This window comes from Nocardia sp. NPDC005978, from assembly GCF_040614455.1.
GTDB lineage: Bacteria > Actinomycetota > Actinomycetes > Mycobacteriales > Mycobacteriaceae > Nocardia.
The window spans coordinates 1-55,189 of record NZ_JBEXUS010000038.1; the positions used below are offsets into that span (position 1 = coordinate 1).

The following is a 55,189-nucleotide window of genomic DNA, read 5'->3' on the forward strand; positions in this document are numbered from 1 at the left end:
TGCCCGCGGCCGCCGTGGGCGCGGGCGTCGGCGCCGCGGTCGGGGCGGCCAACGGCGTCATGGCGCCGGCCGAGGTCGTCCCCGCGGGGTAGTGCCGATAGCAACATTCGAGTGATCGGCGAATGGACGGGCCGGAATCCCCTAATGGGGGTTCCGGCCCTTTTGCCCGAATAGCACCGCAATTAGCTAACTTTCGGCAATACGGACGATTCCGATAGTCCGATTCGACCACCAATCCGGTTGACCGACGGGTCCGAATGTCGGGCGTCGATGTCCCCCGGATAGAAAGGTCGTAATGGCCGCAGGTAAGCACCGCGCGCTCAACCCGCATCGCAACAAGGTCGGAAATGTTGTCGCGGCAGGCGCGGTTCCCCTAGTCTTGGCGATCGTCGGATCCGGCGCCGCCAATGCCGCTCCGGCAGAGCCCAATCCGGTGACGCAAACCGACGACGCGCCCGCTCAGTGGCCCGCCGCCGACTCACCGAATGTCATGCCCTACGAGGGCATGCAGATCCCGAACGAAACCTACAGCTCCATCCAGTGGTCGCGGTCGGCCCCGGACAAGAGCTACCTGGCGCCCGTCGGCGTGCTCCACCCGCCGGTTCCGGTCGCCCCGGTGCCGCCGATCGCCCCGCCCGCCGGAAAGTTCCGCTTCGGCGACGTGTCGGTCGACGCCCCGACCTGGATGGACAAAGAACAGGCCATCCAGATCAACGATCAGTCCGCGCAGACCGAAGCGAACATCGCGACGTTCCTCGATTCCATCGGAATGGAGCGCAGCCGCTCGGATCGCATTGCCGGACAGACCATGGGCACCGCCGCCATGGGTGCGGTGGCCGGTGCCAGCGCGTCTATGCCGGTCGCGCTCACCTCGGCGACCGTCGGCGCGGTCCTGGGCCTCGTGGTCGGCCTGCCGCTGTTCCCGGTCGGCCTGGTCGCGGGTCCCGCGGCGGGTGCCGTGGCCGGCGCCGCCGCCGTAGCCGTACCCGCAGCCGTGGCCGGCGCCGCGGTGGGTGCCGCGGTCGGTGCGGTGAACGCGTTCAACGCTCCGCCGCGCGTCGTCGGCAACTGATTCTCCTCGTCGACACCATTCTCGCGGTAGTACAGCGTTCAGTAGTGCGCGCGCGGCGGGAACCGGGGGTGAGGTCCGGCTCCCGCCGCGCGTGAAAGTTCTTACAGCCGTAGCGATCAGACCGTCAGCAGGGACGCGGTGCGGGTGAACAGGGCGCCGCCCGCGGCCAGTGGCAGCAGCGCCGAATCCAGCCCGGCGGTCTCGACGGCCCGGGCATCCGGATAGGTGAGCACGCTCTCCAGCGCCCGCGGACCGGACAGCGCGTCGTCGGTCACCGCGTCCGCGCCCAACTCCAGTCGATGCCGCAGCAGCGGCGTGGCGCCGATGTCGGCGTGCAACTCCCCCGACCAGTGCCCGTGCGTCTCCCCGATCCGCCCGATCTGCACCCTTTCTCGCAGTCGCAGGCGTGCGTTCTCCCCCAGCGACACCGTGGTGAACGTCTCGTGCTCGGCGCCGCCCGCAACCACCGTGGGCTCCGGATCGAAGTCCAGGTCACCGTCCGCGCCCACCTCGAAGCGCCAGTGCGCCACCGACTTCCGGGTGTGCCGCCCCGGCAGCGCGATGGTGGCCGCCACCGAGCGCACGATCAGCCGGGCGCCCGCGCCCACCACGATCGAGATGTCCACCTCGTCGCCGCCCAGGGGGGTGGCGGCCGTGCCGATCAGGTGCACCGTGTCGGGCCCGGTGTGCCGGGCCGCCAGGCCGCCGACCGCGTGCAGTCGCGGCAGGGTTCCGGCGGCCGCGACGATACGCAGCTCAGTGCGCACGGATCACCGGCCCGCGGCCGGTCGGCGCGTCAATGCGCATGCGGCGCAACGGCGGCGGCGTCCTGTTCGGCGGCCAGGCGCAGCTGCTCGCGCACCCAGGTCAGGACCGGCGTCGCCGCCGGATCCTCGGTCAGCGAGGTGAACACGAAGGGCCTGCCCTCGCGCACCTTGCTCGAATCCCGGTCCATGACGGCCAGATCCGCGCCCACCATCGGCGCGAGATCGGTCTTGTTGATAACCAGCAGATCCGAGAACGTCACCCCCGGACCGCCCTTGCGCGGCACCTTGTCGCCACCGGCGACATCGACCACGAAGATCTGCGCGTCGATCAGGCCCGAGGAGAAGGTGGCGGTCAGGTTGTCCCCGCCCGACTCCACCAGGATCAGATCCAGCGGCGGATTGGCTTCGATCAGATCGTCGATCGCGTCCAGGTTCGCCGTGATGTCGTCTCGAATGGCGGTGTGCGGGCAGCCGCCGGTCTGTACGGCGGTGATGCGCTCGTCGGCCAGCACCGCGTGCCGCCGCAGGAAGTCCGCGTCCTCGGTGGTGTAGATGTCGTTGGTCAGCACGGCGAGCGACAGTTCCTCGCGCAGCTGCCGGCACAGTGCCGCCACCAGCGCCGTCTTGCCCGACCCCACCGGTCCCCCGACCCCGATCCGCACCGGCTCCCCCGCCGTGCGCTCCCGCCGCGGCCGGTCCGGCCCGTGATCGTGCGGCTCTCCATCGATGAAATGAGGTGGCATACCGCCCATCCTGACGCACGCACGTAAACCGCGTGTAACCCGCCACCACGAACGCGCGCCGGGTCGCACCTGGAACCGCACCCCGGCGTGGAAACACCGTCCCCGGCGGTCAGGACGCGAACAGCGGCATATCGCGCCGGAGATGGCGTTCGGCCAGGACATCCTGGAGCGGGTCCGACAGGGCCGTGAGAGACCCGGCGGCCGTGCGGGCGGTGTCGTCGCACAGGGCCGACAGGCGGATGGTGCAGGCGGCCACCGCCGCGGGGTCCAGGGCCAGCAGGCGCTGGGCGGCGGTCGCGGCGCCGGTCATGGTGGTGTAGACGACGACCGCGGCGACCTCTTCGGGCGCCGCGGCACAGGCGATACCGACGACGCCGAAGACGGTGGACAGGTGCGGGCGGGCGGGCAGGCCGGTCCAATCCGCTTGCGGCCACACCTGTTTGGCCAGGCGCAGCAAACCGCGGCCCTGGGCGCGCGACGCCGTGCGTGCCGACGGAGACGGGGTGCGGGCATCGGCTTCGAGTTCGGCGCGGGCGGGGGTGAGCTCGCCCGCGCACACCGCGGCGGCCAGGGCGGCGGCCACCGCGCCCGAGGTGCGCACGCGACGACGCAGATACAGCTCGACGGTGCGAACGTCGCGAACCAGACCCGAGGCGATGGCCTCCTCGATGCCGCCGGAGTGCACGTGCCCGCCGATGGGCAGGCGCGAGTCCGCGAGATTGAGCAGGGTGGCCAGGCTCATCGGCGCTGCTCCGGGGATCGCATCGTTCAATCTTAGAGCGAAGCGGACCGGACGCTTGACCTGAACCCGGGGTGAGGTTGCAGGCTTAGCGACAGTCGAGTTCTAGGAGTTGCCGTGCACGCCATTCGCCTCGCGACCTTCGGGTCCGCCGAGAATCTGCGCTACGAGACCGTCGAAGACCCCGTCCCTGGACCGGGGCAGGTGCGCGTCGCGGTCGCCGCGAGCGGAGTCCACGTCATCGACACCGCCATCCGGCGCGGCGTCGCGGCGGGACCACTGCCCCTGCCCGAACTCCCCACCATTCCCGGCCGCGAGGTCGCGGGCCGCGTGGATCTGATCGGTCCCGGCGTCGACGAGAGCTGGCTCGGCCGCGACGTCGTCGCCCACCTGGGACCGGTGCCCGGCGGCTACGCCGAGTTCGCCGTCACCGACACCGAGCGCCTGCACGAGATTCCGGCCACCCTGGACGCACCGGCCGCCGTCGCCATGATCGGCACCGGCCGAACCGCCCTGGGCATACTGCAATTCGCCGACATCACCCCGGACGCCGTCGCCGTCGTCACCGCCGCCGCGGGCGGCATCGGCACCCTGCTCGTGCAGTACCTGAAGAACGCCGGGGCCACGGTCATCGGCGCGGCGGGCGGCCCGGAGAAGATCGACCTCGTCGCGCGCAACGGCGCGGATCTGGCCGTGGACTACTTCCGCCCCGACTGGGCCGATCGGATTCGCGCCGAGTTCGGCGACCGTCCCGCACAGGTGCTGTTCGACAGCGTCGGCGGCGAAACCATCCGCGTCGCACTGGGTCTGCTCGCGCCCGGCGGCACGCGCCTGATCTACGGCTTCGCCGACGACACCGCCCCGATCACCGACGAGGAGCAGGCCGTCCTCGGCGTGAGCTCCCGGTTCGTGCTGGGCCCGCCCATGCTCGAGCGCGCGGGCGGTCTGCGCAATCTCGAAAACCGCGCACTCGCCGAGGCCGCCGCGGGTCGCCTGCGCCCCGACTTGCACCGCTTCCCCCTCGCCCAGGCCGCCGCCGCCCATCACGCCATCGAAACCCGGGCCACCACCGGCAAAGTCGTGCTGATCCCCTAGCCTCTCACTCCCGCCCGCGGAAGCTGCGTTCCATGAAACGCTGGGTCGCGCCGCGGCGCAGGTCCGTCCACGCCTGGACGGGGCCGGTCCACCACGGGGTGATCTCGTGCGGGCGCGACACCACCGCGTGGCACACCAGATCCGCGGCCTCGGTGGCGGTGAGCCCGGGGACGCCGGTGAAATCGCTGGGCGCGCTCATCCGCGTGTGCACCAGGGGCATGTAGACCGAGGTCGTCGTGACATTGTCGACGGCGATCTCGGTCGCCACCGTGCGCAGCCAGATGTCGAAGGCCGCCTTCGACGCGCCGTAGGCCGCCCAGCGCGGGGCGGGCGGCATACGCAGGCCCCAGGTCGAGATATTGACGATGTGACCGTTGCGGTGTTCGCGCATGCTCGGCAGCAGGGTCAGCAGCAATCGCACCGGGCCCAGGTAATTGACGTCCATCGTGCGGGTGAAATCGTGGAAGCGGTCATAGGATTCGTCGAGTGAACGGCGAATCGACTTGCCCGCGTTATTGATCACCACGTCGATCTGCCCGTGTTCGGCGAGCAGCGCGGCCCCGAGTTCCTCCACCGCCGCCATATCGGTGATGTCGGCGCGATAGATGTGCGCGACGCCGTCGGCCGCGCGGATCTCGGCGGCCACTTCTTCGAGATCGTCGAGGCTGCGCGCCACCAGCAGCACGATCGCGCCGGCCGCGGCCAGCTTCTTGGCTGCCGCCTTGCCGATGCCGTGCGATGCGCCGGTGACCAGCACCACGCGCCCGGACACGGCCTCGCGCAGTTCTTTCGGTCGCGGGCGGGTGGTCGGATACAACAGCCTGGTAGCGACTCGTTCGGCGAACGGCCGCCCGTTCGAGCCGGAGTTCTCGGTGGTGTTCGGCGTCGAATTCTCACCCACGCTTCGACTGTAACCGCGTTAACGCGAGCGGGGGGCTGAGTGGAAATACCCGGGGCACACAGAGTTTTGCTACGGGATCGAGAACGTCCCCGACCGGAAAAGATGGGATGCATGTCGGCACAGACTCCGCCACAGCGGGATTCGGAAAACATCTCCATCGGCGGCTGGGTGGCCCGCGCGATCGCGGTGGTGATCTTCCTGCCGTTGCGCCTGCTCTGGGAGGGCTGCAAGCTTCTGGGCCGCGTCGTGCTCACGGCGCTGCAGTACATCCTCGATCATCTACTGGTCCCGATCGGCCGCTTCGTCCGGCGCTGGATCGTGCGACCGGCGATCGTGTTCGTCAAGGATTACCTGTGGGGCCTGCTGATTCAGCAGCTGCTGTGGGGCGCGATCCTGACCCCGCTGGGCGCGCTGCTGCTCGACTTCGTGCTGCGGCCGCTGAAAAACGCCGTGGAGCAATGGATCTGGCGGCGGGCACTGCGCCCCGCGCTCGTCTGGCTCGGCACCCGCGTCATCGCCCCGGCCGCCCGGTGGATCGATCGCCGGATTCTGCGGCCCGTGGGCCGGGCCGTCGCCGCGATCACCTGGTTCCTGGTCAAATGGCTGATCATCGCCCCGGCGGTGGCGATCTGGCGCTGGATCGTCCTGCCGATCGTGCGCGTCTTCGGGGCCGCGCTGGCCTTCGGCTGGCGGGTGGCCACCATCGTCGTCGGAGTCCTGGTGGTGGCACCCTGCCGCTTCCTGTACCGCACCGTGCTGCGGCCGCTGTTCGCCGCGATCGCCACCGCGTGGCGGGCGACGGTGGTGCGCCCGCTCGGGTGGCTCTACGCGAAGGTCGTGCGACCCATGAACAAAGCGGTCGGCGACATCATGAGCGCGGTGTTCGGCCGCTGACCCCGGCGATGATCGCCATGATCCCCAGCAGGATCGCGCCCGCGGTGGTGGCCACGTGCATGCCCTGCACGAACGACGCGCGCGCGGATTCGATCAGCGCGACGTTGTCCCCGGCATGGGTGATGGTCTCCCCCAGCGTCTGACCGAAATCACCGCCGTTGCGGAACACCAGCGCGGCGAGCGAGCCGAGCAGCGCCAGGCCCAGGCCGTTGCCGAGCTCGAAACTGGTCTCGGAGATCCCGACCGCGGAACCGGCGCGCTCGGGGGGCACCGAGGACACCGCAACCTCGGACACCAGGGTGAACGCGATACCCAGTCCGGCGCCGGCGATCACCGTTCCGGCGATGTAGTAACCGATCCCGTCGTGCACGCCCATGCCCAGCAGCAGCAGATTGCCGATCGAGGCCATACCCAGCGCCAGGACGAAGCTGCGCCGGTTGCCCAGCCACCGCCCGACCCGCGCGCCGGTCATCGAGCACGCGAAAACCGTGACGGCCATGGGGATTCCGAGCAGGGCCGCCTGCAGTGGATCGCGGCCGGTCACCGATTGCAGGTAGGTGCTGGTGAGGAAGCTCATGCCCGCCAGGGCCAGCATGCCGACCGTGCTCGAGCCGATGGCGACCGAGAACAGGCCGCGGCGGAACAGGCTCAGATCCAGCAGCGGTTCGCTCAACTGCCGCTGGCGGCGCACGAACAGCACCAGCAGCAGCAATCCGACCAGGCCGATGCCGATCGCGGGCGCGTCGAATCCCTCGGCGGCACAGTGCTTGACCGCGTAGACCAGCGGCAGGATGCCGCCGATGGACAGCGCGACGCTCCACAGATCCAGCGGGCCCAGGGCCGAGGAACGGTGTTCGGGCAGCAGCAGCGGACCGAAGACCAGCAGCACCAGCAGCACCGGGGTGTTGATCAGGAAGACCGAGCCCCACGAGAAGTGGTGCAGCAGTACGCCGCCGATGATCGGGCCGACCGCCGAGCCGCCCGCGAAGAACGCGGTCCACACGCCGATGGCGGTGGCGCGGGCCCGGGCTTCGGGGAAGAGGTTGGAGATCAGCGCCAGACTCGACGGCAGCAGGGTCGCACCGCCGACGCCCATGAGCGCGCGGGCCGCGATGAGCACCGGGGCGCTGGGAGCGAAGGCCGCCAGCACGGACGCGACGCCGAAGACCGTGGCGCCCGCGAGCAGGATGTTGCGCCGCCCGATGCGATCGCCCAGGTTGCCCATGGTGATGAGCAGGCCGGCGATCATGAAGCCGTAGATGTCCAGGATCCACAGCTGCTGGGTCGCCGAGGGATCCAGGTCCGCGGTCAGGGTGGGCATGGCCAGGTACAACACGGACATATCCATCGACACCAGCAGAACCGGCAGCAGCAGCACCGCCAGTCCGGCCCAGGCGCGGCGCGGCGTCTGCTCGGCAGAGCGCGCGAGAGTACTGGTCATCACCTATCCTTCGGGCTGAATTTTCGGGTCGCTCGCGGCGGCCCGGGAAGTCGGAGCGGCCGTGCGTACGACGTACGCGTGGGCCGGGGTACAGTGTACGCACGCCATCGTGGAAAAGGGAAGAATTCATCCGATGACCGAGGCCAAGCTCACCCGGACGGCCATTGTCGAGGCCGCAATCACCCTCGCCGACGAAGCCGGACTGGACGCGCTGTCCATGCGCCGCATCGCCGACCGGATGGGCGCCGGCGCCATGTCGCTGTACCGGCACATCCCCAACAAGGACACGCTGCTGGCCGAGATGACCGACGAGGTGTCACGGCGCAATCCCTACCCACCCGCCGACGGACAGGGCTGGACCTGGCGCGATCGGGTGCGCATCGCCGCCGAGGTGGATTGGCGGCTGTACCGCGAACATCCCTGGGTGCTGTTCACCTTCGCGGTGCCGCGCTACAACTTCGGCGAGCACAGCCTGGTCGTGCTGGCCTGGCTGGTCGAGGGCTTCCGCGAACTCGGCGTCGACACCCGCGAGGCGACCCGCATGTCGCTGTCGGTGTGGAGCTACATCGCCGGGGTCGCCCTCCAGCACGTCAGCGCGCATCTGCTCGCGGTGCGCGACACCGAGGCCGAGCCCGGCTCGGGCCTTACCGCGCTGCTGGACGGCGACCCGCGCTGGCCCACCCCGCCCGCGCTGGCCGACCTGCACGGAATCGGCGATGCCGGACTGCTGGACCCCATCGTCATGCTGGACAGCGGCTTGGCCGCGCTGTGCGACGGGTTCGAGGTCCGCACCGCGCGGTAACCCGCCGGCCGTTTCCGCGCGCGGCGATGAATTCCGCCGCCGCACATCGTCCCCACTGGTGCACGCGCTGCACATCCGGCGTTCCCGCATGCGCGTGTCCATTCGATCGACGAGGAGATGACATGGCATTCACCCCGGGCACACCCTGCTGGTTCGACGTCACCACACCCGATATCGGCGCGACCGCGGAGTTCTATCGCGGACTGTTCGGCTGGACCGCGCAGGACATGGGAGCCGAGGCCGGGCACTACACGCGACTGTCGCGGGAAGGGGCGCAGGTCGCGGGCATCGTGACCGCGCTGGCCGACGACGGCTCGGTCAAACCCGCGATCTGGCTGCCGTACTTCGCGGTCGAGGAGGTCGCCGCGACCACCGCCGCGGCCGTGGCGGACGGCGGCGCGGTGTTCCTCGAGCCGCGAGAAGCGTTCGGGGAGTTGGAGTTCGCCATTCTCACCGATCCGGACGGCGCGCCCTACGGCATCACCCGCCTCCACACCGCATCCGGCACCGAACGCTGGGGGCAGTACGACAACCCGTGCTGGATCGAGTACGGCGCGGTGCGCGCGCCCGCCGAGGCGCTCGCCCACTACGGGCGGGTGCTGGGCTGGAAGTACGGCAACGCCGCCTGGGAGACCGCGACGGAGAATCCGTATCAGGCGATCTCGCTCGACGCGGGTCACGAGTTCGGCGGCGCGCATCGGGCGACGGCCGGGGAGCCCGCGCCGTTCTGGGGCACCACGATTCGGGTCGCCGACGCGGACAAGGTCGCGGCGCGGGCAATTGAACTGGGCGGCAGCGTCATTCAGGAGCCGCGGGATCTGCCGGGTCCTTCCCGGGTCGGGGTCATCGCGGATCAGGCCGGGGCGGTATTCGGAATCATGGCCGTGGGCTGAGGGGCATCGCCTCACGGATGAGCCGCCGGTCACCGGGTCTCGGCCGACATACGCACGGCCATCGCCCGCAATCGGGAGTGCCCTGAACCGCGGGACCCGGACCTGCCGATCGTGGGCCACGGCGTCGACCGCGCGACCCAGCGGTACCAGCCGGGCTCGGCGATCAGTTCTCGATGTCACCGTCGAGGTAGACCCAGTCGCCGTCGGCGCGGCGGAAGCGGCTGTTCTCGTGCAGCGCGCCCGCCGCGCCGCCGGCCCGGTAGTGCGCGCGGAACTCGACCGTGCCCTCGGAGTGGAACGGCCCGCCGCCGGTCGCGCCGAGAATCTCGAGGCGCTCCCAGCGGGTGCCCGGATCGAAGTCGACGTCGGCCGGGCGGGTGCCGGGGTCCCAGCTGCGCAGCAGATACGCCTCGTCCCGCACCGCGAACGCGCTGAATCGCGACCGCATGAGCTGTTCGGCGGTACCGGCCCGCATCGTTCCCGCGTGCAGCCGGCCGCAGCAGTCCGCGTAGGTCGCGGGCAGGCCGCAGGGGCAGTCGGTAGCGACCGGACGGGGCTTTCCACGCTTGGACATGGGCACCATTGTGCTGGGACCGGACCCGGTGCTGGACGGCGGCATACCGCACCCCCTACCGCCCCGCACCCGCACGCCCGCCCGGCGCATTCGCGCATGGCCCGATGCACGAGGCGGCCGACGCCCGTGCAGTCGGCCGACATTCGAAAGCGCGGTCGCAGAACACATATGGGCACATTCATCGGCCGCGAGACAACCGCGCCCCCTGCGCGGGTGCGCGACCGGGGCTCGTCACGACGGCTGGTGGCCGGCGGTGGGCGCGACCGTGGCCGTGGTGGCCCGGCCGTCCTTGACGTGCGCCGCGCCGCCGTGATCGCCCTGCCACATGATCGCGGCCAGCAGACCGACCATCAGCACGAGCGTGGCGACCGGAGCGACGAGGACGACGGTGTGGCGCAGGCGGTTTCGCAGGGTCTCGGATTCGGGGTCAGCGGGCTCCCGTGGCGCCATGAACCCGGGCGGCGGGAAGGTGGGTCCGTACGGGTCGCTCATACCCACCGACGGTATTGACCGGGCAACCGGCATACAAACAGCAATCGCGAGAACTGCGCCACACCGTCAACCAAACGCCAGGTCAGGGACGGTCGGTGAGCTATAACACGTCTCAGTCGGCGTCTTTTACCACCGCGTAGGCGAATCCGTCCCAGCCCTTGCCGCCGACGGTCTGCACGGCGGTGGCCTCCAGGGTCGGCTCGGCCGCGAGCAGCTCGAGCACCTCGCGGCTGGCGCGCACCGCGGCATCGGCCGAATCCGGGTCCGCGATCCCGCCGTGGCGCACCACGTTGTCGACGATGATGACCGAGCCCGGGTGGGTCAGCCGCAGCGCCCAGGTGACGTAGTTCGCGTTGTTGACCTTGTCGGCGTCGATGAACACCAGGTCGAACGGTTCGGACTCCTCCTCGGCGAGCACCGGGAGCGTGTCCAGCGCGGCGCCGACGCGAATCTCGACCCGGTCCCCCACCGCGGCGCGGTCCAGGTTCTCGCGCGCGACCTCGGCGTGGAGGGGCTCGAATTCCAGGGTGACGACCCGGCCGTCCTTGCCGACCGCGCGGGCCAGCCAGGTGGTGCTGTAGCCGCCGAGCGTGCCGATCTCGAGCACGCGGCGCGCCCGGGCGGTCCGGGCGAGCAGGTACAGGAACTTGCCCTGCGGCGGCGACACATCGATGGCGGGCAGCCCGGCGGCGGCGTTCGCCTCCAGGGTCGCGGAATCCCCGTCTCCCACCAGGGTGTCCACCAGATAGCGATCAACATCGGCCCAGTCGGCAGTAGTCATGCTCGCCAGTCTGCCACCGGGGCGAGAACGCCGGTCCCCTTCGATTCAGCGTGATCGGGATCCGGGGGCCGCGTGTGCGGGATCCGAGCTGCATCGCGACCGAGATCGACGCCTTATCGCGACCGGGCACCCGCACGACGCCGCGGCGAGGGTCCACGCGGTATCGCGGCCGGGTCCACATGCCGCGATCCGCGCGCCTACCCGCGTCAGAACAGGAAGTAGCGCTGCGCCATCGGCAGTTCGGTGGCGGGCTCCTCCGCCCAGACCTCGCCGTCGATCCGGACGGTGAAGGTGTCGGGATCGACCTCGATGCGCGGCATGGCCTCGTTGCGCGGCATGTGCTCCTTGGTGCGCTTGCGAACGTTGGCCACCGGCACCAGTTTTCGATTCACCCGCAGGCGATTCGGCAGCCCGTCCTCGATGGCCTGCTCGGACACGAACGACAGCGAGGTGCCCGCCGCCACCACCGGCGCGGCGCCGAACATGGGCCGGGGCAGCACCGGCTGCGGGGTGGGAATCGAGGCGTTGGCATCACCCATGGCGGCCCAGGCGATCATGCCGCCCTTGAGCACCGCGTGCGGGCGCACCCCGAAGAAGGCAGGCTCCCACAGCACCAGATCGGCGAGTTTGCCGACCTCGATGGACCCGATCTCGTGATCGAGCCCGTGCGCGACCGCCGGGCAGATCGTGTACTTCGCGATGTAGCGCTGCACCCGATTGTTGTCCGCCGCACCGTCTCCCGCGAGCGGGCCGCGGCGCTTCTTCATCACGTGCGCGGTCTGCCAGGTGCGCATGACCACCTCGCCGATGCGGCCCATCGCCTGGGAGTCGCTGCCGATCATGGAGATCGCGCCCATGTCGTGCAGCAGATCCTCGGCGGCGATGGTGGAGGGCCGGATCCGGCTCTCGGCGAACGCCAGATCCTCGGGGATGGACGGGCTCAGGTGATGGCACACCATGAGCATGTCCAGGTGCTCGTCCAGGGTGTTGACCGTGTGCGGCCGGGTCGGGTTGGTGGAGCTGGGCAGCACGTTGAGATGCGCTGCGACGGTGATGATGTCGGGCGCGTGCCCGCCGCCCGCGCCCTCGGTGTGATACGAGTGAATCGCGCGGCCGCGAATGGCGGCGAGGGTGTCCTCGACGAATCCGGCCTCGTTCAGGGTGTCCGAGTGCAGGGCCACCTGCACGCCCGACGCGTCGGCGACGGTGAGGCAGGCATCGATCGCGGCCGGGGTGGTGCCCCAATCCTCGTGCAGCTTGAAACCCGCCGCGCCGCCGCGCAATTGCTCCCACATGGCCTCGTGCCGCACGGTGTTGCCCTTGCCCAGCAGCACGATGTTCACAGGCCAGCCGTCGGTGGCCTCGAGCATGCGGCCCAGATGCCAGGCGCCCGGGGTGACGGTGGTGGCCTTGGAGCCCTCGGCCGGGCCGGTGCCGCCGCCGATGAGCGTGGTGATGCCGCCGCCCATGGCCTCCTCGAGCAGCTGCGGGCAGATGAAGTGCACGTGGGTGTCGATGGCGCCCGGGGTGACGATGCGCCCGTTGCCCGCGATGATCTCGGTCGAGGGACCCACGACCAGATCCGGGTGCACACCCGACATGGTGTCGGGGTTGCCCGCCTTGCCGATGGCGCTGATGCGACCGTCACGAATGCCGATGTCGGCCTTGATGATTCCCCAGTGATCGATGATGACCACGCCGGTGATCACGGTGTCCGGGGCGCCTTCGGCACGGGTGGCGCGGGCCTGGCCCATGGATTCGCGCAGGACCTTGCCGCCGCCGAACACCGCCTCGTCGCCCGCCAGACCCGGTCCGCCGCTGCGGTCTTCGGTGATCTCGATGAGCAGGTCGGTGTCCGCCAGGCGAATTCGATCGCCGGTCGTGGGTCCGAAGAGTTCGGCGTAGCGGGCGCGGGAGAGTTCGGCCATCAGGCATCCAGCTTTCCGGGAGGGGTGAGGCTGATGCCGTGGACTTCGCGGGTGCCGCCCAGCGGGACCAGCCGAACCCGCTGGGCCAGACCGGGTTCGAAGCGCACGGCGGTGCCGGCGGGGATGTCGAGCCGGTGGCCGTGCGCGGCGTCGCGATCGAAATCCAGCGCGGCATTGGCCTGCGGGAAGTGCACGTGGCTGCCCACCTGCACCGGCCGGTCGCCGGTGTTCACCACCTCGAGTTCGAGGCGTTGCGCGCCGGGGTTGAGTTCGATGGTGCCTTCGGCGCAGAGGTATTCACCGGGGATCATGGGCGTCAGCCGATCGGGTGGTGGACGGTGACGAGCTTGGTGCCGTCCGGAAAGGTGGCTTCGACCTGCACGTCGTGGATCATCTCCGGGACGCCGGGCATGACGTCGTCACGGGTGAGCACACCCCGGCCCGAGGACATGAGCTCGGCCACGGTGCGGCCGTCGCGCGCGCCCTCGAGCACGTGATCGACGATGAGCGCCACCGATTCCGGATGGTTCAGCTTGAGTCCGCGCGCCTGCCGCCGGCGGGCCAGCTCGGCCGCGTAACTCAGCAGCAGGCGTTCCTGCTCGTGCGGCGACAGTCGCATTCGGGCTCCTCACCGAGGTCGCGGGCGGGTCGTCGGCCATTCTGACACGGTCCGGGTTAACCCCGTGTTTCGGTGCGGGCCGGGCAGTTCGGCGCTGCCCGGCCCGGCGCGCGACGCCAGAACCCAGCCCGGTCGTTCAGTTCTGGGTGAGGTTCTGCAGCCGGACCTGCCCGCGCGCCACGGTGCGGTCCTGTTCGTCGGTGATGACGACGACCCAGAGTTGCTGCGAGCGGCCGCGATGCACGGGGGTGGCTTCACCCTTGAGCGTGCCCTCACGTACCGCGCGCAGGAAGTCGGTGTTGTTGTTGACCCCGACGACGGTCCCGCGCTCCCCCAGCCACGCGCTGCCCGCGATGCTGGCCAAGGTCTCGATGACGGTGCAGTACACGCCGCCGTTCACGATCCCGGCGGGCTGGAACTGCTGCGGGGTGACCACCCACTCGGCGGTGACGCGGTCGACGCTGAGCTCGGTGAACTTCAACCCGATGAGATCGGTGAAGGTGCCCTCACTGAATTTGGTCATGAGCTCGGGTGTCACGTCGGCCATGGACTTGATCTGGGAGAAGTCGTCGGTCATACCGTCACATTCGCACGGGCCCCGGAAATACGAAGCGGCGGGCTCCCCTCGACCGCGGCAGTGGCCGCACTCACCGGCGAGGCCCGTCCATTGGCCACCGGCGGTGATGACCGGACGGGATGGCGGGTCGCCTTGAACAGCGGTGCTGACAGCCTCAAAGCTCGGAACCGTGAGGACTCGGCCCGGATGCCGACACCACCACTTGCTAGTTAGGTAAGCCTGACCTACACTAGTGGTGGCGCTTGGATCGAGCGAGACCCGGAGGGCTGCCGCGGTCTCGATCTCCTGCCGGGCGGTGGGTTCCCAGCTTCGGCTGCGAGAACCCACCGCCCTTTTTCTTTCCCCAGCGGAGCCCGGTCGGTCAGCCACCGACCGAGAACCCCGCCGCCGCGGACCCACCTCGACATCGAACACGGTTCCGTGCCAATCAATCCCACGTCGTCGAGCGCGAGGCTCGAAGACCACCGACAGACTTCTCCCACGAACCGCACCGAAAGATCCACATAGACAACCTTGCAAGTAAGGTAAGCCTGTCCTACTATCAGTGTGGCGTTTGGATCGAGAGAGGCCCCGAGGGCTGCGGCGGCCCCCGATCCCGTGCCGGCGGTGGGTTCACTCCAAGCGGGGTGGACCCACCGCCCAATTTCCGCCAATCCGAAGTACACCGCGTTTCGCCGTAGTGCGCCTGAGTCACATCCCGGTTCGACTGCAGTCTCGTCCCAGCGCCCAGGGGTCGCGAACGCCCGATTTCATTTCACTTCTGGCGCAAGCAATTCCCGCCAAGGGGCGACCTCGATGCACAGAACCTGCATCAAAATCGAACGCACCCAGAAGCAGGCCGGGCCGTCGGTGGTGGACACCCGTTCGCCCGTGGGAAGAAGCAGTGTGGTCACGGCCGAGATCTCCTCGTGCGCAGACGGAATGAACGCGCGATCCCCAGCGGGGAAGGCAAAAACAAGGGGACACTCAGGCGCCAACGGCCAGGCAGTTGCGAGTTGGCGCCCCCTTGCCCACTGACTAGAAGTTGCACTGCGGCGGTACCGCAGGTTCAAGGAACTGCGCCAACTCATCACACTTGCCAGTCCGACGCGCTGGCCGTCGTCGAGAACGGATACGCGCTGATGGAGGACTCGATAGCCCTGGCCCTAGATGCAGATCTCCCGGGCACTCGCCCGCGTCCTCGACACTCTTCGCGCACGAGCACTCGAACCCGCCGCCTAGCGGCGAGCCGGTCATCCCCGCACCGGCCGGCAACGGTGACTGAAGCCGGCCGGCGTGGGAATGCGTATCCGAGAAGTCCTGGAGCAGGGTCCATGGACCCGGCGCCATCCCTGCTCCCGGTCTACTGCCCAGTACGACCACCCGCCGGCGGCCCGGGCTATCCGACGGCGCCGCGGGCGGTACTGCTCGTGCATCAACTCACTCGGATGTCACCAGCGCTCGTCGCACCCACACCTGCTTTCCCACAGCCAGTTTCGGTCGTGCCGGGTCGTCGGTTCGGACTCAATCCGGTGGTTCCTGAGGTTCGGGGTGTGTGCCGGGGTCCTGCGGTTCCGGAGTCGCGCCGGGATCGCGCTCGGGATCTTGCAGATGATGCGGGTCGGTACCGGGGTCCTCGGTGTCCAACTCGTGTGCGTGATGCGGCTCGGTCATCGGTTCCCTCCTTCGGTGAGGCGTGGGGCCCACGCCGATCAGTGGATGCCCGCTCACGCGAGCTACCCCAGCCGCCGACACGCAAACCGTTCCGAGCCGATCACCGCTTGCCCGACCCCAGCGCCCCGATTCGGTTCTCGGACGCGTGCGCACCTAATCCTGTAGTCGCGTGACCCTCTACCTGACCACGCCGCAAGGGATTTCACGCTTCCGGCACACGCACCAGCACGTACCGGTGTCGGGCCGCTAGCGACACATGAGTGCCTTCGCTTGGTCATACAGTGGTTCGACGGCCGGGTTCGCCGCGTCACTGTTCGCTCCGGTGCACACCAACGCGGCGTAATCCAACAGAAGTGTCGGCTGATGAGCTCTCTGCAGCGCTTCGAATTCCGCCCCCGCCGCATTTTCGGACGCATCGACAGTGTCTGGAACCGATGGGGCGTTCTCGGTTTCAATCACCACGATCTGACACATAATGTCGGAGAACTTCGCCAGATCGCCGGGCTTCAGCGAGCGCAATATCTTCAATTGCACCGCCGGAACGTCAGTGACCGCGGGGGCGTCGGGCATGGACCCGAGTTCTGGATGTTGCTTTTTCACCAGTTCGTTCGAGGCCACGGTGAACGCTTGCCTGTCGGCAAGCGCTTCCGCCTCTGTTGGATTGGCGCCCTCATAGCGAACACAGCCCGTATCCGTAGAGTCTTCTCGCTGACCCGCGGTCGACACCCCACCCGGTGAACCAGCGTGTGGGTGTGAGGAACCGGCGCATCCTGCCAGCGCCACCAACACGCACACAACCAACAGCGCAACGTGGCACGAATGCAAACTCGTTCGAATCTGCCTGCTCATGGGAAACCTCTGAATCGAATACTTCGCGATCAACTCGACGGATGGAACCCGCGCAGTCCGCGCGTCCGATGCAGCCACGCCGCCGGGCAACCGATTTGGTCAGCACCCAGCCCGTCACTGGTCCCAGAAACCGACTGCCGCCAATCCGACTCCCTGGTGTCGGAGCCTGCGACTCTTGCGGCTCTGCCCGGTCAAGGATACGTTTTCGCGGGCACCGCTGTGCGGATTCTCGCTGAGCACATGCCTTTTGCGAACCTCGCGCGGCGACCGGCCGACTGATGCGATGAATCAGCGCGGATCATCAACCTCCTTGAGCGACCAGCCGCAAATCGCACAATCACGGCGCTACCCCGCGCGGTTGGAACTGCACCGAGCACGGTCGGTAAATTGCGGGGGTGCATGTTTGATTCGCCCGCCGAACGACCGGACGGCGGCTGATCTGTCGCCGTTCACGGTGCGCGCCCATCGGAACTGGTCCACGCCTTCGACTCCGAACTGCTATGTGGTCATCGAAAGTCCTTGCCCGGCCGGTCCCGGATGGCACCGCGTTCCAATGGCTTTGACCGACAATGATGATTCGACTCGAACGCGAACGGTGCCTGCCGGTCCCCGCGAGACCGGTCTCATCGATCACAGTGGAGCTGTTCAGATCTCGCGATCACGAGCGGCTCGATGGGACAGACGCTCAGTGAAGGTCCCGGCCCACGCCTCGGTCTCGACTTCTCGTCAGGCAGCGGACGCACCCGCCCGACTTGACCGGCCAGAGAAGTGACGCTCGGATCAGTTTTGGCGCAACGGGCTTCACGGGTTCTGAATGGACTCGGGCCGCAGGTCGAACTCGATGCCCGTGAGTTCCGCGGAGGCCGTCCAGAGGCGTTGCGCGATGATCGGGTCGGCGGCTTTGGCGGACCGGCCGACGAGTGTGGGATGGCCGTGCATTTCGCGTCGTCCGTCCGGACCGATGTAGCTGGCACCGGGCAGGTCCTGGGTCGCGGCGAACAAAGTGGGCAGCGCGCCCTGTTCGCTGCTTTGGGCCAGGGCGTTGCCCACCGCGCGGACGGCGGCGACGAGAAACCTGTTGCGGCCCTGGGTGCCCAGATTCGTGGCGGCGTACCCGGGGTGCGCCGCCAGCGCCCGGATCGGCGATCCGACCGCGCGCAAACGGCGATCGAGTTCCAAAGTGAACAGCAGGTTGGCGAGTTTGGATTGACCGTAGGAGGCCGCGAACCCGTACTTTCGACGGGACAGTTCGAGGTCGTCGAAGTGGATATCACCGGCCCGGTGCGCGCCCGAGGCCAGCGTCACCACGCGGTCGGTGAGGTTCGGTAGCAGCAGGTTGGTCAGCGCGTAGTGGCCGAGATGATTTGTGCCGAATTGCAGATCGAAGCCGTCCGCGGTGCGCGAACCGGGAAATCCGGCCACCCCGGCGTTATTGATCAGAATGTCGACCGGCCGGTTCCAGTTCCCGGCGAATTCCCGTACCGAGGCCAGATCGGCGAGATCGAGGCGGCGAACCTCGTTACGCCCGCCCACTACGGCTGCGGCTGCCTTACCACGCCCGGTGTCGCGCACCGCGAGTACTACGTGAGCGCCGGCCTGCGCGAACGCCGTTGCGGTCGCCAGCCCGACCCCGCTGTTCGCGCCCGTCACGATGACGGTGCGCCCGTCGAGCGCTGGCATATCAGTTGTGGTCCATCCGGTGCGTGCCATCCCTGCGAACCTACCCGCCAGAGTCGGGCCTGGCTCTGCGCGGAGAACATCGCGATGGGTGTTGCCACTGTCTCGCGGATGCTCGCACTCGCCGACCACGCCCTCCCAGGGATGAAATCGCCTCGGATCGGGACCAGCACATGATGACGCCCGAAATGGCCTCTTATTAGGGGCTTTTCAGGCGTTGGGCAGGTGTGGGACGCCTCGGGTGTTGCTGGCAACGCCGGACTATCGGGTCGTGTCACCGCGACGTCTCCGAATCCGCGACCGTCCGCAGCGAGCGGAGCGTCACGACGGCGAGTACGGCCGTCGTCGCCCCGCACACGAGCGCGGTGAGGTTGAGGCCGTTCGTGAACGCCGCACGGGCTGCGGCGAAGACGGCGTCACCGAGGATCGGAGGCAGGTCTGCCGCAGCGGCGTCGGCAGCTGCTAGTGAATCCCGCGCTGCCGCAGGCATATTCGGCAGCGCAGCCGCGGACATCTCGGATCGGTACACCGCGGTACCGACGACGCCGAGCAGGGCGATGCCGGTGGCGACACCGAACTCCATGCCGGTCTCGGACATGGCCGCGGCCGAGCCCGCCCGCTCCGGCGGCGTGGTCCCGATGACCAAATCGGTGCCGAGCACCATGAGCGGACTGATGCCGGCGTAAACCAGGACGAAACCCGCTATCAGCAGCGGCAGACCCCCGACGGCGTCGACGAACGCCAGGGTCAGATAGCCCGATGTCGCCAGTGCCAGCGCGGCCGCGATGACGAATCGCGGCGGCGTCCTGCGGACGATGATCGGGGTCAGCGTCGAGGAGAGAATCAGCGCGCCCGCGGGAGGCAGCAGCCAGAGGCCGGCGGTAAGCGGCGTGAGACCGCGCACCAATTGCAGATATTGCGTGATGAACAGATAGCTGCCACCGACCGTTCCGAGGCCGAAGAGCAGAATAAACAGTGCCGCACGGAAAGTCGGATTGCCGAACAAGCGCAGCTCCATCAGCGGAGGCTCGAGTGTACGTTGCCTGCGCACGAAGGCCCGGCCGAATACGAAACCGACCAGGATCGACACCAACGGCAGGGCGGAAATCCCGGTCTCGGCCGCCTTTTTGATACCGAAGACCAGGGGCAGGATCGTCAGCAGGCTCAGCAGCACACTGGGCACGTCGATGCCGCCGGCGTCGGCATCCCGGTACTCCGGTAGCAGTGCCGGGGCCGTGGCCAGCAGCAGCGCCATGATCGGCACGGCCAGCAGGAACACCGAGCCCCACCAGAACGACTCCAGCATGACCCCGCCGATGATCGGACCCGCGGCCATACCGGCCGACATACACGTTGCCCACACCCCGATGGCCATCGTGCGCTGTCCGGCGTCGCGGAACATATTGCTGATCAACGCGAGGGTCGACGGCATCAGGGTCGCACCCGCTATCCCCAGCAGTGCGCGAGCGAGGATCAGCTGCAGCGGGCTGGTGGCGAAGGCCGCGAGTACCGACGCCGCGGCGAATCCGCTCGCGCCGAACATCAGCAGTCTGCGCCGGCCGACGCGGTCACCGACCGTGCCCATGGTGATCAGGAAACCGGCGATCATGAAGCCGTAGATGTCGGCGATCCACAGCTGTTCGATTCCGGTCGGCCGCAGATCCGCCGTCAGGTGCGGTACGGCCAGATAGAGGACGGTGACATCCATCGCGAGCAACAGGGTGGGCAGGGTGAGTACCGCGAGGCCGAGCCATTCGCGCGGGCCTGCAGCGGATTCGACCGTTCGATGGCTGGACGGAGAGTGGGAATCGGACATGCGGCTACGCTAAAGTCTCACATCAATGTGAGAGTCAAGTATCCGCAGGAGGTTCGGTGCGAATCGGGGCATTGCAGCGGCGCACCGGCGTGAGCCCGCGTCTGCTGCGTTACTACGAGGAGCAGGGACTGCTGCACCCGCACCGGCACCCGTCGGGGTACCGCGAATACACCGAATCCGACGTCGACACGGTGCTCAACATCCGCAACCTGCTCGCCGCGGGCCTGTCCACCACGACAATCGCCGACCTGCTCCCCTGCATGTCCACCGGCGATGGACAACTCATCGCCGACTGCCCCGAACTGTTGGTCGACCTCTATCGCGAACGCGACCGCATCACCGCGAACATCATCGACCTGGAAACCGCCCGCCGCGCGCTGGACACCGTAATAGCCACCGCGCCAGCCGAAGTCGTCAATGCGGTCGAACGTTCAGCCACCTGACCACGCCCGACCGTTCCCGCTTCGACCTGGACCTGACCGTCGAGAGCGGCCGCATCACTCGCTACCACGTCCGTGCGACAGCCAAAGGTGCGCGACGGGCCGACACGGCACGATGCCGAGCACTAAGGTTCCGGACATGAGTGAGCAGTTTCCGGACCGAATCTGGGGTTCGCGCACCAACCTCCTTTCCCGTGTTGCCAGCCCGTTCGCCGCGACCAAGCTCGGGTCTCTGGTGGTACGCAAGCTCACGCCGCTGGATCGGCGGATTCTCGAGCGCACCGGCTGCAAATACACCGTGCTCGGGCCGATCGGCGCGCCCGTCATCCTGCTCACCACCATCGGGCGCAAATCCGGGCAGCCCCGCACCACCCCGCTGCTGTACGTGCACGACGGGGACACGCTGTACGTGATCGGCAGCAATTTCGGACAGCAACACCACCCGGCCTGGACCGGGAACCTGCTGGCCAATCCCGACGGCGAGGTCACCATCGCCGGACAGCGGATTCCGGTGCGCGCCAGACTCATCGAGGACGAGACGCGCAAGGGCGAGATCTTCGCGCGATTCGAGGAGACCACACAGGCGTACACCGCCTACAAGAACCGCACCGCGCGCGATTTGCGTATTTTCGCCCTGACAAGATAGGCCGGTGGCCGACTCAGCAGGCAGTGTTGCGCGTTCGGCCCCCGTGTCGAGGGTGCCTGGACCTCACCTTTGACGACATGGCAAAGGCAAAGGAATACGTCTATCTCACCGAGTCGGCCGCATGGTTCGTGGTGTCCGATATCGGCAAGCGCCTCGTCCGGTGGGAATCCCCCGCGAAACCAATCCCAGGTACCTCATCGCCGAGCGGTACGACATGTCAGACGAGCGCTTGACGCTCGCATGGCAGTCCAGTAGCGGTCGTCCATGTCACTGCACGCGAGGATCCAGACCCTGCAAGCGGGTTTTCAGTGGTGCGCCGGCCGATCGGCGGCGGACAGCCGCGGTGATGTGAGTCACACATCCCGTCTCATTAGTCCCGATCCATGGCCGCCGGTCCCGGTTGGCTGAAGGATCTCGGTCGACCGCCGGCCAACGCCTCAGAGATCGGCGACAAGGTAAGGAACGCGATGACACCACCGAAGGAGAACGCGCTCGCCGCGGCCGTCCGCGCGGCCTCGAGCCGTGATGCCGACCTCCATATCCTGAACAAGGACGAAAACCACTGGGACAGATGATCGGGTACCACGGTGACACCCCGATCGGCGCCGGGGAATGGATCGGCACCGGAGACCTGGGCTACCTGGTCGACGACCAGCTCGTCGTCTGCGGCCGCAGCAAGGAGTTGATCACCATCGCGGGGCGGAACATCTTCCCGCAGGAGATCGAGCGGGCGGTCGTGGGTGTCGCGGGGGTTCGCCCGGGCGCCATCGCCGCGGTCAGTGGTGGTGGCAGTGGAGCACGGCGTGACCAGCTCGTCGTCGTGGCCGAGTACTCCGGCGACGACAAGAAAGCCGCTCGCCGGTTGATCTCCGAACGGGTCGCGGCCGAATGTGGGGTCACGCCGGGGCTGGTGGATCTGGTGCCGGTCGGAGAACTCCCCAAGACCACCTCGGGCAAATTGCGACGCGTGGAGATCGCGGCCGGGTATCGCTGAATCACCTGCCATCTCACGCCACTCGACCACGGCAACATCACCGATCGCGCCGAAGGTGGTCACCGCCCGGTCTGCGAAGTAGCGGTCTTCTCACAGCACAGCGCCCGCGTCGTCGTTGACGCGGGCGCCGTGTAGTTCGTTCCGGGAATCAGTGCGCGAGCACCGGTTCCCCTTCCGCGGGCGCCGGAACCGTGTTGGGCATCAGGATCCCGGTCAGGACCGCGCCCGCCACGAAAATCGCGGTGGCCCACCAGAAGCTGGTGGTGTAGCTCTCGATCTGGGCCTGTGCGGCAGCCAGTGCGCTGGGCTGATGCGAACCGAGGTAGTCGGTCGCGGCCGAGGCGGCGATGGTGCTCAGCAGCGCGGTGCCGATCGAGCCGCCGACCTGCTGGCTGGTGTTGACCATCGCCGAGGCGACGCCCGCGTCCTCGTGGTGCACACCCGAGGTCGCGCCCTGGAAGGCGGTCGACATCGCGCCACCGAGGCCGAGGCCCATGAGCACCAGTGCCGGAAGGATATTGGCGACGTAGGAGCTGTCCAGGCTGATCTGGGTCAGCAGGCCCATGCCGGCCGCGGCGACCAGGAAGCCCGCGCTCACCACGATCTTCGGGCCGAGTTTGGGCAGCACCAGCGAGGGCACGGTGGTCGAGGAGATGACCATGCCCGCGACCATCGGCAGGAAGGCCAGGCCGGTCTTGATCGGCGAGTAGCCCATGCTCAGCTGCATGTAGTAGGTCAGGAACAGGAAGATCGCGAACATGCCGATGCCCATGACGAACACCGTCAGGTACGAACCGCCGCGGGTGCGATCGAGCACGATGCGCAGCGGCAGCAGCGGATTCGCGACCCGGGTCTCGAGCCACACGAAGACCGCGAGCAGGACCGCGCCGCCGATCAGGAAGCCCAGGGTGACCGGGTTGGTCCAGCTGGTCGACTCGGCGTGCGAGAAGCCGTAGACGATGCCGAACAGCGCGGCCGTGACCACGAGGGTGCCCGGGATGTCGAGCTTGGGGCGTTCGGTGACCGCGTGCTTGGCCAGCAGCAGCACCGCGCCGACCAGCGCGACGGCGGCGAAAGCGAGGTTCACGAACATCACCCAGCGCCACGACGCCCATTCGGTGAGCATGCCGCCCAGCAGCAGGCCGATGGCGCCGCCGGCGCCCGCGACCGCACCGAAGATACCGAAAGCCTTTGCGCGCTCGGACGGTTCGGTGAAGGTGACACTCAGCAGCGACAGGGCCGCGGGCGCGAGCAGCGCGCCGAACACACCCTGACCGACGCGCGCGGCGACCAGCATCTCGAAGCTGGTGGCCGCGCCGCCGATGGCCGAGGTGACCGCGAAACCGACCAGGCCGACGATGAAAGTGTTGCGGCGGCCGAACAGGTCGCTGAGGCGACCACCCAGCAGCAGGAGGCTGCCGAAGGCGAGCGCGTATCCGGTGACGACCCATTGGCGGTCGCCGTCGCCGAAGCCGAGGTCCGCCTGCGCCGCGGGCAGCGCGATGTTCACGACGGTCGCGTCGAGTACGACCATGAGCTGTGCGACGCCCAGAACGGCGAGCACCCACCAGCGCAGAGCATGCGAGCCGCGGCGGCCCGAATCCGTCTTCTCGGGGGCGGGTGCCCCACGGTCGTACGTGGTTGTCATGAGTCCCCTTGGTGTCGAAGCGTGATGCGGAGGGCGAATCTCCGCTTATCGAGTAAGCTAGCACCATAACGGAGGACATTCCTCCACTTAGTCTCGCGCGTCTCATCGGGAGGCACATGTGAACCACACCACAACCGGGTCCCCACCTCGGCGTTTGCGCGCCGACGCGGTCCGCAATCAGCGCCGGATCGTCGAAGCGGCCCGCGAGCTCTTCGCCGACCGCGGGCTGGAGATCTCCCTCGATGACGTAGCCGAGCGCGCGGGGGTGGGCATCGGGACGGTCTACCGCCGCTTCACGGGCAAGGACGAACTGATCGCCGAGGTCTTCGCGGCCAATGTCGGCGAGTTCGCGATCGCCGCCGAGACCGCGGCCGCCCACCCCGACCCGTGGGAGGGGCTGGTGCAGTTCTTCGAGTACGCGTGCACGCACCTCGCCACCAACCGGGGTCTCAGCGAAGTAATGCTGGAACTCGACAACGATCTCGACGGCCTGGCCGAGATGCGGAATCGCATCAAGCCGGTCATCTCGGCGGTGGTCGGTCGCGCCTGCGCGGCGGGCGTGATCCAACCCGATATCGAGCCGTCGGACATCTTCGCCCTGGTCCACATGATCGATTCGCTGGCCGAGTTCGCCCGACCGGTGAACCCCGACCTCTGGAGGCGCTACCAGGCCGTCGTCCTCAACGGGATCCGCGGCGACGCGGCTCCTCGTCTCGCGCTGACCGTGCCCCCGCTCACGGACGAACAGGTGGAGATGGCGAAGTCCCATATCTGTACGGGCCGGAAGCGCTGATACGCCGGCCTGCTCGCCGGCCGATGTCAGTGCCCGCCATCGCCCGCACTCCCCCTGTTCGTCCGATAACGCGCGGCAGAGTGTCACCGGCTCCGGACATCCGAGAGACCCGAAACGAGGTTCGCCGGGCTCAGTTGCCGTAGCGAGCAGCCTGCGCGGAGGTATCCGGCTCAGGGATGTAGCTCGCGGCCGAGGGTTCGACCGGCTTCTCCTCGATCCACTCGCGCGGCTCGGGAGGCAGATGCCGCCAGTGCGCCCGCGGATCGGGCTCGGCGTCGTTCGCGGTCACTTCAAGATCCCCGTCGTACCTGCGCCGAAGAGTGTGAGTCCGGCCATCGTGACGGCCGCGATGATTGCTTTCACTGTGTTCCCCCTTATTCACGAAAATCAGTCTGCTGTTGACGAACCCTTGAAGTCGGCCTGCCGATCCCCGGGTATGCCGTTCGACACCAACACTTTCCGTGGCGCCGAGTGGCGAACACCAGTGAAGTCCTCAACGCCGGTGCGAGGAAGCGGACACGGGCTCGGATCGCGGGAATGTGCTGTTCCAAGCCATGATTCGAGTTATCCGGTCAGGACACCATGGACGGATCAGCCGTCCCTTCACGCCCGAGTTCGAAGACAGCATCGACCGGCGAGCGCCGGCGCCCAGTGGATGGTTGGTGGATTCCGGCAACCGCTCCGATTCACCCACGCAGTTCGATGAGGAATCGCTCGGCGCGCTCGGCGAACAGGTGCGCCTCACGCTGCCGAGCCAGGGCGCGGGCGCGCTCGGCCGCGCGGACCGCGGCGTGATCGTCGCCCTCGGCCCGGGCGAGTTCGGCGCGGACGAGGATGACGAGGGGCTCGGCCGATCGCTGCCCGTAGCGGATGAGTGCGTCATCGGCGCGATCGAGGGCCGCCGCGGCGGCCGCCGAAGAGCCGGCGGCCAAATACATTTCGGCCAGCAGCGCGAGCCAGGTCGAGACGCAGGTCCGTGCGGGGCTGCTGAGATTGCCGCGGATGAGCTCGTCGGCCGCGCCGGCGGCATCGGCCGGAGCGAGTCCGGTCAGTGCCTGCCCCCACAGGCGAGCCAGTCGCAGGTAGGTGCCGAGGGAGACGAACGAGAACTCGGGATCGACCGCTATGCCGCGGTCGGCCGCCCGTAGTGCTCCGAGCGCATCACCCGCGACCGCGGCGGTTCTGGCCTCGAACGAGGTGGCGACGGTGACCGCGTAGGGATCGCGACCGGCTGCCATGCCGAGGGTGGCGAACAGGTCGTCGGCGCGTGCCAGGTCGCCGTGGTAGCCGGTGATCTCGGCGAACATACCCGCGGCCATCAACTGCACACCGTCACGAACCGGGTCGTTCTCCAGCGGATCGAGCTGCGGCACGAGGGCCGGGCTGATGGCATCGAGGCGGCGGAAGGATTCTCCGACCTCGCCGATGCACCAGCGATGGATGCCGACGGCGGTCGTTCCGTACATGCGGACGACGGGATCGGCCGATGTCGAGGCGAGCCGGTCGAGCTGGTCGGCGAGCACGGTGCTCTGCTCGAGTTGCAGTCCCTGACCGTGCGCGGTCCAGCGCGAGAACAGAAATCCGGTGGCGACGCGTTCGTCCCCGAGTCGCCTGGCCACCTGCTCGGCCCGCTCGAGCAGGCTGACCGAGGCGATGCCGTACATCGAGCGCATGCCCACGACCGCGATCAGCTGCGAGAGGGCGGCGAGCTCCAGTTCGAGTAGCGACGCCTTGCGCGCCAGCTCGACCGCGGACCCGAGGTGCCGTTCGGCGGCCTGCAGCGAGGTCTTGGCGGTAGCCCGGGAACCCGCGCCGATCAGCGCCGAGACGGTTCGGCCGGGATCGGTGATCGGACCCGCCGACCACAGGTGGTGCGCCAGCCGTTCGGGAGCGGACTCGTCGCTCAGCGCGCCCGTCTCGATCGCGTCCGCGATATGTCCGTGGATCGCCGAGCGCCGCACCGGCGAGACTCCCTCCGACACCGCTTGGCGAACCAGGTCATGGGTGTACCGATAGGAGAAGGGATCATCGGCTACCGGGCCGATCAATCCGAGATCGCGCACCGGCTCGAGCCGCTCGAGGCAGGTTCCGACGTCGAGGGACGCCGCACGGGCGAGTAGGAGCAGCTCGACCGAGCGCCCGATCAGCGCGGCCACCTCGAGCAGCGCGATCGTGTCACCGCCCATGGCGGCCAGCCGGTCGCGCACGACATCGCGCACGGTGAGCGGAACACCGCTCAACGCGACGGCCTCGGTGGCGCTCACACCTTGCGGCCCGAGCAGCCGTGCCAGTTCTCGCACGAAAAAGGGGTTGCCGGTGGTGCGTCGGTAGATCATCTCGATGACCTCGGCCGGGGGGATGATTCCGGTCTCGCTGCGCACGAGCTCGCCGACCTCCGCCGGAGCGAGTGGGCCCACGAATATTCGCCGGTGCCCGGAGGTTCGGCTCATCGTCGCCAGGGTTCGGGTCAGCTCGAGGCTCGGGGCCGTGCCTCGGTCTCGCATCGCGGCGATCACCGCCACCGCGGGCGGAAGCCGCTTGACGACGGCATCGAGCAGTTGCAGCGAGCTGGGCTCGGCCCACTGCAGGTCGTCGAAGATGAGCGCGACGGGCCGGGCCGCGGCGGATTCGGTGATCACATCGACCATCTGCTCGAGCAGCCGGAAGCGAGCGTTTCCATCGAGATTCGCCGGCATCTCGTCGCGATGGGCGCCCACGAAGTGACCGAGGTCGCGCGAGAGCCAGTGCTCACTCCGCCCTGCCGGCAGCGCGTCGAGCAGGCCGGTCGCCACTTCCACCCAGGGCCACATCGTCGGTGCGCCGTCACCGTCGAGGCAATGGCCCCAGACGACCAGGGCCCCGCGGGACTCGGCATCGTGCGCGAGAGACTCCATCAGTCGGCTCTTGCCCACCCCGGGCTCGCCCTCGAGCACCACGATCGCCCGCCCACCGAGCAGCGCGGGTTCCAGGGCGCGATCCAGGGCGGCCAGTTCCTCGGATCGGCCGACGATCCCAGGTCGCGCGACCGGTGTCCGCAGGCTCTCGTCCGCTGCCGACAGCATGCCGAGAGTGGCTGTGGGCGAGAGGATTACGGGAGACGTGCGCGGTGCATCCGACCAGGCCGTCAGCTGGGTCAGGACGCCCTGGCGGGCCGCGCGCAGGATCGTGCCGGGGTCGATGCCGAGTTCCTCGTCGAGTCGCCGCCGGACCGCGTCGAACACCTCGAGGGCTTCCGCCTGCCGTCCGGCCCGCCCGAGCAGGGTGACCAAGGCGGCCTGTACCGGCTCGTGCAGGGCAGCCATCGCGGCCGCGCGCCGCAGGGCGGGAAGCGCGCGAGTCGATTCACCGAGCGAGTCGGCGAGCCGAGCCACTTCGACACAGGTTTGGAGGAACTCGTCGTTCAGAGCGGCGAAGATCGGTGCCGCGTCGGGATTGTGCGTCCAGCCATCACCGGCCGGGCCGCTCCACAGCGCGACGGCGTCCAGAAAGCGATCGAATGCGGCAGCGGTGTCGCCGGCGGCGAGATCGGACCGAGCGCGAGCGGTGAACTCCCGGAATCGGGCGAGGTCGAGGATGTCGGGCCCGATCGTGCAGACATACCCGCTGGCCCGTTTGAGCAGGAAGGCGCCGGACTCGCGGGCAGGCAGGTCGGGTTGCAGAATTCGGCGGATGGCGCCGATGTACTTGTGCAGCACATTGAGTGCGCTCGCCGGTGCGTCCTCGCCCCAGATCAGGTCGATGAGCTCGTCGGCCCCGGTCGGGCGGCCGTGGCGGGCGAGCAGCAGGCCCAGAAGGTAGGCCTGCTGACGAGGTCCGGCGTGCAATTCGATCTCGCCCTGCCATACCCGCAGGGGCCCGAGCACCTGCAGGCGCAGCTCATCGGCCGCCGCTTCGGGCTCCGCGTCATCTGCGCTCTGCACGAAGAGCTCGATGGTCATGTGCGACTCCCTGGATAGGCGACCCAGTCGTCGAACCCTTGATCGGGGGCTGCTCCGGCGTGGCGTCGAGGTACACTCTACTGGCTGGAGTGCCACTCCAGCCAGTAGAGACCTTCGAGCACAGCGGGTGAAGGGGACGAACACCCGCTGCGCACGGTGTTCCGCCAAGGGGAAAGGCAGTGCGGCAGTCGATGTCCGAGCAGACCGAGCAGGCAACGACTCGAAACCGGCGCGACGAATACGCCGAGATGACCCGCCGCGGGGTCGTCGCGGCTGCCCGGAAACTGTTCGCGGACCACGGCTACGAGCGGACCACGGTCGCCATGATCGCCCGCGAGGCGCGCGTCTCCCCCGCCACCGTCTACGCGCAATGCGGCGGCAAAGAGGGGCTGCTCGGCACCCTGATGGACATGTGGACCACGAGCCCGACGGTCGGCCGCATCATCGGTAACGCCGAGCGTGGCCGCACCGGCCGCGACAAACTGCGCATCCTCGCCGAGGGATACGTCGCCCACGCGGCAGAGGCCGGGGACATCATGCGCATCGTCGAACGGGCGGCGGCCAGCTCACCTCAGGCGCAGGAGTTCATGCGGATCGCCGACGGGAGACACACCGAGGCGCTCGAGATCATCACGCAGGGCATCGCGGATATCGGCGAGCTCGCCGACGGACTCTCGGTGACCGACGCGGCGCGGATCATCTTCTTCCATTTCCGGAACCCCCAGCTCGTGCTGGCGTCGGAGACCTTCGGATGGGGTATCGACCGGGCGCAGCGCTGGCTGCTCGAGCGCGTCGAATCCGCCATTCTCGAGCCCTGACCGTGCCCGTCAACTGATCGTCAACAACGCTCTCCTACGCTCGCGACGAGTACGAGGTCACCGAGAACCGGAGTCGAGGGCGCGCTGACATGGTCTCTGTCCACCACCGCTATGCCAACGTCGGTGGGCACCGAGTGTTCTTCCGCGAGGCCGGTTCTCGTGACCATCCGAGCGTGGTGTTCCTGCACGGATTCCCGACCGGCTCGTCGATGTTCCGGGGGCTTTTGCCGCTGCTCGCGGACCGGTGGCATGTCCTCGCGCCCGATCTGCTCGGATTCGGACTCTCCGACGCGCCACCGGCAGAAGAGTTCGCATACTCCTTCGATTCGCTGGCCACCATCACGGCCGGACTCCTGGCTCAGCTCGGCATCGACCGCTACGCCCTCTACGTGCACGACTACGGTGCACCGATCGGCTGGCGTCTCGCGCTGCGGACGCCGGAGGCGGTGCGGGCGATTGTCAGCCAGAGCGGCAATGCCTACAACGAGGGATTGCAGCCCGAGTTCTTCGTTCCGCTGCGCCGGTACTGGCAGAACCCGGTGCCGGACGCCGAAGCGGGTGCACGCGAAATGCTCACCCTCGACCTGATCCGGTGGCTGTACGTATCGGGCGAACCCAACGAGACGCTCATCGATCCGGCGACGTGGACGCGCGACTACGACCTGATCACCCGGCCCGGCAATGACCGGGTACAGCTCGCACTGTTCGGCGACTATCCCGCCAACCTGATGCTGTACCCCTTGGTACAGCAGTACTTTCGCGCCAGCCAGGTGCCCCTGCTCGCGGTGTGGGGCCGCAACGACCCGGTGTTCGGGCCCGCGGGCGCGCTCGCCTTCGTCACCGATCTCCCCGATGCCGAGGTGCATCTACTCGACGGCGGACATTTCCTGCTCGAAACCGCCTTGCACGACGTCGCCGCTCTGGTCGTGGGCTTCCTCGGCAAACACCTCTGAAATCGGATGTGCGGGTACACAAATCGGTCACTCGCCATCAACAGGCCCTGGTTAGCGTTCGAGTATCGGCCATCGCATCCCGATGGACGAGTCCGCCGCCCCGGGCGGTTCACGAAAGAAGCCCATCATGTCGAACTCCCCCACCGTCGTTCTGGTCCACGGCGCCTTCGCCGACGCCTCGAGCTACGCCCCCGTTGTCCGCCGGCTCTTGGATGCGGGCATCGAGGTGGTAGCGCCGCCGTCGGGCAATCGCAGCCTCGCCGCCGACGCCGCCTACATCGCCTCCGTGGTGCGCCGGATCGACGGCCCGGTCCTGCTCGTCGGGCATTCCTACGGAGGAGCGGTCATCACCGTCGCCGGCAACGAACCCAACGTCGCCGGCCTGGTCTATCTGGCCGCATATGTGCTCGCCGAGGGCGAGAGCCTGGGCGAACTGCAGAACCGCTTCGCCCCCTCGCCCCTGGGCGAAGCCCTGGTCTACACCCCGTATCCGATCGAAGGAGCAGCCGAGCCCGGCACCGACGTGTCGGTCGACGTCACCCGATTCCCGGCGATCTTCGCAGCCGAGGTCGACGCCGCGCTGACCACGGTCCTGGCCGTGTCCCAGCGCCCGCTCGCCGCGGCCGCGTTCGGCGAACCCGCTGTCGGCGCGCCCGCCTGGGCCGAGAAGCCGGCGTGGGGCATCGTCGCCTCCGCCGACCAGGCGATCAACCCCGACGTGCAGCGCTTCGGCTACGAGCGCGCCGGAGTATCGGTCGTCGAGGTCGAGTCCTCACACCTCGTCATGCACGCCCGTCCCGCGGAGGTCGTCGCTGTGATCCGCGAGGCTCTCGCCGCCGTAACCGCCGCGCAGAACGAGCCGGCCGAATCGTCGGCGCGGTAAGCAGCGGCGCGGACACGATGACCGTGCAGCTCTCGAGATATCCGGAGAGCTGCACGGTTGGCGCCGAAACGGATTGAGCCCGTGCACAACCCACGACAGAACGGAACCGCAATGACTCTGACCTCCACGGAACTCGACGAGATCACCGCCGCGAACGCCTCCGGCAAGACCCCGGTCGTGTTCGTGCACGGCCTCTGGTTGCTCTCCAGCAGCTGGCGCGTGTGGCGTGACCTGTTCGAGGACCAGGGCTATGCCACCCTCGCTCCCGGCTGGCCCGACGACCCGGACACGGTCGATCAAGCGAAGGCCAACCCGGACGCCTTCGCGGGGAAGATGGTCAATCAGGTCACCGAGCACTACGCCGAGGCAATCGACGCCCTGGACCGAGCACCGGTGGTGATCGGTCACAGTTTCGGCGGCCTCATCGCGCAGAAGCTCGCCGGCGAATCGAAGAACGCCGCAACGGTCGCCATCAGCCCGGCCCAGTTCCAGGGCGTGACCGCGCTCCCGCCCAAGGCACTCAAAGCCGCGGCGCCCGCGCTACTCCGCTTCAATCACACCAGGCACGGCGTGACACTTACCTGGGAGCAGTTCGCGTTCGGCTGGTCGAACGCGCTGAGCGAAAGCGAGGGCCGCGCACTCTACGAGGAGTTCCACGTCCCCGCGTCGAGTGTGCCGATCTTCCAGGCCGCGACCGCCAATTTCAATCCGTTCGCGGAGACGAAGGTGGTCACCGACAATCAGAACCGAGGGCCGTTGCTACTGATCGCCGGCGCCGAGGACAACACCGTGCCGCAGGCGGTCGTGGAGAACGAATACCGCATACAGCAGAAGAAGGTTGCCGATACCGAGCTTGCGATCGTTCCGAACCGGGGACACTCGCTGATCATCGACTCCGGCTGGCGGGAGGTCGCCGACCTCGCCCTGGCGTTCGTCGACAAGCATTCGTCGCGATTCAACCGCTAGCACGCACGCGGCCGCAGCCCGGCTATCGCACGATCAAACGCGAGTCTCGATAGCCGCTTCCGTCGCCGCCCGGGGCAGGGTCAGATCTGCAACCCTTCCTCGATTCTGCGCAGATTGTGCCGTGCCAGAGCGAGATTGGCGCGTGAGCGGTCCAGCGCCAGATACAGGAACAGGCCCGCGGACGGCTGCGAGTTCAGTGGGCGTAGCAGGTGGTACTGGCCCGCCAGGGTGATCAAGATGTCCTCGATGCCCTCGTTCAGGCCCATCTGCTCGATGGTGCGCATCTTGGCGCGCACCACCTCGGTGTTCCCGGCCGCCCCGACCTGCAGGTCCAACCCCGGCGAACCACCGGCCGTGCCGAGGGTCATCCCGCTGGTGTAATCGACGACCGCGGCGCCGAGCGCGCCGTCGACGTCCATCATTTCCTTCAACGCCACATCCAGATTCGACATCACACGATCCCTTCTTCATGGACTGCGGTGCAATGCAATTCAGGTGGTGCTCGTCGCGGCCGCCGAGGTCAGCAACTCCGCGATCTCGCGGGCGACCGGTCGCGCTTCCAGGTGTACGCGCGCCAGTACCGCGTCGGGGTCGGTCAGCACGGTCAGGACCGCCGTGGCGCCGGCGCCGTAGACCACGGCCCGTCCACCACGTCCTTCGATGACGACCTCGTTCAGGTCCGAAGCGTGGGTGGTCGCGATGAACCGTACCGACAGCGACCACTGGGTCGCCGCCAGCGCCGCGATCCCGCTGGGCTCGATCTCCGCGGGTAGGTTGTGTGCGATCACCAACCCGTCGCTGGAGGCGACCAGTGCGCCCATCAGATACGGGACGCGGTGACGCAACGCTCGTAGCTGAGTATCGATCGATAGATGCGACGACACCGACTCCTGAGATAACAACGGCCGTCCCCTTCCCTTGTCCACGCACGAACCACCTCGCCCGCCTCGACGGCGAGTCGAGCCGCAAGCGATGAACCGTCATGTTCGGCGTTGCACGGTCCTGGAACCCCGTAGCGCCGACCGACCGGTGTCTTGCCGATCGAGTACGCCGGATACACCTCCCGAACCGCTATCGGTTGCACCCCAAGTCAATACGCTGATCAGAACCGCCGTCGCAGACCTGGCCGAGCCTGGCCCACGAGGTCCACGCTCCGTATCTTCGTTCCCGGTATGGATATGAGTCGGTCACGCCACGCTTCTGGCGGCGATGCACCAACTCTTTTGCGCAACAGCTCTATTCGCAAGTGCACGAGCATCGAACGAGGCACTCACACAGTGCCCGCATCGGGTCGAGCTACCTGCATTTCCCGAACGATGTTGGGATACCGGCAGTTTCGAGGCTGTTCGTTCGGATACGAACAAGCATAGCGACCCGGCGGCGAAATCGCAGCAACATCGGCCAGGAACGGGAACGAGAGGATCGCGACGGTCCGCCGGGCGTCATGAGGCTCTCTCGTGGTTGTCGCCGCCCCCGCGGGTACGGACGGTGGTCAGGACCGTAAACGCGAACATCAGGCCGATCAGTACGTCGAACCACTCACCGAACCTCGCATACGGGGTCGGATGAGCGGGTTGGGTCACGGTCGCCAGCACACTCGCGGTTCGGGTGAAGTCCGCTGGGGCGGTGGCACGGATCCGGCCGTTCGCGTCGCTGAGAACCAGGTCGCCCAGCTGTGCCACACGCGCGACGCCGACGCCGGATTCGACGCCGCGCAGCACTGCCATGCGACTGTGCAGCCAGTGGTCGTCGCGAAAGTCCAAGGCGGGGACCAGCAGTAGCGAGGCGCCCTGGTTTCTGTTGGCGCGGACCAGGTCCGGGAAGTCCAGATCGAAGCACACGGCCATCGCCCAGTCGGTGCCGGGCACGGGGGCCAGGCGGGTGCCGGGGACGAGTTCGGCCTCCCATCCCGCGACCAGGTGCTGTTTGGCGTAGACCAGCCCGGACGGGAAGTCGATGGCCGCGCACCCAGACCGAGGTCCTGCCCCTGATTCAAATCGCCGCGGTGACCGGACGACTCGGCATCTGCTTCTAGCCCAGACTCCACCAGGCGCCGAACAGGCCGGTGGCCGAGCCCCGCCGCCGCGACCCGTTCCTCGTCCATGCGACGTGTGCGTTCCCGCAGCAATTCGATCTGTGTGCGGCGCGCCCGCACGCCGGTGCCCATGACCCAGGCGGTGAGGAACGTCAAGGCCGCGTATCCGTAGGCCTCGATCGGCTCGCCCGGGAGCACCAGGGAAACCGGGATCGCCAGCACTCCCCCGGCGACCGCGGTCGCGCGTTCGAAGGGCCGGGCGTAGGCGGCGATTGTGTACGCGCACACCGCGGTTCCGTACGGCAGCATCGGGAGAGCGTGCACGCACGCCAGTGCGACAACCGCGGCCGCGACCACGCCCAGGGTCGGCAGCGGTGCCCGCCTGCGCCACAGCAGCGGCACCGACGCGGCCAACGCCGGCCCGATCACCCACCAGGGTCGCCCCTCGAGTATCTGCGGCCCGACCGTGGCCGCGGTCACCAGCGCCGCGACCGTGCCGTCGACCGCCCACGGTGGCACAGGCGATCGTCCGGACGGCGGTTCCGGCTCGCTGCCCGGTCGCGGTTCTCGGGCGACCCCGTGCCCGATCGTCCGGAGTGAGCGCGGGACGGACTCGCTCGTCGACGGCTCCCGCGCGGCAGAGGTGATCGAGTCGGAATCACGAATGTTCATAGGCCGTCGAGTCTTCCGGTTCCCGTCGCGTCACTGCCGCACGTGTCCGGGATCCGGCTGCTCGATCTCGTGCGGTCGATGGTTCATCATGCACCCGGGTGGACGAGTGCACCGATTCCTGACGTGCCCCGACGGACAGGTGATCCGAGAATCGAGCATCACCATCGACGTCCGGACCCGACGCACGGCATCGCCACCGGGAGCGATGTCGCGGTGTGGTCGTGTCCCGTTCGGGCGGAGGCTATTACCTGGGGGGCAGGATTCCCGAGAGGTCGGCGTTACGGATCGGCGTCTCGGTGTCGGACTGGGCGCGGCACATCGGATCGATGACCGAGATCGCGCCGGCGATGTCCTGAGACGACGGCGTCGCCAGCTCGGTGTCCTTCTGCAGATACTTGCGCACCGTCATTTCCTGCTTGTCGCGGTCTTGCGCGACGAACTCGTTGCACGGGGTATCGCCACCTCGGTTGACCACGTCCTCGGCTTTGTCACACCCTGCGAGCGCGAGCACCGCCGCGGTCACGGCCACCATCATCGAAACGCTCGTGCGCACACGCTGTCCCACCGATTCCCACCTTCGTCCATTGGTCCGGGCCGTGCGCTCAGCCCGGCCGCGGGTCGGTCTACCGCGTATGCCCGCCCGGCCGGCACCGAAACTCCACCGACTCGGGCAGGTGGTGGCGGCCGGTGCTCAGGTGTGCGCTGCGAGTTCGGCGGCGATCGCGTCGACGAAATCCGGCAGGTCCTCGGGCGTGCGCGAGGTGATCAGCGTCCAGCCTTCGCGGGGGTCGCGCGCCACCGCCTCGTCGACCCAGTCGGCACCCGCATTGACCAGGTCCGTTCGCAACGACGGGTACGAGGTCAGGGTCTTGCCTTTCGCGATGTCGGTCTCCGCCAGCAGCCACGGCCCGTGACAGATCGCGGCGATCGGGGACCCCGCCTCGACGAACGCCCGAACGAGGCCCTGCGCCGACGGGTCGACGCGGAGTTTGTCCGCGTTGACGGTTCCGCCCGGAACAACCAGCACGTCGAACGCGGCCGGATCGATCTCGGCGAGCGCGGTATCGGGCTGCACGACCTCGTCCGGCTCCAGATCATGCCGGAACGTCCGCACGGGAGCCCGCTCGATCGCGCCGTGGGTCACCTGCGCACCACGCTCACGTAACCGATCGCGCGGCACCACCAGCTCGTCGTGTTCCACACCCGTGTTCGATGTGGCGATCAGCACCCGCATGCCATCGAGTTCGTCGGACATCGAAACCTCCCGTGATCAAGGTCTTCGGCCCGGACCGGTGCCGGTCCCAACCGCGGTACCTCCGCGCTTTACCCACCAAGGAAGGCCTCAACCACGTAGCTCCCGGCCATGGGGCCCCTCCGCAGCTTGATCGCGGGCACAGGGGCGGCCCGGCGTGTGTTCTCGGGACACGCGTGACCTGATCACCGGCACGCGTCCGGACATGGCAGAGGTCGAGACGTTCCGCGGGCTCGGCGCCCGGGCGGGGCGCCCACCCCGCCGACGCTCACCGTCGGTGCGAGCGACATCGCATAATGCCTGGTATGGACCTGCGCCCGGAGTTGCTCCCGCCCACCGTGACTCGAACGCGCCTCTCCGAACTCGGCACCCAGATCGAGCGAATCGCCGACTTGATCATCAGCGGCGCGCCCGCCGAGGAAGCGGTGGCGACGTTCAACGCCGAGACCGGGCACAGCTACACGCCCCTCGATTTCATCGGGTATCACGGTGCCCGCGACCTCGACGATTTCGCCCGCGAGGCGGCCCGCCCGGCGTGGCCCCGGTTTCCCGGCATCACGCGCGAGGAGCTGGTAGCCGTCGTGGAGCGGATTCTGGCCGCGGATCCCGAGACCGACTACTACCTCTTGGTTTTCACCACGAACGTGCCGCACCCACGCGCGGCGGATCTTATCTACCACCCGGAACCCGGCCTCGCGGAGCTCTCGGCCGAGTCGGTCGTGGACGCGGCGTTGAAGTATCGGCCGATCGAACTGTAGCGGTTGCACACCTCGAGAAAGTGACCGTGTGAGTCCAGAACGGTTGTGGCGCTTCAGGAGTGGTCGAACATGCTGACCACGCTCCGTGGCGCTTCCCCGCCGAAGAAGGTCTCGAGGTTTCGCGCCGAGCGAGCGGCAGCATTGCCGCCACGCCGGAACAGTTGCTCCTCGTACTCGGTGAGCGCGGCTTCGGCATCGTGGTGACCGACAAGCTTGCTCGCCAGGTCGGCGCCGTCGTACATCGCCAGGTTCGCACCCTCACCGGCGAAGGGTGACATCAGGTGCGCGGCATCGCCGATGAGTGTCACGCCCGGGACCCTGTCCCAGGTGAGCCCGACGGGGAGGGCGTAGATGGGCCGGAGCCAGGGTTCCGCGTCGCTGCGGGTCACGAAGGCGGTCAGTCGTGGCGACCAGCCCTCGAATTCGGCGGCGACTTCGCGCAGGCCCGCGGGCGGGTCGGTGAAATCGATCGACCTCATCCACTCCTCGGGCTTGTTCAGAGCCACGTATCCGGCCACGCGCCCGTCGGCGTAGCGATGGGCGATGATGCCTTTACCGGGCGCGACCGCCATCAGCGTGCCGCTGCCGATCTCGGCCACGCCCGCCCGAGCGGCCCGCGCCGCCGAGGCGAAAGCGATTTCTATGAAACAGATTCCGCTGTACACGGGCTCGGCGGGAGTGAGTAGCGGGCGCACCTTCGACCATGCGCCGTCCGCACCGATGACGATGTCGGCGTGGGCGGCGGAGCCATCCGCGAAAGCGAGGTCATAGCCTCTGCCCGTGCGGGGCCGGACCGATGAGAGCTTATGACCCCACTCAATCGTCCCGGGAGGCAGCGAATCGATGAGCAGGCGGCGCAGTTCACCGCGGTCCACCTCCGGACGAGCGGAACCGGGTACCGCAGGCCTGTCGAGCAGAATGTCGCCGTGACGGTCGACCACGCGCTTGGCGTCCTCGCCCGGGCGGATCAGTGTGCGGAAATCGTCGTACAGGCCGGCCGCGCGCAGCGCGAGTTGACCGGTCTCTTCGTGGATGTCGAGCAGGCCGCCTTGCGTACGGGTGGTCGCCGAGGCCTCGCCCTCGTAGATCGTCGCGGCGACGCCATGCGCCCGCAGTACTCGAGCGAGCGTCAGTCCGCCCAGTCCGGCTCCGACGATGGCAATGATCTTCTGCATGGTGGCGCTCCTCCGGCTCGCCGACGCGTGTCGGCACGGTTGCCGGGAGCGGGCGGTGTGGCCCGATCCCGGTAGGGAGACGCTCAACGATCAGAACTGAATCGATGTACGGGCGACGTCCCGCTCTGAACGGCGGAACGCGCTTTTCGCGACAGGTCAACCATAGCTCGGTGCCGGAGGGGCGGCGGGTGAGGCTGCTCACGGCGCAACGCGCCACACCGGCCGGGCTCGGGTCAGGTCGCGGGCGGGTAGCCGGACGGCGGCTGCTGCGGGTACACCGGCGGCTGCTGCTGATACACCGGCTGCTGCTGCGGGTACACCGGCTGCTGCTGATAGCCATACGGGGCCTGATTCGCCGGGCCCGGTTGCGGATAGCCCTGCGGCGGATACTGCCCGGGGTGCGGAGTCCATTGCTGTTGCGGCGCATACGGTCCCGGCTGCATGGTGTGGCCCGGCGGGTAGCCGGGGTAACCGGCGCCGGGCCGGTGGGGCGGGCGCTTGGACGACGTGGCGGCTCTGATGACGAGCACGATCACCACCGCCATCATGGCGAAGAAACACAAGCCCCCGAGTAGTTCGAACATGCACTCACCCTCGCACATCGGCCCTCGCTCGACGGTGCGCGACGGACGCCGCGTCGTTCGGCACGAACCAAGTCCGCGGGACCTCGCCGAAGACGCCGGTCCGGGTGCCGCCCATCCGTTCGCAAGTCGACGCCGATCTCGGCCGGTAGTGCGACCTCGTCGCGGCGCAGCCCCCGCACGCGGCGATACCCGAGACAGCCAGCCAGCTACGTCGCGATCCAGTCGCGGATCGCGGAGACGAACTCCTCGGGGGCGTCGGACTCCACGTAGGTGCCCGCACCCTCGACGATGACCGTCTTGTGTTCGGGGAAGGTCGCTTCCAGCCGCCGGCGTTCCGCGGGGCGGAAGGCTATGTCGGCATCGCCCCATATGATCAGCGTCGGCCGGTGGGCGATATCGGGCAGCTTCGCCTCGACCTCGGCGAAGAACTCGCGGCTCGCCAGAACCCGGCCCGGCAGCACCGCGGAGGCTTGACGGCGCTCGGGGGTGCCCAGTGCCCGCCGGTAGTGGTCCATCTCGGCGACGGTGGGTTTGCGCCTGCGGTGGCCGGTCGGGATGAACACGTTGACCAGCAGGTTGAACCGGCGGACCAGTAAGCGGCTCAACGGATTACCGGCGAGGTGGCCGAAGGCTTCGAAGTGCGGGACGCCGTTGACCGGCCACGCCCAGGTGTTGGCGAGCACGAACCGCTCGAAGGCGTCCGGCCGCCGCTGCGCGACCGCCAGGCCGATCAGGCCGCCCCAGTCCTGTCCGACCAGCGTGATCTCCGCCAAGCCGAGTGCATCGACGAACCCGGTGACCACATCGGCGTGCTGCTCGGGCAGGAAGCGGTAGCCGGGTTCGGGCACAGAGAGCCCGAAGCCCGGGTAATCCATTGCTACGCATCGGAAGTCGTCGCGCAGTGCGCTGATCACCGCACGCCACAGGAACGACCAGGTCGGATTGCCGTGCAGGAAGAGAAGTGTGGGACCGGCCCCTTCGTCGACGTAGTGCACGGTGTGGCCGTCGATATCGACGAAGCGGCTCTCGAACGGGAACAAAGCGTCATCGACCCAGGCGGGTCGAACGCGGCCGGTGGTATCGGTCATGGTGAAACCCCCTACGTTCGCCATCAATGTATGCTTGATCTTCTCAAGTGCACTTGAAATTCTCAAGCGATTGAAGGAATTGATGCGTAGCTACGGCCAGTACTGCGGGCTCGCCCGATCCCTCGAGGTCGTGGGCGACCGATGGAATCTGCTCATCGTGCGCCAGCTGCTCCTCGCCCCCGCCCGCTACCGCGACCTGATCGAAGGCTTGCCCGGCATCGCGACCAACCTGCTCGCCGACCGCCTGCGCGACCTCGAAGCGTCCGGAGTGATCGAACGCCGGCTGACGGGCACGGGCAACACGGTCGAATACGCTCTCACCCCCTGGGGCGCCCAGCTGCGTGAGCCGATCGAGGGCCTCATCCGCTGGTCCACCCCACTGATGACTTCCGGCCCCGGCACCGATACGTTCCGGCCCGAATGGCTGGCCCTCGCCGTCCCCGCGCTGCTCGCCGCCCGGGTCGGGGACCGCCCCTGCGCGACGATCGGCCTCGAGATCGGCGAGCGGACCTTTCAACTCCGCTCGGCGAGAACGGGATTCGAGGTCGCTCCCCACGATGGCGGCGAACTCGACGCGACCGTCAGCGCCGATCCCGCCTTCATCCTCGGACTCGCCGCGGGCGCGCTCTCCGTCGATGACGCCCTCGCGCTGGGCCTGAGGATCGACGGTGATGAGTCCGTGGTCCGCAGCGCATTCGCCGCCTGAACTCGCCTCCGACGAAAACGGTTCGGGCAGCCACGGCGACGGGCCGATACGGTGGGCGGTGTCGTGAACGCCGATCCGGGCGTTCCCGGGCTCTGAAGGGGAACCATGTTGGTCGATGATCGGCGGCCCGTACCGGCCGGAACCACCCGCGTGCTGCTGGCGGCGCGAACCCACGCGCCCGCGCATCTGGGAGCGTTCCTGCTCACCGCCACCGGTACGCGTCACGACGACACCGACTTCGTCTTCGGCGCCAAACGTGCGGCTCCGGGGGTGCGATCACTGGACTCGGAACCCGGGATGTTCTCCGCGCTGGAGCTGGATCTCGGTCGGGTTCCCACCGAAATCACCACCGTGCGTGTGGTTCTGGGCCTGGACAATCCCCATGGGACGTTCGACGGCGAAACGGTGGTGATCGAGGCGAGCGACGATCGCGGCTCGATCGCCCACAGCTACAAGCTGTTCGACCTCGGCGATGTCAGCGCGTTGATCGCGCTCGATATCGAACGCGTCGAGAACCGGTGGCAGATCGTCGATCGCGGGCGCGGCCACGCCGGCGGCTTCATCGGCCTGATGGCACAGCACCACGTGTTCCTCGACGGCCACCCGGTGCATGTTCAGCCGCCCACCGAAGCGGTCGTGGACATTTCGCGATCTCTCGAGCTCGATCCCGGCCAGACCATCCGGCTGCGAACCGGCACCGGCGAGAGCCTCGATCACGTCCGGATGAGTGTCGGCTGGGATCCGCTGTCGACGGTCGACGCCGCCGCGCGCATCGACCTCGACTCCGCCGCACTGCTTTTCGACCACCGGCATCAGCTGCTCGACGTCGTGTATTTCGCGCAGCTCAGCTCCAAGGACGGCTCGGTCCGGCACCTGGGCGACGATCTGACCGGACACGGCGCGGGGGACGGCGAGATCATCACCGCCGACCTCGCCCGCATCCACGATCAGGTCGCGACCGTCGTTCTGATCGTAACCTCGTACGGCGGGCACAGTTTCGACACGGTCGGCAACGCCCACTGCCATCTCTTCGACAGCGTCCGCGGCGCGGAGCTCGCGCATTTCGACCTCGCCGGTGGCGGCCGGCACACCGGCCTCGTCCTGGGCAAGCTCTATCGCACCCGGTCCGGCTGGAAACTTCAGGCCATCGGCGACCCGATCATCGCCACCCACCCCGGCGAGGCCCTCCCCCACCTGACGAAGTACCTCGCCTGATACCGGTATGGGGATCTCCGCGGTCGGCGAATTCCATAGCCGCTTCGAGGCATGGAACTGGAAGCGCAGTGGCACAGGTGAATTTGCCACGCGGGCGCACACATCAGGCTCGCGCGCAGCCCTGCTCGACGACAGCTGATCCAGTAACCGTTGATGATTTGGCGTGGGCGGGCGGTGGCGGATGACCGAAATCGAGCGTGACCGCGCGTTCGATCTCGGGTTGGCCGCCCGTGCGCTGTGCGCCGCCATCCAACGCGGCCCGACAGCCGCGGCTCGACCGCACGCTCGCACCGAGCAGACAATGTAGTGCCGCTGCCCTGCAGTACCCGAATATTCCGACATTCGGGACTGGTTCGCGCGCAATCCGTTTGAGTAGTTCGCGCGCGGATACTTCGGTTGCGACACCGTGCCGCGGAGGGCGAGGTGTCGGGCAGCCGACGCGGTCCCGGCCTACACGGGGCTCGTTCGGAGATGCGTTGCCGCACCGGTGGATGTACCCCTCATCCCCCGCATCCGCCGGTGCGGCGACGCGCAATCAGAGTGTCGTGCCTCGTGCACTACGGCGGATGAATCGCTGTGCACGCTCGCGAGGTTCTCGGTCATCGTTCGCCTCCGCATCAGGCGTGACATGAACGATCCAGCAGGGCTCACGGCGAACCTATTCCGCCCACCTCACGACATCGAGAACCAGCCGGTCCTTCATTCAGCACTACAAAGCGTTCAGCGGCGGCCGGGTAAGGCGCGGAGTTGATTTTCGCACCCGCCGTGGAGTCATTTTCCGGAGTGCGACCGCGTGAGTCCCGATCCGACCCGGTTCAGCATCTGGCCGATTAGGTGGGCGGATCGGGCCGACGCCGGCGCTTCGCGAGGGGTGCCCTCCCACGCGGTGGTGGTGAGAGATGCAACGGCAGTGCGAGTTCGGGTGTCGTTGCCGGCGGCCAGTACCAGAATGAACCGCACGTAGTCGCCGATGTCGGTGCCCGGCGGGTGCTGCTCGGTAAACCCTTCGAGCCGCGGGGTCAGGGCGGGTAGCGTTCGGGCGGTGGGGAACACCACGGCCAGGGCCGCGAGTGCCAACCGGACCGCCGGGCGTTCGGATGCCCACCGGGCGAGCAGGTCCGGGGTGCAGCGCCGGACCGCCTCCCGTGCTCGGTTCTCGTTCTCGGGATCCGCGTACGGTGTTGTGCCGGGCCAGTATTCAGCCACGTGACGGTCCGCGAGGGTGGCGATGCCGAACAGCAGGCTGATCACCCGGAAACGCTGCTGTGGTGGCACGCGGTCGTCGATGGCCAAGGCCGCCAGCAGCGCGACGCCGTCGGGAGTATCGGGTAGGCAGGTGTCCTGATGGAGGATCTCACTGTAGAAGTCCGCGAGGAAGAAGCGATCGTCGGTCCAGAACGGGTCGACCGAGGACTGGAACAGCATCGCCGCCTGCGGCGGACGCGGGCCTGTCAGCCGGTCGGTGACGACGTCCCGGAAGATCCGCCGGATCGGCGGCTCATCGGGAAGTCACCCCGGTCGGAGCTACAGCTGATCATGGCCATCGCAGACTACTGTCGCAGTGCGACACACTCTTCGGTGCGGGCCCGGTTGGTCTTCCGATGCGCATCGGAGAGAGTTGCTCGTGGTGCCGGGAATGGGGAAGGAGCACCCGCTCATCGTGGCGAGTGTTCCTTCGGATCGGAAGGCCGACCGGCGCTGCGTTCAGCGTGACTCGCGCCGGTTCCGGGCCTGTCGAGCGAGCCCCGATTCACGCACCGTTTCTGATCGACTCGGCGACCACGGCGACGCCGGAACCGCCTCGCCCCGAGTCGATTCCGCGCCGGAGCAGCTGGGCGAACAGCTCGGGTACCGCGGTGTCGATGCCCTGGCGGCGGCTGGTCTCGAGCAGGTGGTGTACCGCGTCGGCGTGCACCTTCACCGTGCCGTCGGCGTCGGACAACTCGCCGCGATCGAGTTGGCTCGCGTGTTCGGCGAACAGGCGCGCGATGAACGACAGGTGCCCGACGGCGACTTCGGCGAAGGTCTTCGCCGCTACCTGCTCGGTCCCCAGGAGCGCCGCGCCGTGGTAGAAGCCGCTCAGCGAGCCCCAGATCAGGCCGAACAACGCGGTGTCGTACATGGCGGCGAGTCCGGGATCGGCGCCCAGGTACACCGCGTTGCCGAGGGCGGACAGCGCCGGCCGGTGCGACGCGAAGGACTCTTCCGGCCCGCTGAAGATGAAGAGCGCCTCCGGCTTCCCGACCACCGTGGTGCCGCTCATCGCCGCGCCATCAAGGTAGCCGATGCCGCGTTCGCCCGACCAGGCCGCCAGCGCCCTGGCCTGCTCGGGAGTGCCGGAGATCAGGTTGACGATCGTCTTGCCGCGCAGGTCGTCGACGACCGGCTCCAGAAGCTGTTCGGCGGCAGCGTAATCCGACAAAACCGTGATGATCAGGTCGGCCGTGCGCACCGCATCGGCCACCGACTCCGCGCGCCGCGCGCCGCGTTCGACCAGAGCATCCGCCTTGGCGGGCGTGCGGTTCCACACCGCGAGGTCATGGCCGTTGTCCAGAAACGCCCGGGCCAGAGTTGCTCCGAGTTGGCCGAGACCGAGGACGGCCAGGCTGGTCGGGTGTGCGGTAGTCATTGGTGTTCTCCTGCCGTGGGTACGCCGGTGTGGCGACAAGCAGGGGTAACCCCCGCCGGACAAGACCGCATTCCGGTCCGCGGAGCAAAATCCGCCGGTTTCGCGGCGAGTGAAAAGTGGCGGGAACCGGAATATTTTCGCCGGAAACCCCGGCCCGCGGAGACCCCGTGTGGGTTCTCCGCGGGTCTTCACCGACCGGGCCGGCGGTTCACCGGTTGCCGATCAGGAACCGGCGCTGCTGCCGGTCAGAGCCGGGAGGATGCCGTAGCGGCCGAGACTGCCGGTTTCGATGAGGCCGCACGCACCCTGGTTGAGGGGGCTGGCGGTGACGCTTCCGGCCGGCGCCCGCTCGACCGTCACCGTGATCGTCCGAGAAGTGCCGGCGTGCCTGGTGACCAGCACGTGAGTTCCGGGAATGGTGGGCACCCACTGCACCGACGCGTAGGTGCCGCCACCCTCGTAGCCGCCCAGTGTCCCGCTGTTCCCGATGCATTCGCCGTTGTCGAAGAAAACAACTCGCGGGTTCTGCAGGTCCATGCGCGACAGCTCGCCGGATGCGTACAGCTGGTAGCGCTGCCCCACCACGTACGGCCCACCGGCGGGATCGATGACGAATTCGGTTACCGTCGCGGAAGCCGGCGCGGCGATCACGGCGGCCAAGGCCGCGGCACCCGTCAAACCCGTTGCACCCCTGGCAATCCAACGTCCAGTGTTCATTCACTCGCCTCCGGTTCGCGACCCACCCGCGGGGTCGGTGAAGGCTAGCTTCCCGAAACTCTGAATCATGGCAATTTCAGAGTTGGGCCGACCCCCGAATTACAGGGGCAACGCGGCCACGCGAGCCACCTCCGTTCGCTGGATGCGCTGTCCGGGTTGACCGCCGATTCCACCGTTCAACGGCCTGATGAATTGCTCTGTCTTGCAATGACAGTCAGGGATCAGGCGGTGATCGAGTTCGCGGGCAATTACGTGTCCGCGTTCGACGGAACCGACACCTTCGACGAACCCCACTGAGGCACAAGGGGATAGACGCAGACTCCCGGGTTACCCGGGGCCCGGCGTTCAGCCTCGATCGACGGCCCGGTAGGTGGTGACCGGCGGCAGGGCCGGATCCTCATCCTGCCAATCCCCGCGCCCCATGATGACCAGCGCCGTGAACGAGCCGATGGACACGACCACGCCGCCGAGCGCGACGGCGAGTGCTGTCGGCGCACCGTCCCGCTGGCGGCTGCTGGTGGCGAGTTCGTCGGCGTAGGTGGTGTTCTTGCCGGTCGAGGACACGCATCTGTCGCCCGGCGACATCTCCCGCTCGTCGCACATGGCGCGGCCGGGGTCGGCGGAGTTCCAGACGAAGAAGAGCAGGCCGGCGATGATCGCCGCGAGCCCCCCGGCCGAGGCGAGAAACTGAGCGATTCGCTCGGCGGGGCGGGAGGGCCGCTCGGGTGCGGCCGATGACGACGTGCGTTGACGCCACGCCCGATCGTGGTCGCGGCGGTCGATGAAACGTACGTGCGGGGCTACTTTTCCGATGTAGTCGAAGAACTCCCACCACTGCACGTCGTAGCCTCCGGTCAAGGCGAAACCCCTGCTCGTGCGTCCGTCACGCAGGCCGACCCGGAACTCGGCGCCGTACTTGCCGCCGATCGACATCCACTCGATCTGTGACCAGTCCCGACGCCAGCGCCGGGACATGACGAGCTCGGATACGGTCGCGCGGTACATCGGTGCGCGGGTGACGTTCCGGACGAAGCCGATCACGCCGAACGGTACGACCAGCAGCATCGGCACCAGACCCAGTAGGGCCCAGTAGCGCAGGTTCAACAGGAAATACAGGCCGCCGACGACCACCGCGCAGAACACCGACAATATCAAGGTGTTGGTGACCCGTTGCCGCACATACTCTTCCGGCGGCGCGTGATTGATGCGCAGCTCCGCTGGAACCGGCGACGAACTCATGAACCCACCCCGAAAACGACTGTCAAACAGACTGAATGGTCATCCTACGGTGACGACGTTTGCGCGTCAGTGGATCCCGTTACCACCGACGCGGGCATCGCGGAGCGCCGGGCCCCACCGCCTTCGATTGTTGTGCGCCGCAACCACTCTATGCGTACGGTAGCTAACGATGTCTTGAAGCTGTTCCAGGACAGAGGAAATGGGGGACACACACGGATAGCCATGGCCACACCCGGCGTAGGGCGCCGCCCACCGGGGGCCGAACACCGGCTGTCCGCGCACGATAGAGACGCACCCCTTTGATCGCCCGTCACCCGACCACGACCATCCAGGGAATTTCACCGTGACCACTTCCTATCCGCCCGGACCCGCACAGCCGCCCGCGGAGCCGATGTACACCAGCGAATTCGCGCAGGACCCGCATGCCGCCTACGCGCGGTGGCGGGCGGCCTACGGGTCGCTCGTGCCGGTCGAGCTCGCGCCGGGAGTGCCGGCCACCCTGGTGGTGGGGTATGCCACCGCGTTGCGGATCCTCAACGACCCCGCGCACTTTCCCGCGGATCCGCGCGGCTGGCAGACCTCGGTCGACCCGCAATGCCCGATCCTGCCGATGATGGAGTGGCGGCCCAACGCGTTGCGCAGCAGCGGGCACGAGCACGCGCGGTATCGAGCCGCGAACGTCGCGGCGATCGACACGGTCGATCTGCACGGGATGCGCACGGTCATCGAGAAATTCGCCGAACCGCTGATCGAGCAGCTCGGCGGCGACGCCCGGGGCCGGGACGGTACGGCCGATCTGCTCGGGCAGTACATCTACCCGCTCATCCATCAGGTGCTGGCGTACGTCCTGGGTTTCGATGACGACACCAACGAACGGGTAAGCGCCGGAATGGCATTGATGTTCGACGCCACCGCCGACGCCGCGGCGGGCAATGCCATGCTCATCGCCGCGCTCGTCGAGCACATCGAACGCAAGCGCGTGTGCCCGGGCAGCGACATCACCTCCCGCATGCTCGGCTCGGCCGACCTGAGCACCGAGGAACTCATCCATCAGCTCGTGACCCTGCACGGCGCCGGCAGCGAACCGCAGGTGCACCTGATCTCCAACGCGCTGCTGCTGATGATGACCGACGACCGTTTCGCCGGCGACCTCATCGGCGGCAGCCTGCTCACCCGCGACGCGCTCGACGAGGTGCTGTTCACCAACCCGCCGCTGGCGAACTTCTGCACCACCTATCCCCCGCAGCCGACCCTGATCGAGGACACCTGGCTGCCCGCCCACCGGCCCGTCGTCATCAGCATGGCCGCGTGCAACGCCGACCCGAGCATCCACACCGACCGCACCCTGCACACCGGCAATCGATCCCACCTGGCCTGGAGCGCCGGGCCGCACCGATGCCCGGCTCAGCACCTGGGCTACCAGATCGCCATCGACACGATCGACTACCTGCTCGATGTGCTGCCGGACCTCCGATTGGCCGTTGCCACAGCGGATTTGGACTGGCGTCCGGGCCCGTTCCACCGAGCGCTGACCGCGCTGCCGGTCACGTTCCCCCGATCCCCGCATCCGAGTTAGTTCACCGAGTGAGGAATTACGATGACCGACACACCACTGGTCCTGGACCCGACCGGCGCAGACATCCAGGGCGAGTCCGCCCGCATCCGCGCCCGCGGCCCGGTCACCCTGGTCGAGCTGCCCGGTGAGGTGCGCGCCTGGGCGATCACCGATCAGGACATCCTGCACACCCTGCTGCGCGACCCCCGCGTCTCCAAGGACGCCCGTCAGCACTGGCCCGACTTCATCTCCGGAAAGGTCGGCGCGGACTGGCCGCTGTACACCTGGGTCGCGGTGACCAACATGTTCACCGCCTACGGCCAGGACCACACGCGCCTGCGCAAGCTCGTCCAGCCCGCCTTCACCGGCCGCCGCACCCAGGCCATGCGCCCGCGGGTCGAGGGTCTCGCCGCGGACCTGCTCGACCAGCTCGCGCAGACCCCGCCCGGCCAGCCGGTCGATCTGCGCGAGAACTACTGCTACCCACTGCCGATCGCGGTCATCTCCGAACTGATGGGCGTGCCCGACACCCTGCACCCTGGCCTGCGGGCGTGCGTCGACGGCATCTTCGACACATCGCTCACAGCCGAACAGGCGATGGCCAATTTCGTCGAGATGCAGCGGATCCTGCGCGAGCTGGTGGCCTACCGCCGCGACAACCCGGGCGACGACATGACCAGCGTGCTCATCACCCACCGCGACGAGGACGACGGCTCGAGCCTGACCGAACAGGAACTCGTCGACACCCTGCTGCTGGTCATCAGCGCGGGGCACGAGACGACCGTCAACCTCCTCGACCAGGCCATCTACCTGCTGCTCACCCAGCCCGAGCAGTACGCCAAGGTCGTCGCGGGGACCGTGACCTGGAACGAGGTCGTCGAGGAAGCGCTGCGGTTCGAGGCGCCGGTCGCGCACCTGCCGCTGCGGTACGCGGTCGAGGATCTCGACATCGACACCCCCGCCGGTCCCGTCCGAATCGGCCGGGGCGAAGCCATTTTGGCGTCGTATGCCGCCGCGGGGCGTGATCCCAAGGTCCACGGCGACACCGCGGACGAGTTCGACATCGCCCGGGAAGTGAAGTCGCACATGGCATTCGGCTACGGCGCGCACCTGTGCCTGGGCGCGCCGCTGGCCCGGCTGGAGGCGCACATCGCGCTCTCCGCGCTGTTCGAGCGCTTCCCGAACATGCGCCTGGCCAAGGATCCCGCCGAGCTCGGCACCACCAGTTCGTTCATCTCCAACGGCCACGCCAGCCTGCCGGTGTACCTCGACTCCTGAGTCGAGCCGCCTCCGATGAGCGACGCCGTGTCCGCGCTCATCGGAGGGCCGCGGCCCGGCCCTGATTCCCGGCCGAATCCGCGTCACCGCCGCCCGCCGTCCGGCCGCATCGCGTTCAGCTGGAGATTCATGCCGCATGCCACATCTCGGCTAGGCTCGGTGTGCTCAACGGTCCAACAACCCGCCAATGAGTTCATTCGACGTGCGTTCATGACGTCATACGAGTTGGATCGGAGCCCGCGTGTTGCGGCGCGCCCTCGAGGCGGTAGACCTCTCACCCCTGTCCTCATCATCGGATGGGGGCGGTGCCAACGGCATTGGCCGATCACCGGTTCGCGCACCCGCGCCGGAGCCGGTTCCCGTCGATATCGACGCGCCGATCGATGCCTCGACCCCTTCGCGGCGGCAGCCCACCGTACTGCTGATCGAAGACGACCCCGGTGACGCCCTACTCGTCGAGGAGCTGATGGCCGACGGGGCGCCGGGCCTGACCCTGGAATGGGTGCGCTCGCTCGCCGAGGCCGGCGCGTGGCTGGCCGAGGCCCTGCCCGATTGCGTCGTGCTCGACCTGAATCTCCCCGATTCCCAGAACCTCGACGCGCTGGCGCGGTTGCGCAACTACACCGACCAGGTGGCCGTGGTGGTGATGACCGGTCTCGACGAAGAGCAGGCGGGCTCGGCCGCCGTCGCCGCGGGCGCGCAGGACTACCTGGTCAAGGGCCGGGTGGAGGCCGAGCTGTTCGGGCGAGCCGTGCGCTACGCGATTCAGCGCAAGCAGGCCGAGCGCACGGCGGCCGAGCTGCGGGTGAGCAATCTGCGCGCGGCCGAGAACGCCCGGCTCGAGCGCGGGCTGCTGCCCAAGCCGCTGTTCCGGGGCGAGCCCGTGGTCGATGTCGTGGCGCGCTACCGGCCGGGGCGGGCCAGCGCGCTGCTGGGCGGAGACTTCTACGACGTCGTCCAGGAAGCCGACGGCACCGTGCACGCGCTGATCGGCGATGTCGCGGGCCACGGACCGGACGAGGCCGCGATCGGCGTCGGGCTCCGATTGGCTTGGCGCACCCTGGTTTTCAGCGGAATCACCGGCGTCGAGCAGTTGGCGCTGCTGGAGCGGATCCTGCTGGCCGAGCGGCTGGTCGGGCACACCTTCGCGACGGTGACCGTGCTGTGCGCCCGGCCCGGGACCGAAACGATCGAGGTCATTCGCGCGGGCCATCCCGGCATGCTGGTGCGCTCTCCCGGCGGCACGCGCTGGGTCGAGGTCGCCGGTGGACCGGCGCTCGGCATCCTCCCCGGCCGGGTCGTCTGGCCCGTGACCGAGCTCACGCTCCCCCGCGGCCACGCGCTGATGCTGCTCACCGACGGGTTGTACGAGGCCCGCATCGGCCTGGACGGCGAACGACTCGGTGAAGACGGACTGCTGGGCATCGCGAACGGCGTGACGGCCGACCAGGCGTCCGCCTGCGTCGACGAGCTGATCGGCCGTGTCGAGGCCGCCGCAGAATCAAGCGGCGGATTCGACGACGATGTCGCGGTCGTGCACCTGCGATGGCGCTGACCGCCTCCCCTGTTCCGACAACACTCCCGAAAGGTCCCCACCGAACATGACACCCGCAACCCGCCCCATCGACATCCTGCTGGTCGAAGACGACCCCGGTGACGAGCTCATGACCCGGGAAGCCTTCGAGGACAACAAGATCGGCAACACCCTGCACGTCGTGCGCGACGGCCAGGAGGCGCTGGACTTCCTCTACCGCGAGGGCGAATTCGCGAATGCCGCCCGCCCGGATCTGATCCTGCTCGATCTGAACCTGCCGAAGTACGACGGCCGCGAAGTGCTCTCGCGAATCAAATCCGATCCCAACCTCAGCCACATCCCGGTGGTGGTTCTCACCACATCGGCGGCCGAGGAGGACATCCTGCGCAGCTACCGGCTGCACGCCAACGCCTACGTCACCAAACCGGTCGATCTGGACCAGTTCATCGCCGCCATCAAGCACATCGACGAGTTCTTCGTTCAGGTCGTCCGGCTGCCGGGGAACGGCGCTGAGCAGGTACCGCGCCGAGATTCGGACCGCAGTTGATTTCCGCGGGACAACCCCGCCCGTGCACACTGGAACGGTGACCGACATGGAACAGGCAACCCCGCCGGATGCCGAAGCAGAGCAGATCTCCACGCTCGACGGCGTCGCGGATGCCGAAGCCGTCATCGGCACGGGCACCCAGCAGCCCATCGGCGGCTTCAGCTTCTGGTTCGCCGAACAACGCTGGGAGTGGTCCGACGAGGTCGCCGCGATGCACGGCTACGCGCCCGGCGAGGTCGAGCCGACCACCGAACTACTGCTCGCGCATCAGCACCCCGACGATCGGGACCGGGTCGCGGGCGCGATCACCACGATGATCGAGAACGGCGAGCCCTTCTCGAGCCGGCATCGCATCATCGACACCGCCGGATACGAGCGCGAGGTGATCGCGGTCGCCGACATGATCGTCGACGACCGGGACGAGGTCCTGGGCACCAAGGGCTACTACATCGAGGTGACCGATCTCGTCGAGGACGTCGCCGAGGATCTCGCCGAATCGTACGAGGGCCGGCAGACGATCGAGCAGGCCAAGGGCGCGCTCATGCTCGTCTACGGATTGACCCCCGACCAGGCGTTCCGGCTGCTGCGGTGGCGCTCGCAGGAATCGAACGTCAAGCTGCGGGCTCTGGCCACCCAGCTGGTCGCCGAACTCCGGCCGCTCAGTAACGAGTTGCCGCACTTCAGAACTCGGTTCGATCACCGGCTGCTGACGCTGCACGAGCGGATCCGGCGCGACTGATCACGAGGCGCGGGTCAGGGGCCAGTCCTGGGGCAGCCCCAGCCAGGCGCCGATCATCCGCAGCGCGGTGAACAGCGCCTCGATCTCGTCGAAGCCCGATGCCACCGCCTCGCGCCTGCCATCGACACGAAAGCTGCAGACGTAGTACGGGCGTTCCCGCGCGCGGGTCGGCCGGTCGATCTCGACCGCGACCGGCTCGCCGTCGGTGATGAGAATGCGCAAGGCGATGACCTGGCACACGGCAGGCTCGGCGGTCGGCACGGGAATCCGGCTCCGGCTCGGGGTCGCGGGAAAATCCATGGCGGACGGTCCGGGCACGGGGAAGTCGTGGCCGTTGTCGTTGGCGCGCTCGAGCACCTCGCCGACCTCGAAGAGCGCGTTGTACAGCGCGGCCATCTCATCGACGCCGTCGACGGTGTATTCACCGAGACCCTCGATCCGGAAGCCGGAACACCCGCGGCCGTTCGCGGTGTGATCGGGCATACCCACCTCGATCAGCACCGGCCGGTCGCCGTCGGTCACGATCCGCGTCGCGATGACCTCCCCGATTCGATCACTCACTGTTCAGCGCCCCTCCTCGCAGCATCGAAACCGGTCATATCGCTCGCGTACCCGTTGTTGCCGGGTTCAATCCGGCCGGTGTGTTTCGCCGCCCCGCCGACGACCGGCGGGTGAGCATCGGCCGGCGGATCGTAGTGGACCGGGGCGGGACTTCGGAAGACTGAGAATGTCCTGCCTCGCAGCGGGTTCCGGTGCGCAGTAGACAGGAGGGCGACCACTTCCACCGTGCAGAGCCGAGGATCTCCCCCATGAAAATCGCAGGAATCGTCGCCGTCGCATCCGGTGCGCTGATCCTCCCCGCGGTGCTGGCGCCGACCGCTTCGGCCGAGGTGGAAGCCCTCTCCGTCAGCACCGGTCTCATCGAGAACCTCGCGTGCGACGCCGTCGGCGAGACCTGCCGGATCGTCGTCGCGACGGTCGGCACCGGCTACACCCTCCCGATCGTGGTGACCGTGAACGGCAAGACCGTCGCCATGGAGCGCCACGACTACCCGGACCGGGAACGCAGCGGCGCCACCGGCACGTGGCGGCCGACGGCCAAGGGCACGTACACCTTCGTCGCGACCCAGGGCTCGTCGTCCAAGTCCGTCGTCGTCGAGGTCACCCGGGGCATCGACACCGGGTCCCTGACCGGCATCCTCCCCTCCGGCTCGGGCAGCTGAGCGCCGCCCCGCGGTTCGGCCCGGCGGCCGTCAGAGCCGGGCCGGCGCGGCGATGCCGAGGAGCCCGAGACCGTGCGCGAGGGTGCGGGCCGCGAGTTGGCAGACCGCTATCCGGTTGTCGCGCAACGGTTCCGGGGCAGTCAGGACCGGACAGGTGGCGTAGAACTCGGTGAACACGGTCGCCAGCTCGTAGAGGTGGGTGGCCAGGCGATGCGGCTCCAGGGTGCGCGCGACCTCGTCCAGGACGGTCGCGTAATCGTCGAGGGTGAGGATCAGGGCGCGTTCGGCGGGGTCGAGCGGCACGGTGACATCGACCGGAACCGGGCCCGGGTCACCCGCTCTGCGCAGGATCGAGCGGATCCGGGCGTGCGCGTACTGCAGATAGACGCCGGTGTTGCCGTTGAACGCGGTCATGCGCGCGGGGTCGAAGGTGTAGTCCTTGACCCGGCCGGTGGACAGGTCGGCGTACTTGACCGCGCCGATTCCGGCCTGTTCGGCGATGGCGTCGAGTTCGGCCGCGGGCAGGCCCGGATTCTTCTCGGCCACGACCGACCGGGCGGCGGCGACCGCGGCGTCGAGGAGGTCCGTCAACCGGACCGTGCCGCCCGCACGGGTTTTGAAGGGCCGGCCGTCCGGGCCCAGGATCGTGCCGTACGCGACGTGGTCGACCGTCACCGCGCCGGTGAGCCAGCCGGCGCGCCGCGCGGCCTCGAAGATCAGCTGGAAATGCAGCGCCTGACGGGAGTCGGTCACGTACAGCAGCCGATCCGCCGCCAGGGTGGAGATCCGGTAGCGGATGGTGGCCAGATCCGTAGTGTCGTAACCGTATCCGCCGTCGCCCTTGCGGACCATGAGTACGGCCGGGGTGCCGTCGGGGCCGTTCACCCGCTCGGATTTCACGACGATCGCGCCGTCGCTGTGCGTGGCGACGCCCTTGTCCAGCAACTCGGTGACGGTATCGGCGAGCATCGGGTTGTAGAAGGATTCCGGGGCGTAGTCATCCGGGGTGAGCAGCACGCCGAGGCGGTCGTAGATGGCACCGAAGGCGCGCTCGGACTCGGCCACGATCTCCCGCCAGCGCGCCACCGTCGAGGCGTCGCCGCCCTGGAGGGCGACGACCCGGGTCCGGGCCCGATCGGCGAAGTCCGGGTCGGCGTCGAACTCGGCCCGGGCCGCCCGGTAGAGGCCGTCCAGGGTGGACACGGTCGCATCCGCGCCGACTGCTGCCGTGTGCCAAGGCTGTTCGGGATGCTCGTCGATGTACTGGATCAGCATCCCGAACTGAGTTCCCCAGTCACCCAGATGATTGGCGCGCACCACCTCGCCGCCGAGAAACCCGAAGACCCGGGCCAGGGCGTCACCGATGATCGTGGTCCGCAGATGGCCGACGTGCATTTCCTTGGCGACGTTCGGCGCGGAGTAGTCGATAACGATCCGCGAACCCGTCGCGGGCTCCCCCACCCCGAGCCGCGCATCGGCCGCCCGCGCGGCCACCTGCGCCCAGAGCGCGGCGTCGGCGATGGTGATGTTGACGAAGCCCGGTCCCGCCGCCAGCGCCTCGGCGATGACCTCATCGCCGGACAGTCCGTCGAGCAGGTCCGCCGCCAGCCGAGCGGGCGGCTCCCCGGCCCGCTTGGCCAGCGGCAGTGCGGCATTGGATTGGAAGTCGGCCCGGTCCGATCGGCGCACCACCGGATCCGCTCCCGCCATGTCCGGGCGGGCTCGCACGATCGCGTCCGCGACGGCGGACGCGACCTGCGCGAGCAGCGGAAGCACGGTCGGAGCACTCATACGGGAGACCTCTCGGTGGGGACGACGAGTCAGGATGTCCAGTATCTCAACGCCCGCCAG

At 68.3% G+C, this 55,189-nt stretch carries 57 protein-coding genes; 23 read left to right on the forward strand and 34 right to left on the reverse strand.

Features of this window, described 5'->3' with window-relative positions; translation table 11 throughout:
* Window positions 1-295 precede the first annotated feature (295 nt).
* A complete protein-coding gene (locus tag ABZ319_RS18865) occupies window positions 296-1,072 on the forward strand; it encodes a hypothetical protein (protein WP_354987707.1) in 777 nt (258 codons plus the stop codon).
* A 116-nt stretch (window positions 1,073-1,188) separates the two neighbouring features.
* Here ABZ319_RS18865 and ABZ319_RS18870 read toward each other — a convergent pair whose 3' ends face one another.
* The 3 genes from ABZ319_RS18870 to ABZ319_RS18880 all read right to left on the reverse strand — a co-directional run bounded on the left by ABZ319_RS18870 (window position 1,189) and on the right by ABZ319_RS18880 (window position 3,324).
* Complete coding sequence (locus ABZ319_RS18870) at window positions 1,189-1,839, reverse strand: urease accessory protein UreD (protein ID WP_354987708.1); 651 nt, start codon at window positions 1,837-1,839, stop codon at window positions 1,189-1,191.
* 29 nt (window positions 1,840-1,868) lie between these two features.
* Window positions 1,869-2,582 (reverse strand): urease accessory protein UreG, encoded by a 714-nt coding sequence (gene ureG / locus ABZ319_RS18875; RefSeq protein WP_354987709.1) that lies wholly within the window; start codon window positions 2,580-2,582, stop codon window positions 1,869-1,871.
* Window positions 2,583-2,691: 109 nt separating this feature from the next.
* Window positions 2,692-3,324 carry an urease accessory UreF family protein gene (locus ABZ319_RS18880; RefSeq protein ID WP_354987710.1) on the reverse strand — a complete coding sequence of 211 codons (633 nt, stop codon included), beginning with the start codon at window positions 3,322-3,324 and terminating at the stop codon, window positions 2,692-2,694.
* A gap of 114 nt (window positions 3,325-3,438) precedes the next feature.
* Between ABZ319_RS18880 and ABZ319_RS18885 the strand changes: the two genes are divergently transcribed.
* Window positions 3,439-4,416 (forward strand): zinc-binding dehydrogenase, encoded by a 978-nt coding sequence (locus tag ABZ319_RS18885; protein WP_354987711.1) that lies wholly within the window; start codon window positions 3,439-3,441, stop codon window positions 4,414-4,416.
* Window positions 4,417-4,420: 4 nt separating this feature from the next.
* Here the strand turns inward: ABZ319_RS18885 and ABZ319_RS18890 are convergent, their stop codons facing one another.
* A complete protein-coding gene (locus ABZ319_RS18890) occupies window positions 4,421-5,317 on the reverse strand; it encodes an SDR family NAD(P)-dependent oxidoreductase (protein WP_354987712.1) in 897 nt (298 codons plus the stop codon).
* A gap of 111 nt (window positions 5,318-5,428) precedes the next feature.
* On the opposite strand from ABZ319_RS18890, the gene ABZ319_RS18895 reads away from it, so the two are divergent.
* Entirely contained in the window at window positions 5,429-6,211 is a 783-nt protein-coding gene (locus ABZ319_RS18895) for a hypothetical protein (protein ID WP_354987713.1), read from the forward strand.
* Here the strand turns inward: ABZ319_RS18895 and ABZ319_RS18900 are convergent.
* Window positions 6,186-7,652: an MFS transporter gene (locus ABZ319_RS18900; protein WP_354987714.1), complete on the reverse strand. Its 1,467-nt coding sequence runs from the start codon at window positions 7,650-7,652 to the stop codon at window positions 6,186-6,188. The genes ABZ319_RS18895 and ABZ319_RS18900 overlap by 26 nt on opposite strands.
* A gap of 133 nt (window positions 7,653-7,785) precedes the next feature.
* Between ABZ319_RS18900 and ABZ319_RS18905 the strand changes: the two genes are divergently transcribed.
* Together ABZ319_RS18905 and ABZ319_RS18910 are read left to right on the forward strand one after the other, a co-directional pair.
* Window positions 7,786-8,454 (forward strand): helix-turn-helix domain-containing protein, encoded by a 669-nt coding sequence (locus ABZ319_RS18905; RefSeq protein WP_354987715.1) that lies wholly within the window; start codon window positions 7,786-7,788, stop codon window positions 8,452-8,454.
* 122 nt (window positions 8,455-8,576) lie between these two features.
* Window positions 8,577-9,347: a VOC family protein gene (locus tag ABZ319_RS18910; RefSeq protein WP_354987716.1), complete on the forward strand. Its 771-nt coding sequence runs from the start codon at window positions 8,577-8,579 to the stop codon at window positions 9,345-9,347.
* Between the two features lie 163 nt (window positions 9,348-9,510).
* Here the strand turns inward: ABZ319_RS18910 and ABZ319_RS18915 are convergent, their stop codons facing one another.
* The 12 genes from ABZ319_RS18915 to ABZ319_RS18970 form a co-directional block, all read right to left on the reverse strand.
* A complete protein-coding gene (locus ABZ319_RS18915) occupies window positions 9,511-9,921 on the reverse strand; it encodes a YchJ family metal-binding protein (protein ID WP_354987717.1) in 411 nt (136 codons plus the stop codon).
* 231 nt (window positions 9,922-10,152) lie between these two features.
* Window positions 10,153-10,413: a hypothetical protein gene (locus ABZ319_RS18920; protein ID WP_354987718.1), complete on the reverse strand. Its 261-nt coding sequence runs from the start codon at window positions 10,411-10,413 to the stop codon at window positions 10,153-10,155.
* A 112-nt stretch (window positions 10,414-10,525) separates the two neighbouring features.
* Window positions 10,526-11,194 carry an O-methyltransferase gene (locus tag ABZ319_RS18925; protein ID WP_354987719.1) on the reverse strand — a complete coding sequence of 223 codons (669 nt, stop codon included), beginning with the start codon at window positions 11,192-11,194 and terminating at the stop codon, window positions 10,526-10,528.
* A gap of 206 nt (window positions 11,195-11,400) precedes the next feature.
* A complete protein-coding gene (locus ABZ319_RS18930; protein WP_354987720.1) occupies window positions 11,401-13,122 on the reverse strand; it encodes an urease subunit alpha in 1,722 nt (573 codons plus the stop codon).
* Window positions 13,122-13,433: an urease subunit beta gene (locus tag ABZ319_RS18935; protein WP_354987721.1), complete on the reverse strand. Its 312-nt coding sequence runs from the start codon at window positions 13,431-13,433 to the stop codon at window positions 13,122-13,124. Before ABZ319_RS18935 ends, ABZ319_RS18930 begins: the two co-directional genes overlap by 1 nt.
* A gap of 5 nt (window positions 13,434-13,438) precedes the next feature.
* Entirely contained in the window at window positions 13,439-13,741 is a 303-nt protein-coding gene (locus tag ABZ319_RS18940; protein WP_354987722.1) for an urease subunit gamma, read from the reverse strand.
* A 136-nt stretch (window positions 13,742-13,877) separates the two neighbouring features.
* Window positions 13,878-14,288 carry a PaaI family thioesterase gene (locus tag ABZ319_RS18945; RefSeq protein WP_354987782.1) on the reverse strand — a complete coding sequence of 137 codons (411 nt, stop codon included), beginning with the start codon at window positions 14,286-14,288 and terminating at the stop codon, window positions 13,878-13,880.
* A 779-nt stretch (window positions 14,289-15,067) separates the two neighbouring features.
* Window positions 15,068-15,211, reverse strand: a complete 144-nt coding sequence (locus ABZ319_RS18950) for a hypothetical protein (RefSeq protein WP_354987723.1) — start codon at window positions 15,209-15,211, stop codon at window positions 15,068-15,070.
* A gap of 610 nt (window positions 15,212-15,821) precedes the next feature.
* Window positions 15,822-15,971 carry a hypothetical protein gene (locus ABZ319_RS18955; RefSeq protein ID WP_354987724.1) on the reverse strand — a complete coding sequence of 50 codons (150 nt, stop codon included), beginning with the start codon at window positions 15,969-15,971 and terminating at the stop codon, window positions 15,822-15,824.
* Window positions 15,972-16,217: 246 nt separating this feature from the next.
* Window positions 16,218-16,820, reverse strand: a complete 603-nt coding sequence (locus ABZ319_RS18960) for a hypothetical protein (RefSeq protein ID WP_354987725.1) — start codon at window positions 16,818-16,820, stop codon at window positions 16,218-16,220.
* Window positions 16,821-17,621: 801 nt separating this feature from the next.
* On the reverse strand, window positions 17,622-18,530 hold the full coding sequence (locus ABZ319_RS18965) for an oxidoreductase (RefSeq protein WP_354987726.1): 909 nt from the start codon (window positions 18,528-18,530) through the stop codon (window positions 17,622-17,624).
* 241 nt (window positions 18,531-18,771) lie between these two features.
* Window positions 18,772-20,313 carry an MFS transporter gene (locus ABZ319_RS18970; RefSeq protein ID WP_354987727.1) on the reverse strand — a complete coding sequence of 514 codons (1,542 nt, stop codon included), beginning with the start codon at window positions 20,311-20,313 and terminating at the stop codon, window positions 18,772-18,774.
* A gap of 56 nt (window positions 20,314-20,369) precedes the next feature.
* Between ABZ319_RS18970 and ABZ319_RS18975 the strand changes: the two genes are divergently transcribed.
* The 4 genes from ABZ319_RS18975 (at window position 20,370) to ABZ319_RS18990 (ending at window position 22,393) form a co-directional block, all read left to right on the forward strand.
* Entirely contained in the window at window positions 20,370-20,756 is a 387-nt protein-coding gene (locus ABZ319_RS18975) for a MerR family transcriptional regulator (RefSeq protein WP_354987728.1), read from the forward strand.
* Window positions 20,757-20,892: 136 nt separating this feature from the next.
* Window positions 20,893-21,399 carry a nitroreductase family deazaflavin-dependent oxidoreductase gene (locus tag ABZ319_RS18980; RefSeq protein WP_354987729.1) on the forward strand — a complete coding sequence of 169 codons (507 nt, stop codon included), beginning with the start codon at window positions 20,893-20,895 and terminating at the stop codon, window positions 21,397-21,399.
* A 383-nt stretch (window positions 21,400-21,782) separates the two neighbouring features.
* The gene (locus ABZ319_RS18985; RefSeq protein ID WP_354987730.1) at window positions 21,783-21,974 is read left to right on the forward strand and encodes a hypothetical protein; all 192 of its coding nucleotides are present in this window, start codon (window positions 21,783-21,785) and stop codon (window positions 21,972-21,974) included.
* Window positions 21,971-22,393, forward strand: a complete 423-nt coding sequence (locus tag ABZ319_RS18990; protein WP_354987731.1) for a hypothetical protein — start codon at window positions 21,971-21,973, stop codon at window positions 22,391-22,393. The genes ABZ319_RS18985 and ABZ319_RS18990 overlap by 4 nt, the downstream gene beginning before the upstream one ends.
* Window positions 22,394-22,541: 148 nt before the next feature.
* Here ABZ319_RS18990 and ABZ319_RS18995 read toward each other — a convergent pair whose 3' ends face one another.
* A complete protein-coding gene (locus tag ABZ319_RS18995) occupies window positions 22,542-24,041 on the reverse strand; it encodes an MFS transporter (protein WP_354987732.1) in 1,500 nt (499 codons plus the stop codon).
* Window positions 24,042-24,159: 118 nt separating this feature from the next.
* Between ABZ319_RS18995 and ABZ319_RS19000 the strand changes: the two genes are divergently transcribed.
* On the forward strand, window positions 24,160-24,834 hold the full coding sequence (locus ABZ319_RS19000) for a TetR/AcrR family transcriptional regulator (RefSeq protein ID WP_354987733.1): 675 nt from the start codon (window positions 24,160-24,162) through the stop codon (window positions 24,832-24,834).
* 130 nt (window positions 24,835-24,964) lie between these two features.
* On the opposite strand, the gene ABZ319_RS19005 is transcribed toward ABZ319_RS19000, so the two are convergent.
* Window positions 24,965-25,123 carry a hypothetical protein gene (locus ABZ319_RS19005; RefSeq protein ID WP_354987734.1) on the reverse strand — a complete coding sequence of 53 codons (159 nt, stop codon included), beginning with the start codon at window positions 25,121-25,123 and terminating at the stop codon, window positions 24,965-24,967.
* 397 nt (window positions 25,124-25,520) lie between these two features.
* A complete protein-coding gene (locus ABZ319_RS19010; RefSeq protein WP_354987735.1) occupies window positions 25,521-28,772 on the reverse strand; it encodes a BTAD domain-containing putative transcriptional regulator in 3,252 nt (1,083 codons plus the stop codon).
* 191 nt (window positions 28,773-28,963) lie between these two features.
* Here ABZ319_RS19010 and ABZ319_RS19015 point away from each other — a divergent pair, with 191 nt between their 5' ends.
* From ABZ319_RS19015 to ABZ319_RS19030, 4 genes are all read left to right on the forward strand, one after another.
* Window positions 28,964-29,590 carry a helix-turn-helix domain-containing protein gene (locus ABZ319_RS19015; RefSeq protein WP_354987736.1) on the forward strand — a complete coding sequence of 209 codons (627 nt, stop codon included), beginning with the start codon at window positions 28,964-28,966 and terminating at the stop codon, window positions 29,588-29,590.
* 89 nt (window positions 29,591-29,679) lie between these two features.
* Window positions 29,680-30,543: an alpha/beta hydrolase gene (locus ABZ319_RS19020; protein WP_354987737.1), complete on the forward strand. Its 864-nt coding sequence runs from the start codon at window positions 29,680-29,682 to the stop codon at window positions 30,541-30,543.
* Window positions 30,544-30,670: 127 nt separating this feature from the next.
* Window positions 30,671-31,426 carry an alpha/beta hydrolase gene (locus tag ABZ319_RS19025; RefSeq protein WP_354987738.1) on the forward strand — a complete coding sequence of 252 codons (756 nt, stop codon included), beginning with the start codon at window positions 30,671-30,673 and terminating at the stop codon, window positions 31,424-31,426.
* Between the two features lie 111 nt (window positions 31,427-31,537).
* Window positions 31,538-32,392: an alpha/beta hydrolase gene (locus ABZ319_RS19030; RefSeq protein ID WP_354987739.1), complete on the forward strand. Its 855-nt coding sequence runs from the start codon at window positions 31,538-31,540 to the stop codon at window positions 32,390-32,392.
* A gap of 80 nt (window positions 32,393-32,472) precedes the next feature.
* Here ABZ319_RS19030 and ABZ319_RS19035 read toward each other — a convergent pair whose 3' ends face one another.
* The 5 genes from ABZ319_RS19035 to ABZ319_RS19055 all read right to left on the reverse strand — a co-directional run bounded on the left by ABZ319_RS19035 (window position 32,473) and on the right by ABZ319_RS19055 (window position 36,354).
* The gene (locus tag ABZ319_RS19035; protein ID WP_354987740.1) at window positions 32,473-32,844 is read right to left on the reverse strand and encodes a hypothetical protein; all 372 of its coding nucleotides are present in this window, start codon (window positions 32,842-32,844) and stop codon (window positions 32,473-32,475) included.
* Window positions 32,845-32,883: 39 nt separating this feature from the next.
* Entirely contained in the window at window positions 32,884-33,237 is a 354-nt protein-coding gene (locus ABZ319_RS19040) for a roadblock/LC7 domain-containing protein (RefSeq protein WP_354987741.1), read from the reverse strand.
* A gap of 597 nt (window positions 33,238-33,834) precedes the next feature.
* Window positions 33,835-34,260: a hypothetical protein gene (locus ABZ319_RS19045; RefSeq protein ID WP_354987742.1), complete on the reverse strand. Its 426-nt coding sequence runs from the start codon at window positions 34,258-34,260 to the stop codon at window positions 33,835-33,837.
* A 1,083-nt stretch (window positions 34,261-35,343) separates the two neighbouring features.
* Window positions 35,344-35,664 carry a hypothetical protein gene (locus tag ABZ319_RS19050; protein WP_354987743.1) on the reverse strand — a complete coding sequence of 107 codons (321 nt, stop codon included), beginning with the start codon at window positions 35,662-35,664 and terminating at the stop codon, window positions 35,344-35,346.
* A 126-nt stretch (window positions 35,665-35,790) separates the two neighbouring features.
* Entirely contained in the window at window positions 35,791-36,354 is a 564-nt protein-coding gene (locus ABZ319_RS19055; RefSeq protein WP_354987744.1) for a type 1 glutamine amidotransferase domain-containing protein, read from the reverse strand.
* Between the two features lie 302 nt (window positions 36,355-36,656).
* Here ABZ319_RS19055 and ABZ319_RS19060 point away from each other — a divergent pair, with 302 nt between their 5' ends.
* A complete protein-coding gene (locus ABZ319_RS19060) occupies window positions 36,657-37,109 on the forward strand; it encodes a hypothetical protein (protein ID WP_354987745.1) in 453 nt (150 codons plus the stop codon).
* Between the two features lie 53 nt (window positions 37,110-37,162).
* Here ABZ319_RS19060 and ABZ319_RS19065 read toward each other — a convergent pair whose 3' ends face one another.
* The 3 genes from ABZ319_RS19065 to ABZ319_RS19075 form a co-directional block, all read right to left on the reverse strand.
* Window positions 37,163-38,284 (reverse strand): NAD(P)/FAD-dependent oxidoreductase, encoded by a 1,122-nt coding sequence (locus tag ABZ319_RS19065; protein ID WP_354987746.1) that lies wholly within the window; start codon window positions 38,282-38,284, stop codon window positions 37,163-37,165.
* Between the two features lie 233 nt (window positions 38,285-38,517).
* The gene (locus ABZ319_RS19070) at window positions 38,518-38,868 is read right to left on the reverse strand and encodes a hypothetical protein (RefSeq protein WP_354987747.1); all 351 of its coding nucleotides are present in this window, start codon (window positions 38,866-38,868) and stop codon (window positions 38,518-38,520) included.
* A 206-nt stretch (window positions 38,869-39,074) separates the two neighbouring features.
* The gene (locus ABZ319_RS19075; RefSeq protein WP_354987748.1) at window positions 39,075-39,956 is read right to left on the reverse strand and encodes an alpha/beta fold hydrolase; all 882 of its coding nucleotides are present in this window, start codon (window positions 39,954-39,956) and stop codon (window positions 39,075-39,077) included.
* An 82-nt stretch (window positions 39,957-40,038) separates the two neighbouring features.
* Between ABZ319_RS19075 and ABZ319_RS19080 the strand changes: the two genes are divergently transcribed.
* Together ABZ319_RS19080 and ABZ319_RS19085 are read left to right on the forward strand one after the other, a co-directional pair.
* On the forward strand, window positions 40,039-40,662 hold the full coding sequence (locus tag ABZ319_RS19080) for a helix-turn-helix domain-containing protein (protein ID WP_354987783.1): 624 nt from the start codon (window positions 40,039-40,041) through the stop codon (window positions 40,660-40,662).
* Between the two features lie 105 nt (window positions 40,663-40,767).
* Window positions 40,768-41,877 (forward strand): TerD family protein, encoded by a 1,110-nt coding sequence (locus ABZ319_RS19085; protein WP_354987749.1) that lies wholly within the window; start codon window positions 40,768-40,770, stop codon window positions 41,875-41,877.
* Between the two features lie 771 nt (window positions 41,878-42,648).
* On the opposite strand, the gene ABZ319_RS19090 is transcribed toward ABZ319_RS19085, so the two are convergent.
* From ABZ319_RS19090 to ABZ319_RS19105, 4 genes are all read right to left on the reverse strand, one after another.
* Window positions 42,649-43,302 (reverse strand): hypothetical protein, encoded by a 654-nt coding sequence (locus tag ABZ319_RS19090; RefSeq protein WP_354987750.1) that lies wholly within the window; start codon window positions 43,300-43,302, stop codon window positions 42,649-42,651.
* A 325-nt stretch (window positions 43,303-43,627) separates the two neighbouring features.
* Window positions 43,628-44,506 carry an NAD(P)-binding domain-containing protein gene (locus tag ABZ319_RS19095; RefSeq protein ID WP_354987751.1) on the reverse strand — a complete coding sequence of 293 codons (879 nt, stop codon included), beginning with the start codon at window positions 44,504-44,506 and terminating at the stop codon, window positions 43,628-43,630.
* A gap of 222 nt (window positions 44,507-44,728) precedes the next feature.
* Entirely contained in the window at window positions 44,729-45,223 is a 495-nt protein-coding gene (locus ABZ319_RS19100; RefSeq protein ID WP_354987752.1) for a hypothetical protein, read from the reverse strand.
* A 345-nt stretch (window positions 45,224-45,568) separates the two neighbouring features.
* A complete protein-coding gene (locus tag ABZ319_RS19105) occupies window positions 45,569-46,462 on the reverse strand; it encodes a hypothetical protein (RefSeq protein WP_354987753.1) in 894 nt (297 codons plus the stop codon).
* Window positions 46,463-46,805: 343 nt separating this feature from the next.
* Between ABZ319_RS19105 and ABZ319_RS19110 the strand changes: the two genes are divergently transcribed.
* From ABZ319_RS19110 to ABZ319_RS19130, 5 genes are all read left to right on the forward strand, one after another.
* Window positions 46,806-48,038 carry a cytochrome P450 gene (locus tag ABZ319_RS19110; protein ID WP_354987754.1) on the forward strand — a complete coding sequence of 411 codons (1,233 nt, stop codon included), beginning with the start codon at window positions 46,806-46,808 and terminating at the stop codon, window positions 48,036-48,038.
* 21 nt (window positions 48,039-48,059) lie between these two features.
* Window positions 48,060-49,295 (forward strand): cytochrome P450, encoded by a 1,236-nt coding sequence (locus ABZ319_RS19115; RefSeq protein ID WP_354987755.1) that lies wholly within the window; start codon window positions 48,060-48,062, stop codon window positions 49,293-49,295.
* Between the two features lie 367 nt (window positions 49,296-49,662).
* Window positions 49,663-50,850 (forward strand): SpoIIE family protein phosphatase, encoded by a 1,188-nt coding sequence (locus ABZ319_RS19120; RefSeq protein WP_354987784.1) that lies wholly within the window; start codon window positions 49,663-49,665, stop codon window positions 50,848-50,850.
* A gap of 46 nt (window positions 50,851-50,896) precedes the next feature.
* Complete coding sequence (locus tag ABZ319_RS19125) at window positions 50,897-51,376, forward strand: response regulator (RefSeq protein WP_354987756.1); 480 nt, start codon at window positions 50,897-50,899, stop codon at window positions 51,374-51,376.
* 46 nt (window positions 51,377-51,422) lie between these two features.
* Complete coding sequence (locus ABZ319_RS19130) at window positions 51,423-52,115, forward strand: PAS and ANTAR domain-containing protein (protein ID WP_354987785.1); 693 nt, start codon at window positions 51,423-51,425, stop codon at window positions 52,113-52,115.
* Here ABZ319_RS19130 and ABZ319_RS19135 read toward each other — a convergent pair whose 3' ends face one another.
* Window positions 52,116-52,676, reverse strand: coding sequence for a hypothetical protein (locus tag ABZ319_RS19135; RefSeq protein WP_354987757.1), 561 nt, complete (start codon window positions 52,674-52,676; stop codon window positions 52,116-52,118). It abuts the gene before it with no gap.
* A gap of 248 nt (window positions 52,677-52,924) precedes the next feature.
* Here ABZ319_RS19135 and ABZ319_RS19140 point away from each other — a divergent pair, with 248 nt between their 5' ends.
* Window positions 52,925-53,338 carry a hypothetical protein gene (locus ABZ319_RS19140; protein ID WP_354987758.1) on the forward strand — a complete coding sequence of 138 codons (414 nt, stop codon included), beginning with the start codon at window positions 52,925-52,927 and terminating at the stop codon, window positions 53,336-53,338.
* 30 nt (window positions 53,339-53,368) lie between these two features.
* On the opposite strand, the gene argS is transcribed toward ABZ319_RS19140, so the two are convergent.
* Entirely contained in the window at window positions 53,369-55,129 is a 1,761-nt protein-coding gene (argS, locus tag ABZ319_RS19145) for an arginine--tRNA ligase (protein ID WP_354987759.1), read from the reverse strand.
* Window positions 55,130-55,189: the final 60 nt, after the last annotated feature.

Bases quoted from the DNA above. Each gene is read 5' to 3' on its own strand.
- ABZ319_RS18865 (WP_354987707.1), top strand. From the start codon at position 296: ATGGCCGCAGGTAAGCACCGCGCGCTCAACCCGCATCGCAACAAGGTC.
- ureG (WP_354987709.1), bottom strand. From the start codon at position 2,582: ATGCCACCTCATTTCATCGATGGAGAGCCGCACGATCACGGGCCGGAC.
- ABZ319_RS18880 (WP_354987710.1), bottom strand. From the start codon at position 3,324: ATGAGCCTGGCCACCCTGCTCAATCTCGCGGACTCGCGCCTGCCCATC.
- ABZ319_RS18895 (WP_354987713.1), top strand. From the start codon at position 5,429: ATGTCGGCACAGACTCCGCCACAGCGGGATTCGGAAAACATCTCCATC.
- ABZ319_RS18900 (WP_354987714.1), bottom strand. From the start codon at position 7,652: ATGACCAGTACTCTCGCGCGCTCTGCCGAGCAGACGCCGCGCCGCGCC.
- ABZ319_RS18905 (WP_354987715.1), top strand. From the start codon at position 7,786: ATGACCGAGGCCAAGCTCACCCGGACGGCCATTGTCGAGGCCGCAATC.
- ABZ319_RS18910 (WP_354987716.1), top strand. From the start codon at position 8,577: ATGGCATTCACCCCGGGCACACCCTGCTGGTTCGACGTCACCACACCC.
- ABZ319_RS18915 (WP_354987717.1), bottom strand. From the start codon at position 9,921: ATGTCCAAGCGTGGAAAGCCCCGTCCGGTCGCTACCGACTGCCCCTGC.
- ABZ319_RS18920 (WP_354987718.1), bottom strand. From the start codon at position 10,413: ATGAGCGACCCGTACGGACCCACCTTCCCGCCGCCCGGGTTCATGGCG.
- ABZ319_RS18925 (WP_354987719.1), bottom strand. From the start codon at position 11,194: ATGACTACTGCCGACTGGGCCGATGTTGATCGCTATCTGGTGGACACC.
- ABZ319_RS18930 (WP_354987720.1), bottom strand. From the start codon at position 13,122: ATGGCCGAACTCTCCCGCGCCCGCTACGCCGAACTCTTCGGACCCACG.
- ABZ319_RS18935 (WP_354987721.1), bottom strand. From the start codon at position 13,433: ATGATCCCCGGTGAATACCTCTGCGCCGAAGGCACCATCGAACTCAAC.
- ABZ319_RS18940 (WP_354987722.1), bottom strand. From the start codon at position 13,741: ATGCGACTGTCGCCGCACGAGCAGGAACGCCTGCTGCTGAGTTACGCG.
- ABZ319_RS18945 (WP_354987782.1), bottom strand. From the start codon at position 14,288: ATGGCCGACGTGACACCCGAGCTCATGACCAAATTCAGTGAGGGCACC.
- ABZ319_RS18955 (WP_354987724.1), bottom strand. From the start codon at position 15,971: ATGACCGAGCCGCATCACGCACACGAGTTGGACACCGAGGACCCCGGT.
- ABZ319_RS18960 (WP_354987725.1), bottom strand. From the start codon at position 16,820: ATGAGCAGGCAGATTCGAACGAGTTTGCATTCGTGCCACGTTGCGCTG.
- ABZ319_RS18965 (WP_354987726.1), bottom strand. From the start codon at position 18,530: ATGGCACGCACCGGATGGACCACAACTGATATGCCAGCGCTCGACGGG.
- ABZ319_RS18970 (WP_354987727.1), bottom strand. From the start codon at position 20,313: ATGTCCGATTCCCACTCTCCGTCCAGCCATCGAACGGTCGAATCCGCT.
- ABZ319_RS18980 (WP_354987729.1), top strand. From the start codon at position 20,893: ATGAGTGAGCAGTTTCCGGACCGAATCTGGGGTTCGCGCACCAACCTC.
- ABZ319_RS18985 (WP_354987730.1), top strand. From the start codon at position 21,783: ATGGCCGCCGGTCCCGGTTGGCTGAAGGATCTCGGTCGACCGCCGGCC.
- ABZ319_RS18990 (WP_354987731.1), top strand. From the start codon at position 21,971: ATGATCGGGTACCACGGTGACACCCCGATCGGCGCCGGGGAATGGATC.
- ABZ319_RS18995 (WP_354987732.1), bottom strand. From the start codon at position 24,041: ATGACAACCACGTACGACCGTGGGGCACCCGCCCCCGAGAAGACGGAT.
- ABZ319_RS19010 (WP_354987735.1), bottom strand. From the start codon at position 28,772: ATGACCATCGAGCTCTTCGTGCAGAGCGCAGATGACGCGGAGCCCGAA.
- ABZ319_RS19015 (WP_354987736.1), top strand. From the start codon at position 28,964: ATGTCCGAGCAGACCGAGCAGGCAACGACTCGAAACCGGCGCGACGAA.
- ABZ319_RS19020 (WP_354987737.1), top strand. From the start codon at position 29,680: ATGGTCTCTGTCCACCACCGCTATGCCAACGTCGGTGGGCACCGAGTG.
- ABZ319_RS19025 (WP_354987738.1), top strand. From the start codon at position 30,671: ATGTCGAACTCCCCCACCGTCGTTCTGGTCCACGGCGCCTTCGCCGAC.
- ABZ319_RS19030 (WP_354987739.1), top strand. From the start codon at position 31,538: ATGACTCTGACCTCCACGGAACTCGACGAGATCACCGCCGCGAACGCC.
- ABZ319_RS19035 (WP_354987740.1), bottom strand. From the start codon at position 32,844: ATGTCGAATCTGGATGTGGCGTTGAAGGAAATGATGGACGTCGACGGC.
- ABZ319_RS19055 (WP_354987744.1), bottom strand. From the start codon at position 36,354: ATGTCCGACGAACTCGATGGCATGCGGGTGCTGATCGCCACATCGAAC.
- ABZ319_RS19060 (WP_354987745.1), top strand. From the start codon at position 36,657: ATGGACCTGCGCCCGGAGTTGCTCCCGCCCACCGTGACTCGAACGCGC.
- ABZ319_RS19065 (WP_354987746.1), bottom strand. From the start codon at position 38,284: ATGCAGAAGATCATTGCCATCGTCGGAGCCGGACTGGGCGGACTGACG.
- ABZ319_RS19070 (WP_354987747.1), bottom strand. From the start codon at position 38,868: ATGTTCGAACTACTCGGGGGCTTGTGTTTCTTCGCCATGATGGCGGTG.
- ABZ319_RS19075 (WP_354987748.1), bottom strand. From the start codon at position 39,956: ATGACCGATACCACCGGCCGCGTTCGACCCGCCTGGGTCGATGACGCT.
- ABZ319_RS19080 (WP_354987783.1), top strand. From the start codon at position 40,039: ATGCGTAGCTACGGCCAGTACTGCGGGCTCGCCCGATCCCTCGAGGTC.
- ABZ319_RS19085 (WP_354987749.1), top strand. From the start codon at position 40,768: ATGTTGGTCGATGATCGGCGGCCCGTACCGGCCGGAACCACCCGCGTG.
- ABZ319_RS19090 (WP_354987750.1), bottom strand. From the start codon at position 43,302: ATGCTGTTCCAGTCCTCGGTCGACCCGTTCTGGACCGACGATCGCTTC.
- ABZ319_RS19095 (WP_354987751.1), bottom strand. From the start codon at position 44,506: ATGACTACCGCACACCCGACCAGCCTGGCCGTCCTCGGTCTCGGCCAA.
- ABZ319_RS19100 (WP_354987752.1), bottom strand. From the start codon at position 45,223: ATGAACACTGGACGTTGGATTGCCAGGGGTGCAACGGGTTTGACGGGT.
- ABZ319_RS19105 (WP_354987753.1), bottom strand. From the start codon at position 46,462: ATGAGTTCGTCGCCGGTTCCAGCGGAGCTGCGCATCAATCACGCGCCG.
- ABZ319_RS19115 (WP_354987755.1), top strand. From the start codon at position 48,060: ATGACCGACACACCACTGGTCCTGGACCCGACCGGCGCAGACATCCAG.
- ABZ319_RS19125 (WP_354987756.1), top strand. From the start codon at position 50,897: ATGACACCCGCAACCCGCCCCATCGACATCCTGCTGGTCGAAGACGAC.
- ABZ319_RS19130 (WP_354987785.1), top strand. From the start codon at position 51,423: ATGGAACAGGCAACCCCGCCGGATGCCGAAGCAGAGCAGATCTCCACG.
- ABZ319_RS19140 (WP_354987758.1), top strand. From the start codon at position 52,925: ATGAAAATCGCAGGAATCGTCGCCGTCGCATCCGGTGCGCTGATCCTC.
- argS (WP_354987759.1), bottom strand. From the start codon at position 55,129: ATGAGTGCTCCGACCGTGCTTCCGCTGCTCGCGCAGGTCGCGTCCGCC.